Annotated in this window: 48 protein-coding genes and 2 pseudogenes (2 of these 50 only partly in view); 24 read left to right on the forward strand and 26 right to left on the reverse strand. The window is 68.9% G+C overall.

What is annotated here, in order from left to right; genetic code table 11:
• Positions 1 to 163: the 5' portion of a hydroxyacid-oxoacid transhydrogenase gene (locus ACJ512_RS15480; protein ID WP_407689123.1), read on the reverse strand. 1145 nt of this gene lie to the left of the window's left edge; 163 of the gene's 1308 nt are visible here — the first part of the coding sequence; the start codon lies at positions 161 to 163; the stop codon falls past the left edge of the window.
• Positions 164 to 335: 172 nt separating this feature from the next.
• Between ACJ512_RS15480 and ACJ512_RS15485 the strand changes: the two genes are divergently transcribed.
• The gene (locus tag ACJ512_RS15485; RefSeq protein ID WP_407689122.1) at positions 336 to 1790 is read left to right on the forward strand and encodes an aldehyde dehydrogenase family protein; all 1455 of its coding nucleotides are present in this window, start codon (positions 336 to 338) and stop codon (positions 1788 to 1790) included.
• 6 nt (positions 1791 to 1796) lie between these two features.
• Here ACJ512_RS15485 and ACJ512_RS15490 read toward each other — a convergent pair whose 3' ends face one another.
• Positions 1797 to 3224: an amino acid permease gene (locus ACJ512_RS15490; RefSeq protein ID WP_407689121.1), complete on the reverse strand. Its 1428-nt coding sequence runs from the start codon at positions 3222 to 3224 to the stop codon at positions 1797 to 1799.
• A gap of 97 nt (positions 3225 to 3321) precedes the next feature.
• On the opposite strand from ACJ512_RS15490, the gene ACJ512_RS15495 reads away from it, so the two are divergent.
• Complete coding sequence (locus tag ACJ512_RS15495; RefSeq protein ID WP_407689120.1) at positions 3322 to 3981, forward strand: hypothetical protein; 660 nt, start codon at positions 3322 to 3324, stop codon at positions 3979 to 3981.
• A 946-nt stretch (positions 3982 to 4927) separates the two neighbouring features.
• Here the strand turns inward: ACJ512_RS15495 and ACJ512_RS15500 are convergent.
• Positions 4928 to 5509, reverse strand: a complete 582-nt coding sequence (locus tag ACJ512_RS15500) for a helix-turn-helix domain-containing protein (RefSeq protein ID WP_407689831.1) — start codon at positions 5507 to 5509, stop codon at positions 4928 to 4930.
• Positions 5510 to 5865: 356 nt separating this feature from the next.
• On the opposite strand from ACJ512_RS15500, the pseudogene ACJ512_RS15505 reads away from it, so the two are divergent.
• Positions 5866 to 6093: pseudogene (locus tag ACJ512_RS15505) on the forward strand (class I SAM-dependent methyltransferase); the annotation flags it as partial.
• A gap of 257 nt (positions 6094 to 6350) precedes the next feature.
• Here the strand turns inward: ACJ512_RS15505 and ACJ512_RS15510 are convergent.
• Positions 6351 to 9188 (reverse strand): cellulose binding domain-containing protein, encoded by a 2838-nt coding sequence (locus ACJ512_RS15510; RefSeq protein WP_461479752.1) that lies wholly within the window; start codon positions 9186 to 9188, stop codon positions 6351 to 6353.
• Between the two features lie 1071 nt (positions 9189 to 10259).
• Here ACJ512_RS15510 and ACJ512_RS15515 point away from each other — a divergent pair.
• From ACJ512_RS15515 to ACJ512_RS15530, 4 genes are read left to right on the forward strand one after another with little or no spacing between them, the layout of a single operon-like run.
• The gene (locus ACJ512_RS15515) at positions 10260 to 10742 is read left to right on the forward strand and encodes a TspO/MBR family protein (RefSeq protein WP_407687045.1); all 483 of its coding nucleotides are present in this window, start codon (positions 10260 to 10262) and stop codon (positions 10740 to 10742) included.
• A 15-nt stretch (positions 10743 to 10757) separates the two neighbouring features.
• Positions 10758 to 11384 carry an SOUL family heme-binding protein gene (locus ACJ512_RS15520; protein WP_407687044.1) on the forward strand — a complete coding sequence of 209 codons (627 nt, stop codon included), beginning with the start codon at positions 10758 to 10760 and terminating at the stop codon, positions 11382 to 11384.
• Positions 11384 to 11608: a DUF2905 domain-containing protein gene (locus tag ACJ512_RS15525; RefSeq protein WP_407687043.1), complete on the forward strand. Its 225-nt coding sequence runs from the start codon at positions 11384 to 11386 to the stop codon at positions 11606 to 11608. Before ACJ512_RS15520 ends, ACJ512_RS15525 begins: the two co-directional genes overlap by 1 nt.
• A 13-nt stretch (positions 11609 to 11621) precedes the next feature.
• Positions 11622 to 12467, forward strand: coding sequence for a class I SAM-dependent methyltransferase (locus ACJ512_RS15530; RefSeq protein ID WP_407687042.1), 846 nt, complete (start codon positions 11622 to 11624; stop codon positions 12465 to 12467).
• Position 12468: 1 nt separating this feature from the next.
• Here ACJ512_RS15530 and ACJ512_RS15535 read toward each other — a convergent pair whose 3' ends face one another.
• Positions 12469 to 13290 carry a glycoside hydrolase family 16 protein gene (locus ACJ512_RS15535; RefSeq protein ID WP_407687041.1) on the reverse strand — a complete coding sequence of 274 codons (822 nt, stop codon included), beginning with the start codon at positions 13288 to 13290 and terminating at the stop codon, positions 12469 to 12471.
• 1242 nt (positions 13291 to 14532) lie between these two features.
• Between ACJ512_RS15535 and ACJ512_RS15540 the strand changes: the two genes are divergently transcribed.
• From ACJ512_RS15540 to glgB, 3 genes are all read left to right on the forward strand, one after another.
• On the forward strand, positions 14533 to 16449 hold the full coding sequence (locus ACJ512_RS15540; protein ID WP_461479753.1) for a SpoIIE family protein phosphatase: 1917 nt from the start codon (positions 14533 to 14535) through the stop codon (positions 16447 to 16449).
• Positions 16450 to 16675: 226 nt separating this feature from the next.
• A complete protein-coding gene (locus ACJ512_RS15545) occupies positions 16676 to 19132 on the forward strand; it encodes a plasma-membrane proton-efflux P-type ATPase (protein WP_407687039.1) in 2457 nt (818 codons plus the stop codon).
• A 187-nt stretch (positions 19133 to 19319) separates the two neighbouring features.
• Entirely contained in the window at positions 19320 to 21554 is a 2235-nt protein-coding gene (gene glgB / locus ACJ512_RS15550; RefSeq protein ID WP_407687038.1) for a 1,4-alpha-glucan branching protein GlgB, read from the forward strand.
• 9 nt (positions 21555 to 21563) lie between these two features.
• Here glgB and ACJ512_RS15555 read toward each other — a convergent pair whose 3' ends face one another.
• The 5 genes from ACJ512_RS15555 to ACJ512_RS15575 form a co-directional block, all read right to left on the reverse strand.
• Complete coding sequence (locus ACJ512_RS15555; protein WP_407687037.1) at positions 21564 to 23117, reverse strand: serine/threonine-protein kinase; 1554 nt, start codon at positions 23115 to 23117, stop codon at positions 21564 to 21566.
• 122 nt (positions 23118 to 23239) lie between these two features.
• Positions 23240 to 23881 (reverse strand): hypothetical protein, encoded by a 642-nt coding sequence (locus ACJ512_RS15560; protein WP_407687036.1) that lies wholly within the window; start codon positions 23879 to 23881, stop codon positions 23240 to 23242.
• Positions 23882 to 24037: 156 nt separating this feature from the next.
• On the reverse strand, positions 24038 to 24955 hold the full coding sequence (locus ACJ512_RS15565; RefSeq protein ID WP_407687035.1) for a hypothetical protein: 918 nt from the start codon (positions 24953 to 24955) through the stop codon (positions 24038 to 24040).
• 507 nt (positions 24956 to 25462) lie between these two features.
• The gene (locus ACJ512_RS15570; protein ID WP_407687033.1) at positions 25463 to 26071 is read right to left on the reverse strand and encodes a hypothetical protein; all 609 of its coding nucleotides are present in this window, start codon (positions 26069 to 26071) and stop codon (positions 25463 to 25465) included.
• A gap of 72 nt (positions 26072 to 26143) precedes the next feature.
• A complete protein-coding gene (locus ACJ512_RS15575; protein ID WP_407687032.1) occupies positions 26144 to 27811 on the reverse strand; it encodes an HAD family hydrolase in 1668 nt (555 codons plus the stop codon).
• Between the two features lie 242 nt (positions 27812 to 28053).
• Between ACJ512_RS15575 and ACJ512_RS15580 the strand changes: the two genes are divergently transcribed.
• Complete coding sequence (locus ACJ512_RS15580) at positions 28054 to 28734, forward strand: class I SAM-dependent methyltransferase (RefSeq protein ID WP_407687031.1); 681 nt, start codon at positions 28054 to 28056, stop codon at positions 28732 to 28734.
• Here ACJ512_RS15580 and ACJ512_RS15585 read toward each other — a convergent pair.
• From ACJ512_RS15585 to ACJ512_RS15600, 4 genes are all read right to left on the reverse strand, one after another.
• Complete coding sequence (locus ACJ512_RS15585) at positions 28715 to 29791, reverse strand: prenyltransferase/squalene oxidase repeat-containing protein (RefSeq protein ID WP_407687030.1); 1077 nt, start codon at positions 29789 to 29791, stop codon at positions 28715 to 28717. The two genes, ACJ512_RS15580 and ACJ512_RS15585, sit on opposite strands and share 20 nt — an antisense overlap.
• Positions 29778 to 30536 (reverse strand): class I SAM-dependent methyltransferase, encoded by a 759-nt coding sequence (locus ACJ512_RS15590; RefSeq protein ID WP_407687029.1) that lies wholly within the window; start codon positions 30534 to 30536, stop codon positions 29778 to 29780. Before ACJ512_RS15590 ends, ACJ512_RS15585 begins: the two co-directional genes overlap by 14 nt.
• On the reverse strand, positions 30530 to 31786 hold the full coding sequence (locus tag ACJ512_RS15595; protein WP_407687028.1) for a glycosyltransferase family 4 protein: 1257 nt from the start codon (positions 31784 to 31786) through the stop codon (positions 30530 to 30532). Before ACJ512_RS15595 ends, ACJ512_RS15590 begins: the two co-directional genes overlap by 7 nt.
• 177 nt (positions 31787 to 31963) lie before the next feature.
• Entirely contained in the window at positions 31964 to 32638 is a 675-nt protein-coding gene (locus tag ACJ512_RS15600; protein ID WP_407687027.1) for a cutinase family protein, read from the reverse strand.
• A 116-nt stretch (positions 32639 to 32754) separates the two neighbouring features.
• On the opposite strand from ACJ512_RS15600, the gene ACJ512_RS15605 reads away from it, so the two are divergent.
• On the forward strand, positions 32755 to 33564 hold the full coding sequence (locus ACJ512_RS15605; protein WP_407687026.1) for a DUF1906 domain-containing protein: 810 nt from the start codon (positions 32755 to 32757) through the stop codon (positions 33562 to 33564).
• A gap of 12 nt (positions 33565 to 33576) precedes the next feature.
• On the opposite strand, the gene ACJ512_RS15610 is transcribed toward ACJ512_RS15605, so the two are convergent.
• Positions 33577 to 34866 carry a L,D-transpeptidase gene (locus ACJ512_RS15610; protein ID WP_407687025.1) on the reverse strand — a complete coding sequence of 430 codons (1290 nt, stop codon included), beginning with the start codon at positions 34864 to 34866 and terminating at the stop codon, positions 33577 to 33579.
• A gap of 211 nt (positions 34867 to 35077) precedes the next feature.
• Between ACJ512_RS15610 and ACJ512_RS15615 the strand changes: the two are divergent.
• A pseudogene (locus ACJ512_RS15615) lies at positions 35078 to 36190 on the forward strand (FAD-dependent oxidoreductase).
• A 14-nt stretch (positions 36191 to 36204) separates the two neighbouring features.
• Here the strand turns inward: ACJ512_RS15615 and ACJ512_RS15620 are convergent.
• Positions 36205 to 37248: a class I SAM-dependent methyltransferase gene (locus ACJ512_RS15620; RefSeq protein ID WP_407687024.1), complete on the reverse strand. Its 1044-nt coding sequence runs from the start codon at positions 37246 to 37248 to the stop codon at positions 36205 to 36207.
• Between the two features lie 257 nt (positions 37249 to 37505).
• On the opposite strand from ACJ512_RS15620, the gene ACJ512_RS15625 reads away from it, so the two are divergent.
• The 5 genes from ACJ512_RS15625 to ACJ512_RS15645 all read left to right on the forward strand — a co-directional run bounded on the left by ACJ512_RS15625 (position 37506) and on the right by ACJ512_RS15645 (position 41880).
• Complete coding sequence (locus ACJ512_RS15625) at positions 37506 to 38780, forward strand: PP2C family protein-serine/threonine phosphatase (RefSeq protein ID WP_407687023.1); 1275 nt, start codon at positions 37506 to 37508, stop codon at positions 38778 to 38780.
• On the forward strand, positions 38768 to 39790 hold the full coding sequence (locus ACJ512_RS15630; RefSeq protein WP_407687022.1) for a cobalamin B12-binding domain-containing protein: 1023 nt from the start codon (positions 38768 to 38770) through the stop codon (positions 39788 to 39790). The genes ACJ512_RS15625 and ACJ512_RS15630 overlap by 13 nt, the downstream gene beginning before the upstream one ends.
• Positions 39791 to 39820: 30 nt before the next feature.
• On the forward strand, positions 39821 to 40681 hold the full coding sequence (locus ACJ512_RS15635) for an MOSC domain-containing protein (RefSeq protein WP_407687021.1): 861 nt from the start codon (positions 39821 to 39823) through the stop codon (positions 40679 to 40681).
• A gap of 191 nt (positions 40682 to 40872) precedes the next feature.
• On the forward strand, positions 40873 to 41196 hold the full coding sequence (locus ACJ512_RS15640) for a DUF732 domain-containing protein (protein WP_407687020.1): 324 nt from the start codon (positions 40873 to 40875) through the stop codon (positions 41194 to 41196).
• Between the two features lie 351 nt (positions 41197 to 41547).
• Positions 41548 to 41880, forward strand: a complete 333-nt coding sequence (locus ACJ512_RS15645; RefSeq protein ID WP_407687019.1) for a DUF732 domain-containing protein — start codon at positions 41548 to 41550, stop codon at positions 41878 to 41880.
• A 34-nt stretch (positions 41881 to 41914) separates the two neighbouring features.
• Here ACJ512_RS15645 and ACJ512_RS15650 read toward each other — a convergent pair whose 3' ends face one another.
• Positions 41915 to 42547 (reverse strand): hypothetical protein, encoded by a 633-nt coding sequence (locus ACJ512_RS15650; RefSeq protein ID WP_407687018.1) that lies wholly within the window; start codon positions 42545 to 42547, stop codon positions 41915 to 41917.
• Between the two features lie 174 nt (positions 42548 to 42721).
• Here ACJ512_RS15650 and ACJ512_RS15655 point away from each other — a divergent pair, with 174 nt between their 5' ends.
• Positions 42722 to 44200: a multicopper oxidase family protein gene (locus ACJ512_RS15655; RefSeq protein WP_407687017.1), complete on the forward strand. Its 1479-nt coding sequence runs from the start codon at positions 42722 to 42724 to the stop codon at positions 44198 to 44200.
• 16 nt (positions 44201 to 44216) lie between these two features.
• On the opposite strand, the gene ACJ512_RS15660 is transcribed toward ACJ512_RS15655, so the two are convergent.
• On the reverse strand, positions 44217 to 45182 hold the full coding sequence (locus ACJ512_RS15660) for a cation diffusion facilitator family transporter (protein WP_407687016.1): 966 nt from the start codon (positions 45180 to 45182) through the stop codon (positions 44217 to 44219).
• A gap of 220 nt (positions 45183 to 45402) precedes the next feature.
• On the opposite strand from ACJ512_RS15660, the gene ACJ512_RS15665 reads away from it, so the two are divergent.
• Together ACJ512_RS15665 and ACJ512_RS15670 are read left to right on the forward strand one after the other, a co-directional pair.
• Positions 45403 to 46338, forward strand: a complete 936-nt coding sequence (locus ACJ512_RS15665) for a universal stress protein (RefSeq protein ID WP_407687015.1) — start codon at positions 45403 to 45405, stop codon at positions 46336 to 46338.
• Between the two features lie 72 nt (positions 46339 to 46410).
• Positions 46411 to 47019 (forward strand): class I SAM-dependent methyltransferase, encoded by a 609-nt coding sequence (locus tag ACJ512_RS15670; protein WP_407687014.1) that lies wholly within the window; start codon positions 46411 to 46413, stop codon positions 47017 to 47019.
• On the opposite strand, the gene ACJ512_RS15675 is transcribed toward ACJ512_RS15670, so the two are convergent.
• The 8 genes from ACJ512_RS15675 to ACJ512_RS15710 all read right to left on the reverse strand — a co-directional run bounded on the left by ACJ512_RS15675 (position 47009) and on the right by ACJ512_RS15710 (position 53611).
• Entirely contained in the window at positions 47009 to 47770 is a 762-nt protein-coding gene (locus ACJ512_RS15675; protein WP_407687013.1) for a metal ABC transporter permease, read from the reverse strand. The two genes, ACJ512_RS15670 and ACJ512_RS15675, sit on opposite strands and share 11 nt — an antisense overlap.
• A gap of 4 nt (positions 47771 to 47774) precedes the next feature.
• Positions 47775 to 48509 carry a metal ABC transporter ATP-binding protein gene (locus tag ACJ512_RS15680; RefSeq protein WP_407687012.1) on the reverse strand — a complete coding sequence of 245 codons (735 nt, stop codon included), beginning with the start codon at positions 48507 to 48509 and terminating at the stop codon, positions 47775 to 47777.
• Positions 48510 to 48714: 205 nt separating this feature from the next.
• Positions 48715 to 49704 carry a D-2-hydroxyacid dehydrogenase family protein gene (locus ACJ512_RS15685; RefSeq protein ID WP_407687011.1) on the reverse strand — a complete coding sequence of 330 codons (990 nt, stop codon included), beginning with the start codon at positions 49702 to 49704 and terminating at the stop codon, positions 48715 to 48717.
• A gap of 218 nt (positions 49705 to 49922) precedes the next feature.
• The gene (locus ACJ512_RS15690; RefSeq protein ID WP_461479754.1) at positions 49923 to 50714 is read right to left on the reverse strand and encodes an ANTAR domain-containing protein; all 792 of its coding nucleotides are present in this window, start codon (positions 50712 to 50714) and stop codon (positions 49923 to 49925) included.
• Positions 50715 to 50864: 150 nt separating this feature from the next.
• Entirely contained in the window at positions 50865 to 52037 is a 1173-nt protein-coding gene (locus ACJ512_RS15695; protein WP_407689592.1) for a glycosyltransferase, read from the reverse strand.
• A gap of 31 nt (positions 52038 to 52068) precedes the next feature.
• Complete coding sequence (locus ACJ512_RS15700; protein ID WP_407689591.1) at positions 52069 to 52617, reverse strand: thioredoxin family protein; 549 nt, start codon at positions 52615 to 52617, stop codon at positions 52069 to 52071.
• A 57-nt stretch (positions 52618 to 52674) separates the two neighbouring features.
• On the reverse strand, positions 52675 to 53337 hold the full coding sequence (locus ACJ512_RS15705; RefSeq protein WP_407689590.1) for a cutinase family protein: 663 nt from the start codon (positions 53335 to 53337) through the stop codon (positions 52675 to 52677).
• A gap of 139 nt (positions 53338 to 53476) precedes the next feature.
• Positions 53477 to 53611, reverse strand: coding sequence for a hypothetical protein (locus ACJ512_RS15710; protein ID WP_461479755.1), 135 nt, complete (start codon positions 53609 to 53611; stop codon positions 53477 to 53479).
• Between the two features lie 196 nt (positions 53612 to 53807).
• Here ACJ512_RS15710 and ACJ512_RS15715 point away from each other — a divergent pair, with 196 nt between their 5' ends.
• The 3 genes from ACJ512_RS15715 to ACJ512_RS15725 all read left to right on the forward strand — a co-directional run.
• Positions 53808 to 55610: a PecA family PE domain-processing aspartic protease gene (locus ACJ512_RS15715; RefSeq protein WP_407689589.1), complete on the forward strand. Its 1803-nt coding sequence runs from the start codon at positions 53808 to 53810 to the stop codon at positions 55608 to 55610.
• A 264-nt stretch (positions 55611 to 55874) separates the two neighbouring features.
• Positions 55875 to 57122, forward strand: coding sequence for an ISL3 family transposase (locus tag ACJ512_RS15720; RefSeq protein WP_461479756.1), 1248 nt, complete (start codon positions 55875 to 55877; stop codon positions 57120 to 57122).
• 46 nt (positions 57123 to 57168) lie between these two features.
• Positions 57169 to 57671: the 5' end (the start) of a PecA family PE domain-processing aspartic protease gene (locus ACJ512_RS15725; protein ID WP_407687589.1), read on the forward strand. Its footprint extends 1255 nt past the window's final position; the window shows 503 of its 1758 coding nt (coding positions 1-503); its start codon is at positions 57169 to 57171; the stop codon falls past the right edge of the window.

Consider the following 57671-nt stretch of genomic DNA (forward strand, 5'->3'; position numbering starts at 1 on the left):
CCACCCGCGCATCGGAGAACAGGGCGACCCGCCGCAACCCGAGCGCGCGGGCCCGGTCGCCCAACTCCGCCAGGCAGCCCCGCCCGAAGGTGACCCGGGAGGAGTCGACCGTGAACGCGCCGTCGCAGCCCTCGGCCGCGGCCGGGAATTCGCAGCATCCCATCGGGGCCCTCCTGAGTCCGGTAGCGACGGGAGAGTACCCCACGCGGCCGAACCGCACCGGCGGCTCCGCCGCGACCGTGGACCCTTGACCGCGCCGCAGCCGCGATGCTAAGCAAGTGCTCAGCATTCCGGCATCGTGGCGCCGGTTGCAACAAGCGACGGGGAAGGATCGGATGACGCTGCAGTCGGTAGTCGAGGACATTCGGAAACGGCCGGGGTCGGGGGAGGTCATCCCCGTCATCGATCCGGTCACCGAGGAGCCGATCACCGAGTTCACCGACTGCGGACCGGAAGCCGTCGACGACGCGGCCGCGCGCGCCAAGGCCGCCTTCGAGGCGGGGGTTTGGGCCGGCCTGCCGGGGCGCGAACGGGCCAAGGTGATGTGGCGCATCGCCGACCTGATCGAGGAACACGCCGACGAGCTCGCCGAGTTGGACTCGCTCAACACCGGCATGCCGCTGATGCAGGCCCAGCTGGTCGTGCCCACCTGCGCCGAGTTCTTCCGGTACTACGCCGGCTGGTGTACCAAGGTCAACGGCAACGCCTACGACGTGAAGACCAGCGGCATCGCGTCGGACACGTATGTCGACATGCACACCTACACGCTCAAGGAGCCCTACGGGGTCGTCGGGCTGATCTTCCCGTGGAACGGCCCGATCTTCAACGCGAGCGCCAAGGTGGCGCCCGCGCTGGCCGCCGGGTGCAGCATGCTCGTCAAGCCCGCCGAGGAGACTCCGCTCTCGGCGCTGCTGCTGGACCGCCTCATCGCCGACGCCGGCGTGCCCGAGGGTGTCGTCAACCTGCTCACCGGCTACGGCCACACCGCGGGCGCGGCGATCACCGCGCATCCCGACGTGCAGAAGGTGGCCTTCACCGGGTCGACCGACGTCGGCAAGGAGATCGTGCGCGCGTCCGCCGGCAACCTCAAAAAAGTCATGCTGGAGCTCGGCGGCAAATCGCCGGTGCTGATCTATGACGACGCCGACCTCGACCAGGCCATCATGATGGCCGCGATGGGCATCTTCGTGCACTCCGGCCAGGGATGCGTCTGTGGCTCAAGGATTTTCGTACAGCGCGGCGTGTACGACCGGGTGGTCGAGGGCATCGCGATGATCGCCGACAACCTGAAGCTGGGCGGCCCCCGGGAGGAGGGCAGCATGAGCGGTCCGCTGATCAGCCAGAAGCAGCTCACCCGCGTCATGGGCTTCCTCGACGAAGGCCGCTCCGACGGCGTCGAGGTGGTCACCGGCGGGCACCGGCTCGACCGGAAGGGCTACTTCGTGCACCCGACGGTGCTGACCAACGTCGAGCGCGGGATGCGGCTCTATCAGCAGGAGATCTTCGGGCCCGTCGTGACGGTGCTGCCCTTCGACGACGACGACGAAGCCGTGGCCATGGCCAACGACACCACCTACGGCCTGGCCGCCACCGCCTGGACGACCAACCTCGCCCGCGCCCACCGTCTCGCCAAGCGGCTGCAGGCCGGGACGGTGACGCTGAACTGCCAGTTGGTGTTCGACCACACGGTGCCCTTCGGCGGTTACAAGCAGTCCGGGTGGGGCCACGAGTTCGGCCGCGAGGGCATCGAGGCCTATATGCAGACCAAGTCGGTCTGGACCCAGCTGTAGCGAAATCTACCGGTCGCGCACGTCTGCGTTGATCTCCGCGCGGAACCGCCGATACCGCTCGGCGTGGCCGGGCCGGCGCCGCACCAGCAGCCAGCCGGCCGCCAGGACGGCGAACCACAACAGAACCCACGCCAGGGCGACGGCGGTTCCGGCGTCGACGCAGAGCGTGCCGACCACCAATGCGAAGAAGACGAGTACGGCCCAGCACATCGCCACGCCGCCGGGCATCCGGTAGGCCGAGTCTGCGTGGCGCTGCGCGTGCCGGCGGCGGTAGACGAGGTAACTCACCACGATCAGTGCCCACACGAACATGAACAGCAGCGACGAGACGACGGTCAGCAGGGTGAAAGCACCGATCACCGAACCACGCACGTAGAGCAGCGGAATGGCGGCCAGCATCAGCGCCGCCGTGGTCAGCAGCGCGCGCCAGGGCACGCCGTCGCGGCTGAGCCGGCCGAACGGCGCCGGGGCGCTGCCTTCGTCGGCCAGGCCGAAAAGCATTCGGCCCGTGGAGAAAACCCCGGAATTGGCCGAGGAGGCCGCCGCGGTGATGACGACGAAGTTCACGATCGACGCCGCCGCGGAAAGCCCGGCCAGCGAGAACATCATGACGAATGGGGATTCCCCGCCGGCGAAGTCCCGCCAGGGCACCACGGTGAGGATGGCCAGCAGCGCCCCGACGTAGAAGATCGCCACCCGCAGCGGAACGGCGTTGATCGCGCGGGGGAGGGTACGGCGTGGGTCGACCGTCTCGGCCGCCGCGATACCGATCAGCTCGACCCCGACGAAGGCGAACGACGCGATCTGGAACGCACCGATCGCGCCCGTGAACCCGGTGGGGAAGAATCCGCCGTCGTTCCACAGGTTCTCGACGGTCGCGCGGTGGCCCTGCGGTGAGACGTATCCGGTCGCCAGCAGGACGACCCCGGCGACGATCAAGCAGACGATCACGGCGACCTTGATCAAGGCGAACCAGAACTCGATCTCCCCGAAGTTGCGGACGCCGGACAGGTTCACCACGAGGATCAGTGCCACCGTTAGCAACACCGGCAACCACGCCGGCAACCCGGGCCACCAGAACTCCGAGTAGCCGGTGATCGCGACCACCTCCGCGGTGCCGGTGACGACCCAGGCCAACCAGTACGACCACCCCATGAAGAAGGCCGCCGCGGGGCCGAGCAGATCGGCCGCGAAGTCGACGAACGACTTGTAGTTCAGGTTCGACAGCAGCACTTCGCCCATCGCGCGCAGCACGAAGAACATGAAGAACCCGACGATGCCGTACACCAGCAGCACCGCCGGCCCGGCGTGGGCGATCGTTTTCGCCGACCCCAGGAACAGGCCCGTGCCGATCGCGCCGCCGATCGCGATCAGCTGGATGTGGCGGTTGGACAGCCCCCGGTGCAGGTGCGGGACGGCGGCGTCGTCGGGCATTAGCGGACGGTACCGGACCGGCGGCGCGCGATTCCGGACACACGCAACGCCGCGCGTCTTACGCTGCATCCGGGGCCGAACGGAAGGTGGGTGCGACATGGTCTCGCGAGCCGCATCCGTTGCCGCCGGTGTCGCCGCGGCGGCGGCCGTCTGCTGGCCGGCCGCGCCGGCGAATGCCGATCCACCGCCGACGGAGGTGATCACCACCGTGGCCGTGGCACCCGACGGCCAGCCGGTCGACGGCTATCAGGAGGCGCCGGCACAGGGCAACGTCACCACCGTCGACCAATGCACCACCCCGTCGCCGTCGGCCGTGGCCGACGACATCTACTACTGCTCGCCCAGCGCCGCCGGCGCCGGCACCTGCTGGCCCGCCACACCCGGGTCGCTGCTGTGCATCGACAATCCCTGGGACATGCGCCTGCACCGGGTGGGCTACGGCGGTCCGCTGCCGCCGGTGCAGCCCGTCGCGACGCCCGATCCGTTCGCGCTGGTTCTCGACGACGGCACGCGCTGCCTGTTGCGCAACGGCGGCGCGTGGGGTGGGCGGGACGACGGCTATGTCGGGGTGTACGGCTGCGGCGACCCCGCCGTCCACCTGGCGGTCCTGTGGCTGCCCAGCCAGGGCGCGGGAACCTGCATCGATCGCGCGGCGCCGGTGTGGACGGTCAAGGTCGGCCAGGTGGGCACCTCGAGCACTCCGTTCCCGCCGCCGCAGATCCACGCGGTGACGACCGCATGGTTCGCCGGCAGGTGACCGGCGGGTGCTATAACGCAACGTATGCCCGGCCCTGGAAGCTCGATCACCCATGTATCCGACACGGCGCGGTGGGCCAGGTGGGACCGGCCAACCCGCCACGGCCCCGGTGTCCAGCGCCCGCCGGTAGGCGGGGTCGTCGGCGGGGGATTGTTTCTAGCGGCCGTCCTTTAATGGGCCTCTGCGCAGTCTTGTAGCACACACCTGGTCATCGTTTAGGCAGCCCGCACTGGTTGAAGGGCCACGACGGGTCTTGCCAGTTCGGTGAGGTGTGCGTCGGGTCGATGCCGTTGGGGCACGGGTTTGGCACCGGCCGGCCCCCGGTGATCGGGCTTTGCGGCATATCGGCTGGCCCACCCGAAGCACAATCAGCGACCTGCCCTGTCGCGGTGTACGTGCAATGAATCGGCGGGGGTGTGTTCGGGTAGCCGGTGAATGGTGTCTGGCCGGGGCCGGGTGCACCCCCAGCGCCGGTGCACACCTCACGCCAGTGATACGCGGGGGAGTAGCAGTCGGCGTGGGCTGCGGGAGCGACGACACCAGCCGCCGCCGGCAGCACAGCCGTGGCGGTGAGTGCCGCTATGAACAGTTTCATGGTTGGCCTTATCTCGGTGTGGTTGCGACGGCGGTTAACTCCCAGACTGCGGCCCCGAGGGTGGCGGCGACAGGAAGGATCTTAGGTCGGTCAGGTCACGACTGTCGAGCTTTATAAGCCCTGCATAGACGGGGTATTCCGCGTCTCATCCGCTCAGACTGTTGACCGGCGTTCAAGGTGAGCATGTTGGCGGCGTTCTCGGTGAGGATGATTAGCGCGATTTGGTGTTCACGCTGACGCTGTGATGCTCGCGGTGACGGTGTCGGCCGGCGGTGGTGTTCACGGTGCCGGCCGGGGATGGGCGAGCGGGATCGCCGGCCCGGCCGGATTGGTCCGGGCGATGTGGGCGGTTCAGGTCGGTGCGGCCAGAAGCCGGCCTTGGGTGTGCACGCCGATCAGCGTCCATAGGGGTTCGGTCAAGCCCAGCCGCTGGCGGGCCGCGCAGGCGGCGGCGGCCAGGACGATAAGCGCGTTGTGCAGCGGGTTGCTGGCGCGAGGCAGCTGGTTGAACGCGTCGGGGTCGAGCCGGATGAGGGCCTGGCTGCCGCGCTGCCATAGCCATTGCAGATGAACGCTGCGCGTGGCGCGGCGTATCCAGCGGCGCACGGTCGACGGCGAGCGGTCAAGCGCGGTGGCAATACGGCGATGTCCGTGGCCGCCGGCCTTGCCGGCCAGGGCGGCGCCAATCACTTCGGTGGTGTCGGCCAGACGTGGCTGCAGGGTGGCCGGCAGCAGAATCTGGGTGCTGGCGCAGCGGGTGCATCGTGCCCGCCTGGGGCGCACGTCGAGGGTCCGCGCGCCGAGGCTACGGACGCGCCGGCGGCGGCCGTATCCCCACCGTGTGAGGGCGCCGCCGCACCCGGGGTGCGGACAGCCGAGCTCGCCGGCGCCCAGGGCCTGCTCGGCCCACTCGACGGTGCGGACGACGATCATCGGGTGCTCGGGAGGACATGAAGCACCAAGATGGTCTACCACGATGCCAGTCGGGAAGGGGTCATCTCGTGTTGGCCGCCCCGGGCTGGAACCGTCACTGCGCCAGTCGATCCCCCGGCCACGAACATCCGGCGCCACGATGATCGCCGAAACGAACCCAGGCCACCGTAACCCCGGGAACAGGGGGCGTCGTCACCATGCCGCCGCTCAGATCCCGCCGAAGCATCCTCACCCTCAACGCCGGAACCCCACCCCCAGGTGGTCACCCTGAATGTCCGTCAACACTCAGACTTGTGCGCTGGTGGCCGACCTCTGGTGTGGTGTGCTTCGGGTTTACAGCGGCGCGGTGGACGGCGTTGCACCGGGCCACCGAGTCGGCCCGTCCGGACGCGCTGTTCCGCGATCCGCTGGCCGAGCGTCTCGCCGGCGAGCACGGCCGCGCGATCGTCGCCGCGGTGCCGCGGTCGACCCGCAACGGCTGGTGGCTCGTCGCGCGCACCAAGATCATCGACGACGCCATCGCCCAAGCGATCGCCGACGGCTTGGCTGGCGCACCGTGCACGCCGAAGCGCTGCTCGCGGCCGCGCGCCGGTTCCGTCGCCTGCCGCCGTTGATGCGCCTCGTAGCCCGGCTGCCCCAGCCCGATCCGCGTCACCCGGGCAGCAGGGCATGGAGCGCGGTGGCCCTTTTAGCCCCGCATGATTCGGCCGGCCCCGCGTCGTGAACGCCGGGGTGCCCGAGCGACGTCACGATCGCCGCAGGCGAATCTCGCTCGAGTTCGACATGCGCTTCGCTTCTCCCGAACTCGAGGAGATCACACGGTCGGCGGATGGATCACGTACTAGCTGACGCCGTTGACGCTCGCCGAAAATGAGTTGACCGACGCGCCGACGCTGCCGCTCCACGGCTCGAAGCCGGCCTGGATGCTGGTGAGGTACCACGAGTTGGTCACCGGCTCAATGGTTTCCGTATTGTCGACAAAGCCCAACACATTGAAGTTGTTCCAGGAGTTCATCGGCGTGCTGGCGACGTAGGACACCACGTTGTTCTGACCGTTGCTGCCCTCCCAGACCACGAAGCTGCGCCCGTCGATCGTGCTGTTGCCCACCACCGAGCCGACCGGCTGGATCGGCCCCTGGTGGTTGAACCAGATCATGATCTCCTGGTGGTTGACGCCGTTCGTTATCGGCGTCGGATTCAGCCAGATGTCGTAGGACGCGTCGTAGATTCCGTGGCTGGGATAGGTGTAACTGATGCTGCTGGTGGCGGTTTGGATCTGGCTCAATTGCTCGGGCAGGGGAGTCCCCGGCGAACTGGCGCCATAGGCCGTGCCCAGATAGACCGACGGGTATCCCAGCGGGGCCCCGTTGGTGGGTGCGGACCCGTTTTCCCCGGTGATGGTGAACCCGGTGGAGGTGACGTCGATGGTCTGCCCGTTGGGGTTGTTGTAGGCGTTGTTCTGGACCAGGTAGGAATTTTCGATCGTCGTTTTTCCGTACTGGGTGGTGATCACAGTGTCGCCCGTTCCGGGTCCGCTGCCCGTGCTGTCCGTTCCCGTTCCAGTTCCAGTTCCCGTTCCCGTGCTCCCTGTGCCGGTGCTGCCGGTGCCCGTGCCAGTACCCGTGCCGGTTCCGGTTCCCGTGCCCGTCCCGGTTCCGGTGGGGATCGAGTGTCCGTCGACCAGCAGATGTGTGGGCGGGGAGTAGGAGCCGGTTTGGCTGGCTTGGAAGCCGACCGTCACTGAATGACCCGGCGCGATCGTGTTGTTGTAGCTTTCGGCGGTCAGGGTGTATTGCGTGCCCGAGTGGACGACCTGCGCGTTCCAGGCATTGGTGATGGATTCGTTTGAGGGCAGGTTGAATTGGGCCTGCCAGTTGGTCAGCGGGGTCGAGCCGGTGTTGGTGATCGTGTAGTCAGCGGTAAAACCGTTGGCCCACTGCGACGACACCGTGTACGTCGCCCCTAAACCGGTCCCGCCGGCGCCGGTTCCCGTGCTTCCTGTCCCGGTTCCGCCTGCGCCCGTTCCGGTTCCGGTGCCCGTACCTGTGCCCGTCCCGGCACCCGAACCCGAACCAGTCCCGCTACCCGAACCCGAACCTGTCTCGGCACCCGAACCCGTTCCAGTCCCCGTGCCCGTTCCAGTCCCCGAACCCGTTCCAGTCCCCGTGCCCGTGCCCGTTCCGGTACCCGTGCCCGTTCCGGTACCCGTGCCCGTTCCGGTGCCCGCGCCGGTTCCGGTGGGGATCGAGTGTCCGTCGACCAGCAGATGGGTGGGTGGGGAGTAGGAGCCGGTTTGGCTGGCTTGGAAGCCGACCGTGACCGAATGACCCGGCGCGATCGTGTTGTTGTAGCTTTCGGCGGTCAGGGTGTATTGCGTGCCCGAGTGGAGGACCTGCGCGTTCCAGGCATTGGTGATGGATTCGTTTGAGGGCAGGTTGAATTGGGCCTGCCAGTTGGTCAGCGGGGTCGAGCCGGTGTTGGTGATCGTGTAGTCAGCGGTAAAACCGTTGGCCCACTGCGACGACACCGTGTACGTCGCCCCTAAACCGGTCCCGCCGGTGCTGCCCGCTCCGCTGCCTGTGCCGGTGCCCATACCGGTGCCGGTTCCCGTGCCACCAGTCCCCGTCCCCGTACCCGTACCCGTACCCGTACCCGTGCCAGTGCCAGTGCCAGTGCCAGTTCCGGTGCCCGTGCCCGTTCCGGTGCCCGCGCCGGTTCCGGTGCCCGCGCCGGTTCCGGTGCCCGCGCCGGTTCCGGTGGGGATCGAGTGTCCGTCGACCAGCAGATGGGTGGGCGGGGAGTAGGAGCCGGTCTGGCTGGCCTGGAAGCCGACCGTCACTGAATGACCCGGCGCGATCGTGTTGTTGTAGCTTTCGGCGGTCAGGGTGTATTGCGTGCCCGAGTGAGCGATCTGCGCGTTCCAGGCATTGGTGATGGATTCGTTTGAGGGCAGGTTGAATTGGGCCTGCCAGTTGGTCAGCGGGGTCGAGCCGGTGTTGGTGATCGTGTAGTCAGCGGTAAAACCGTTGGCCCACTGCGACGACACCGTGTACGTCGCCCCTAAACCGGTCCCCCCGGTACCGGCCGACGACGTTGCCCCACCAGCCGAGTTCGCAGTGGATGCGGACGCGTAATCAGTCGCGGTACTCGTCGTGTTGCCGCTCGCCTTCAAGGCCGCGGCGCTGGCGCGAACCTGCCCGCCGGTTCCACCATCTGCCGAGAGGCTGATCTTCCCGTTGGCCCCGGCCGCTCGGGCACCCGTCCCGTTGATGCTCGTCGCTGCGGATCCGTTGTGCCCGCCGGCGCCGCCTTTGGCCACCGATTGAACACCGTTGGCGCCGGTCAGTGCGGTCACCATACTGCGCGCCTCCTGCGCCACGCTCTGCAGGCGCGACGCGTTGGCCGCCTCCGCGTTCGCATACAGCGCCGCGCCGGCAGTCATCGCCCGCTCGAATTGAGCGTGAAATGCCGCCGCTTGGGCGATCAGCGCTCTATATTCGTGACCGTACGAGCCGAATAGTGTCGCGATGGCCGCAGATACCTCGTCGGCGGCCGCCGGTGTTACCCGCGTTGTCGAGACTGTTGCCGCGGCGCTGGCCGCGCTGAGTCTCGAGCCGATCTCGGCGATGTTTGCCGCCGTCGCCGCTAGTGCGTCCGGCGTGGAAATCATATATGGCATGTGCAATCCCCTGGCTGACGTATCACGCAGTTATCACGTTCCTATCACGGCCTGATCACGACCAGTAAAACACTGCGATGTGATGCACATGGCGTTTCGACAAATTTGTGCGAAGTCTTTCAATCGCACGCCCCGAATGGGTGCCGGCAGCCATTCGCTACCCAGGCCAAAAACAAAGGTGGCTCGGGTACACGAACGTTGCGGGGCGGAGCGGTCGGGGAACAGCGGCGTCGCGTCGTGTGGGGCGGCGCGGCGGCTCTGTCCGAAACCACGAAAGAGGTGTGGGGAAGGACGGCGGCAGACATGCGCACGGTGCAATGAACTGGCGCTTCGGGTCTGACGTGGCTGGCCGCGTCCACATCGCGTCGCGGGCATCGAGCTCAGATCCCCGGGCTGCCGCGGTTGCTGCGCCGGTGGCTCCTGTGCATTCGGCCGGAACTTTCGCGTCGTCCGGCGCGATGGCTCGTGGCCCGGAACCAACACGCCGTCTCTCATCCCGCAACCGACGGCGCCGGCCGCAGCGGAGGCTGATTCAGCGCATCGAGTGCGGTGAAGATCCTTTTTCACCGGTTGGCGCCGGGGGCGGGCCTGCGACGGCGCGCCGCGACCGTCGCGGCAGAGCGCGGCCGACTACGGCCAGTGCGCTCTTTTGTGCGTAAACCAACCCGCAAACCTGATAACGCCGGAAATTCGAGGCGGAAATTAACGAAAGAATTCAGGCAACCGTGCAAAAACGCGTTTCGCCGACGGCGCTTTCCACCGGCCCATGCGACCAACCCGGGTTTCATGCATCCTGGAGGTTCTGTGAGACGCCGGTTGATCGCGTGTCGGGAAGGGCAATGAGAAGCCTCAACTTGGACGGGCCAGCCGCCCACCGTGCAGTCAGCCGCGCGCTACCCGGCGCTCCGTTGATCCCCGGTCGACCAATCGAACGAGTGATATTGCGATTACACGCCTCGGATGCCCGGGACAAGAGCCGGGCGCCATCGCGTTCGGAGGACGATTTCCCTTGCAGAATGGCCGGCGAAAATGGGTGAATCAGCTACCGAATGCTTTAACCGGGAGTATGACATGCAGGCGCGAACTCTGGTCCCCGCGGCCACGGCCGTAGCCTCGGCCGCCGTCATCGGTGGGTTGGCGAGCCGTCCGGCCGCATCGCCGTGGTATCGATCGCTGCGCAAGCCGCCGTATCAGCCCCCACCGCAAGCGTTTCCGATCGTGTGGCCGGTGCTCTACGCGGACATCGCGGTGGTCTCGTCCAACACACTCGACGAGCTGGAGCGTCGCGGGAGAAAGCCGGAGCGTCGGCAGTACGTCATGGCATTGGCGGTCAACCTGGCGTTGAATGCCGGCTGGTCGTGGCTGTTCTTCCAGCGTCGCCGGCTGGGCGTCTCCGCGCTCGCCGCCGGGGTGCTCACTGTCAGCAGCGCCGACCTGGCGCGCCGGGCGATGGACGCGCAGGGCGGGCGCGCCGCTCCGCTGCTCTTGTACCCGCTGTGGTGCGCGTTCGCGACGGCGCTGACCGGGCACGTGTGGTTTCTCAATCGACGCTGAGGGAATGAGATCGTGATGAAACTGACCAAGCTCGCCGAACAGGTTGCCGAATCGCTGGTCGCGGTCGTCGGAATCCGCGTGGGGACCGAGGAGCCCGGCTACACGCGCCGGGAGCTCACCGACACCGTCGAAATCCGGAGCTACGGCCCGCGCATCGCCGCCGAGACCACGGTGCCGGGAGACCAGGAGCGCGCCCGCAACGTCGGCTTCCGCCGGCTCGCGGGCTACATCTTCGGCGGCAATCGCGGCGGCCAGGCGATTGCGATGACGGCGCCGGTGGGCCAGCATGCGAGCGCGGGCCAACAGATCGCGATGACCGCGCCCGTCGTGCAGGCGGCCGACGCCGAGCGCGGCTGGGTGATCCGCTTCTTCATGCCGTCGAAGTGGACCATGGAGACCCTGCCCACCCCTGATGACGACCAGGTCCGCCTGGTGACCGTGCCGCCGCAGACGGTGGCGGTGCTGAAATTCAGCGGCGACCGGAGCCCGGCGGCCGTTGCCGCCCGCACCGCCGAGCTCAGGAACATCCTGCGCGACAACGACATCACCCCGATCGGCGGGGCCGATGCGTGGTTCTACGATCCGCCGTGGACGTTGCCGTGCCGGCGCCGCAACGAGGTGGCGATCCCCGTCGAGCCGTGATGGGACGCAACGTCGGCCCCGTCGTGGTGGTGGTCGGGATTCTGGTCGTCGCCATCGGTGTCCTGATCTGGGTGGGCGGCTTCTCGTGGTTCGGCCGCCTTCCCGGCGATGTCCGGATCGAGCGCGGTAACGTGCGCGTCTACGTTCCGTTGGTGTCGATGCTGCTGGTCTCGGTCGTGGCGACGTTGTTGCTCTCGGTCGTGCGGCACCTGTTCCGCCGTTGAGCCGGGAGGTCTGATGAGTCGTCACCAAGACGACAGAGACGCCAAAGTGGACGCCCGCCAGTTGACCGGCGTCTCGGAAACTGCGCTGCTGACCTTGTACGGCAGGGCCTACCAGGCCGGGCGACCCGACGCGATCCTCGACGACCCGATGGCGATCGAACTCATCGAGTCCATCGACTTCGATTTCGCGAAATTCGGCCGCCGGGGCCAGGAGATGGCGCTGCGGTCGCTGGCGGTGGACCGGTGCGCGACCGAATATCTCACGGGGCGGCCCCGCGCGACCGTCGTCGCACTCGCGGAGGGCTTCCAGACCAGTTTCTGGCGCCTCAGCAGGGCACTGCCCGACGCACCGTTTCGTTGGGTGTCGGTGGACTTGCCGCCGGTCATCGAGCTGCGGCGGCGCCTGCTGCCGCATTCGGAGCGGATCACGTACCTGGCGCAGTCCGCGCTCGACTACAGCTGGATGGCCGAGATCGACGACGCCGACGGCGTTTTCATCACCGCCGAGGGTTTGCTGATGTACCTCCAACCGCACGAGGCGCTGGGCCTGATCGCCGAGTGCGCCAAGCGGTTTCTCGGTGGGCAGATGTTCTTCGACCTGCCGCCGACCCTGGTCAGAAAGCTAGCGCCGCGCGGGATGCGGTCCTCCAAGCGCTACCGGGTGCCGCCGATGCCGTTCAGCCTTTCGGCGCGTCAACTCGCGGATCTGGCCGGCACCACGCCCGGGATCCGGGCGGTGCATGACCTGCCGATGCCGCGGGGGCGGGGCTTGTTCTTCGGGACGCTGTTTCCCGCGTTCTGGCAGTGCGCGCCGCTGCGGTCGTTCCGCGGCGCCTACACGTTGCTCGAGTTCGGCTGACTCACCAGACACGTATCCAGTCGACGAGCATGTCAGCGGGGTAGGTGCCCGGTCCCGGATCGCCGCCGCCGGAACCGGCGACCGCAAGGTTGAACACGGTGAACACCGTGTAGCCGGGCGCGTTGAACGGCCAGTCCGGCAGGGAACTCGCCGGCACGTCGAAGTAGGGCTGCGCGCCGTCGGTGTAGTCCTTCCAGAACCGGATCCCGGCCTCGTCCCACTGGGTTCTCCACGTGTGCCAGGCGCTGTCCACCGCGATGTTGTGGGTCTTCCACTCCCCGCCGTTGGCCTTCGCGTGCACGGTGGTGGCCGACGGCCAGTTGCCGTTGCCGTACCACTCCATGATGTCGATCTCGCCTTGGTCCTGGTTGCCCAGCCAGTAGGCGGGCCAGGCGCCCGGCGTCAGGCAGTTCAGCTTGATCCGGGCCTCCCAGGTGTGCCCGACGCCGCCCCGCCACAGGCTCTGCACCTTCCCGCTGTAGTACGTCGGGCCGTCTTTGGCGGCGCGCAGCACGAGGTTGGACTTGCCGTCGACGTAGACGTTCCGCCGGTTGTCGCGGTACTGGCCGATGTTCTCGGGGCGCTCCCAGTACGTCGGGTCCTTGATGGTTTCGCGGGCCTGCGCCACCGTCCACTTCGACGGGTCGGGCGCCGAGCCCGCCGGCCCGTCGAACTCGTCGTGGAAAACGTAGCTCCCGGACTGGCCGCTGGGGGCGACGGGCAGCGGGGTGCGCTGCGCGCGGGCCTCGGGACCGGGCAAGACGGCTGCCAGCACGCCGATCCCGGTGGTCAACATCATGCGGCGGCGATCCATCTCCGGCATAAGCAAGGGACGATAGCAGCCCGATACGAGCCGGGGCCCGGCCGAAGCCGGTAGCAATCGGCCCGCCCGGCCCGCGAATCTTGTCGGTGCTCGCCACTACCATCCTGTTTGGTGGCCGGCCCGAGAACCGGCGGCGACAGGGAGCGGCTGAGCATTGCGGCATTTTCATGGCAAATTCTCATCTCTCGGGATGGTTTGGTCTCAGGATTGGTCGGGCATCCTGAAATCACGAACCAACAACCACACCTGTCTCACGGCGCGGCCGGGTCGCAATGCTTCGGAAGGAGTTGACAATCGTGGCAAACACTTCAGAGGCGACGGTTATTCTTCTTGACTCCCACCCGGTGTGGCTCGCGGCTCAACGACGTGCGCGGGAGCGCGGCGAGGCCATGCTGCGCCATCCCTCCGCCCAGGCCGGACGACGACGCGGCCCGTCCGTCGGCGGCGCGGCCGGCCTGCGCGCTTTCGGGGGTTATTCCAGCTCCGATACACCGGCCTGAACTTCGTCCGCAATCGCCCTGCCCGAACACGGTTGATCAAAGGCACATACATGGCGTCCGGTCGCCGTAAAGCGCGCCCGCTAACCGACCGGCGCGGTGTTTAGCGCTATTTCCAGTGACCGACGGGCGGGAACGGATCGCCCGTCAGCGGAACCGCCCGAGGGGGGGCACGGCCCCCACGCTGCGCCCGCCCTCGGCGCCACGACTTGGCCCGAAAACGAAAAGCCTTGCACCGTAACGCAGCGCGCACTCGGCCCTGGGACGCACTGACGGGCATAATTCGGCATGTGCCACATACGCGCCAGACGGGGAGAACTCGCCAATCCAGACTGGCCGCACGGTGCGGTTCTGCGCGAATTGGGGCGCCACACCGAGCGTTACAAGCCCGGGTGGGCACCGAAATCACGGCAGCGACGAGGCGTGGGCGCGGCGACGGCGAATCGCACCGGGTCACCTTCGCGGCCGTTACCATGGAGAACGAACGAGCCCTTGGCCGATCAAACAGCAGGTCCGCCACTCCGTTGTCCACGTACGCCCGTGCGGGCCGGAAGGGAGCGGACGCCATGGTTGTGGGTACCGGCGCCGCGGAAGCGGCAACGACGCAATCTGTCGGCACCCGGCTCGCACGTCCGACGGCGCCCAACGCTGTCGCGGCGCCGCCCGTCGACTCCCCCCGGCCGCGGACCTGACGTTCGCCATGCCCGACAGCTTTCGTTTCACACGCGACGAGGATTGGAGCCCGTTGCTCGGCGACACGGAATTGATTCGCGGCGCCTACAACGACACCCCGGTGATCCTGTGCACGCTCGACTGGCCGGGGCATCGGCTCACCGCGTGCAATGCCGCCTACCGCGCCCGTTTTCCGGGCGCCGAAATCGGCGCGCCCGCTGCCGAACTCGCGTCCGAGCTCGGCCGTCAGGGGCTGCGCGACGCCTGCGACCGCGTCTACCGAACCGGTGACCCGCTGCGAGTCACCGACCTGCGCCTCCCCGAATTCGGCAGTCCGCGAGAACGTTTCGCGGACCTGACCGTCGTTCCACAGCGGGGACGCAACGACGAGATCGTCGGCCTGCTGATCGCCGTCACGGACATCACCGAGCAGGCGCAAGCCCGGATGGCCGCCGAACGGCGGGCCGAACAGATGGTCGGAAGTTTCCGGTCGCTGCAGGATGCGGTCACCGCGATGCAGCAGGCACTGCTCCCGCCGGTGGTACCGGTACTGCCCGGCGCCGACATCGCCGCCGCCTACCTGGTGGCCGCCGAGGACTCCGTCGCCGGCGGGGACTGGTTCGACGCCATTCCCGGGCCCGCCGGCCGGGTCGCGCTCGTCGTCGGCGACGTCGCCGGTCACGGGCCGCACGCGACCGCCGTGATGGCGCAACTGCGCACGGCAACCCGCATGCAGCTGACCGTCGGCGCCGGCATCGGCGAAACCCTGCGGACGGTCGACCTTTTCGCCGCCGAGGTCGCCGGCGCCAAGCTGGCCACGCTGTGCATCGCGAACCTGGCCACCTCAACCGGGGAGTTCGAATACTGCACGGCCGGCCACCCGCCGCCGCTGGTGATCCACAGCGATGCGACATCCCTCTATCTGGAACCGACCGGCGCCGGTCCACTCGGCAGCGGCCGCGGCTTCGCGACCAGGACCGCACACCTGGCGGTCGACGACGTGGTGCTGCTCTACAGCGACGGGATCCTCCAGCGACCGGCACGCTCGCCCAGCGCCGCCAGCGTCGAGGTCGCCGACGTGACGGCGCGGATCCTCGCCGGACAGGGCTTCCCTGCCGAGTCGGCACAGCCCCCGGTCGAGAGGCTCTGCTCGCAGGCGATCCAGGCGCTGGTGGGCAGGTCCGGCTACAGCGGCGACATCACACTGCTGGCCGCGCAGCGACGCACCCCGCCACGTCCGCTGCGCGTCGTCACGCGCGCGGACGCCGGCGCCGAGCGCCGGATGCGGGCACGACTGCGCGACTGGCTCGCAACGCTGGGCGCCGATCCCGCCAGCGGCCACCTCGTCGAGCATGCGGTCAGCGAGTTCGTCGCCAATGCCGTCGAACACGCCTATGCGGCCACCGCTCCCGGCGACGTGGTGCTCGAGGCGGCGCTCGGCGACGACGGCAAAGTGCGCGCCAGCGTCGCCGACCGCGGGACGTGGAAGCACGACGCGACACACAGCCCGCATCGGGGACGCGGGCTGTCGATCGCCCACCTGCTGGTCGGCGACACCGTGGTCAGCCGTAGCGGCCACGGGACCACGGCCGGATTGACCCATCGGCTGACCCGGGCGGCTCACGTCGTAACCGACCCACCCGTCGACCTCTCCGCTGCGGACACCTGCTCGCCGGAGACGTTCGACATCGGCGTCAGCGATGACGGCTATGTGGTGGTGGCCGGCGACGTGGACGGTCTCGCCGCGCCCAGCCTGGCGGGGTTTCTCTTCCGGCACAGCCGCGCCGGCGCCAGAGCACTCTCCATCGACCTGAGCGCGGTCACTCACCTGAGTTCGACCGCGGTCGGTGTGCTCGCGGAGGCGTGCGATCGCGCCGCCCGTCAAGACACTGCCTGCAGGCTGGTGGCGCCGCCGGGGGGAACGGCGTATCACGTGCTGTCGCTCGTCGGTCTGCCGATTGCGGTCGAGCGGTCCGCCGGCGCCACCTAATTTAAGCCGCGTTTGCAAACATCCGGCGAACGGCAACCCCTGACCCCCGCTTCGGTGTGAAGCCTGGGCGACACGCCCAAAATCCTTCAGTTCACACAGGATGCCTCGCCGCGAATGGCACGCCCCCGAACAAGGTCCACCCGATAGGGGGCGTTCGGCCCTACCCGGTTCACGGCGGGGATGCGACGGTGAACTCGACATGTAGGAGCCCCGAGGGGAGACGGGTTTGACCGAGACCACCGAAAAGCTGACCGAGTTGCCGTTGCCGCAGCTGCTGACCGAATTGGACAGCTCCGCAGCGGGTTTGACGACAGCCCAGGCACAGCAAAGGCTGGAACGCTACGGGCCCAACGAGATCGCAGAACGGCACCGCAATCCGGTGCTGGAGTTTCTCAGCTATTTTTGGGCGCCGATCCCCTGGATGATCGAGGTCGCGCTGGCGTTGTCGGTGGCCGCGCAGCACTGGATCGACGCGGCGATCATCGGCGTGCTGCTGGCGATGAACGGGCTGGTGGCCTACTTCGAGGAACACCAGGCGGCCAACGCGATCGCCGCGCTCAAACAGCGTCTGACGTCCTCGGCCCGGGTGTTGCGCGACGGCACGTGGGTGACGGTGGCCGTGCGCGAGTTGGTGCCGGGCGACGTCGTGCGGGTGCGCCTGGGTGATGTGGTGCTCGCCGACCTGCGGATCCTCGACGACGTCGCCCTCGAGGTGGACCAGTCGGCACTGACCGGCGAATCGCTCGCCGTGACCCGCGGGCAGGGCGACGCCCTGTTCTCCGGGTCGGTGGTGGTGCGCGGCGAGGCCGACGCGCTGGTGTGCGCCACCGGGGTCGCGTCCTACATGGGCAAGACCACCGCGCTGGTCGAGAGCGCGGGCACGGTCAGTCACTTCCAGCGCGCGGTGCTGCGCATCGCCAACTATCTGATCGTGATCGCGCTCGTCCTGGTCACCCTGACTGTCGTGGTGTCGCTGATCCGGCACAATCCCGTGCTGCAGACGCTCGAGTTCGCGCTGGTGGTCACGATCGCCTCGATCCCGGTGGCACTGCCGGCGGTGCTGTCGGTGACGATGGCCATCGGCGCCCGGCAGCTGGCGCGCCACGAGGCCGTGGTCAGTCACCTGCCCGCGGTCGAGGAGCTCGGCGGCATCGACCTGTTGTGCTCGGACAAGACCGGCACCCTGACCCAGAACCGCCTCGCGCTCGCCGCCCGCTGGACCGCCACGGCCGTCAGCGACGACGAACTGCTCACGGCGGCGGCGCTGGCCTCACGCGTGGAGGACAACGACCTCATCGACCTGGCGGTGATGGCCGCCGCGGGCTCACCGCCGCCGGGGCGGGTCGAGAAGTTCGTTCCGTTCGACCCGGTCAGCAAACGCACCGAAGCCACGGTGCACGACCCCGACGGCCGTGCCTTTCGGGTCAGCAAGGGCGCACCGCAGGTCATCGCCGCGTTGTGCGACGGCGACGGCGCGGTCACCGAGGTCGACGGCGTGGTCGAACGCTTCGCCGCGCACGGGTACCGGTCCCTCGGGGTGGCCCGGACCGACGGCGAGGGCTCCTGGCGGCTGATGGGTGTGCTGGCGCTGGCCGACCCGCCCCGCGACGACTCCGCGGCGACCATCAGCGCCGCCGAGGAGCTCGGCATCGACGTCAAGATGGTCACCGGCGACCAGGTCGCCATCGGCCGCGAGATCGCCCGCCAGGTCGGCCTGGGCCAGAACATTCTGGACGCCGCCGTCCTGGACAGCGCCGACGACGACGACCTGGGCGCGCGGGTGGAAACGACCGACGGGTTCGCGCAGGTGTTTCCCGAGCACAAGTACCACATCGTCAAGCTGTTGCAGGCCCGCGGGCACATCGTCGGGATGACCGGAGACGGCGTCAACGACGCCCCCGCACTCAAGCAGGCCGACGCCGGCATCGCGGTGTCCGGCGCCACCGACGCCGCGCGCGCGGCCGCCGACGTGGTCCTGCTGGCGCCCGGGTTGTCCGTCATCGTGCAGGCGATCGGGCTGGCCCGGGAGATCTTCGCCCGCCTCACCAGCTATGCCACCTATCGCATCGCCGAGACCATCCGGGTGCTGTTGCTGATCACCCTGGCCGTGGTGTTCATGAACTTCTTCCCGGTCACCGCCGCGATGATCGTGTTCCTGGCGTTGCTCAACGACGGCGCCATCCTGTCCATCGCCTACGACCACGTGCGTGGCTCAGCCAAACCCGTCAAGTGGGACATGCGCGCCGTGTTGACAATCGCCACCGTGCTGGGCGTGATCGGCGTCGTCGCGACGTTCACGCTTTTCTTCCTCGCCGACAAGGTCTTTCACCTCGACCGTGACTTCATCCGCACGATGATCTACCTGAAGTTGTCGGTCGCCGGCCAGCTGACCATCTTCCTCACCCGCACCCGCGGCCCCTTCTGGTCCGGACCCGCACCCGCACGGTTGCTGCTGGGCGCCGTCCTCACCGCGCAGACCATCGCGACGCTGATCGCGGTCTACGGGGTGGCGATGACGCCGCTCGGGTGGCGCTGGGCCGGGCTGATGTGGGCCTACGCGGTGGTGTGGTTCCTGTTCAACGACCGGGTCAAGCTGGCCGCCTACTGGTGGCTCGACCACCACCCGCGCCGGGAGCAGCCACAAAATCAGCGCGCCAACATATCTCGGCATCAATCGGCCTGAGACCCGACGGACGGCCACGGATGGGCACGGACCCTGCCGTTGGGCACACGTCCAGACCGCGGGGCATTGCGGGACTTTGGTCCCTGTTTTCGGGCCGCGTCGGCCGCCAGGATGCAAGGCGAGACGGAATGGAACGTTTGGCGCTACGGGTCAGGCCACCGTGGGCGCCGGTCGAGGAGGAACGGTCGTGAGTGTCCCGCTCCACCTGCAAGGTTCGGTGCGGCAGGACGATCTCGACCGGCTCGTCGCCGGCGACCATCACGACCCGCACCAGATCCTGGGCGCGCGCTTCCGGCACGACGGCGACTCGGGCGGCGCGGTGGAGATCCGCGCCTGGCGACCGGATGCGCAGGACATGGCGGTGCTGACCCACGGGGAGCGGCTGCCGATGCGCCGCATCCACCCCGCCGGTGTCTTCGCCGCCGCACTGAATACCGATGCCGTGCCCGGCTACCGCCTGGAGTCGACCGACCGCGACGGCCGAACGACCTACTTCGACGACCCCTACCGCTACTCGCCGACGATGGGGGAGATGGACCTGCACCTGTTCGGCGAGGGCCGGCACGAGCGGCTGTGGTTGCGCCTGGGCGCCAATGTGCGCGTCCACGAAGGCCGTTCCGGCACATCGTTCGGCGTATGGGCTCCCAACGCCAAAAGCGTACGGGTGGTCGGGGACTTCAACGGCTGGGACGGACGGGTGCACCCGATGCGGGTGCTGGGCGGCTCGGGAGTCTGGGAGATCTTCCTGCCGGGCGTCGGCCCCGGGGCACGCTACAAGTACGAGATCGTCAGCCAGGACGGGCACCACAGCCTGCGCGCCGACCCCTTCGCGTTCGCCGCGGAAGTGCCGCCCGCCACCGCCAGCATCGTCACGTGCGGCACGCACGACTGGCAGGACGCGCAGTGGGTCGCCGAGCGGGCCACCGTGAACCTCATGAGCGCCCCGGTCTCGATCTACGAGTGTCATCTCGGATCGTGGCGGCGAACCTTGGACGCCGACGGCACGTGGCGCCCGCTGACCTACCGCGAGACCGCCGAGGTGCTGCCGCAGTACGTGGCCGACCTGGGGTTCACCCATGTGGAATTCCTTCCGCTGGCGCAGTATCCGTTCTCGGGCTCCTGGGGCTACCAGGTGACCGGCTACTACGCGCCGGCGGCGCAGTTCGGCAGCCCCGACGATTTCCGCTACCTGGTGGACCGGTTGCACCAGGCGGGGATCGGGGTGCTCGTCGACTGGGTGGCGGCCCACTTCCCGAAGGACGACTGGGCCCTGGCCCGCTTCGACGGCACGGCGCTCTACGAGCACGCCGACCCACGACAGGGCGAGCACCCAGACTGGGGCACGCTGGTGTTCAACTACGCCCGCGCCGAAGTCCGCAACTTCCTGCTGGCCAACGCCTTGTACTGGATCGAGGAGTTCCACATCGACGGCCTGCGGGTGGACGCCGTCGCCTCGATGCTGTATCTGGACTACTCCCGCAGCGACGGCGAATGGGTGCCCAACCCGTTCGGCGGCCGGGAGAACCTCGACGCCATCGGCTTCCTCAGGGAAGTCAACGAGGTGGTCTACCGCCATCACCCGTGGGCGATGATGGTGGCCGAGGAATCGACGTCGTGGCCGGGCGTGTCCCGTCCCACGTTCCTCGGTGGCCTCGGCTTCGGGTTCAAGTGGAACATGGGCTGGATGAACGACACGCTCGTGTACTTCGGCAAGGACCCGGTCCATCGCCGGTTCCACCACCACGAGCTCACGTTCTCCTTGCTCTACGCGTTCCACGAGAACTTCATTCTGCCGCTCAGCCACGACGAGGTCGTCCACGGCAAGGGTTCGCTGCTGGCCAGAATGCCCGGAGACCGCTGGCAGCAGTTCGCCAACCTGCGGTCGCTGCTGGCCTGGATGTGGGCTCACCCCGGTCGGCAGTTGCTGTTCATGGGCGGCGAGATCGCCCAGAACGACGAGTGGCGATACGACGCCAGCGTGGACTGGCACCTGCTGGACTACCCCGAGCACGCTGGGATCCAGCGCCTGGTCTCCCGGCTCAACGCGGTCTACCGCGCCGAACCCGCCCTGTGGGAGCAAGATTTCGACTGGCCGGGATTTCGCTGGATAGAGCCGAACGACGCCGACAACAGCGTGCTGTCGTTCCTGCGGTTCCCGAAGAGCGACCAGCCGGTGGTGGCCTGCGTCGCCAACCTCACCCCGGTGGTCCGGCACGGGCACCGGATCGGGCTTCCCGCGGCGGGCCGGTGGATCGAGGTCCTCAATACCGACGCGACCGAATTCGGCGGCAGCGGCGTGCGCGTCGGCGACCTCACCGCGGAGCCGATCGGGTGGCACGACCTGCCGTACTCAGCCGCCCTGACGCTTCCGCCGTTGAGCGTCGTCTGGCTGACACCCGACGACGATCGAAACCGCCGGTGACGTCTCTCCCTATCGCCGGTATTGCGGGCAGTAGGCGGTGATCGCCGCGTTGACGCCGGCCGCCGCCTGCGCGGGCGTCAATCCGCTCTTGTGCTGGGTTGCGGCGGCCGCATCGGCGGGGCTGCCCCCTTCTTGCAGCCCGGCGCACACCCCTCGGGCGGTGGCGGTTGCCTCCTTGGGGTCGCTGACGGTGACCCCGGGAATCTGTGAGGCCAGGTTGAGATACACCTGGTCGGGACCCGACGCCTGTCGCCTCGGGACCGGCGGCGCGTGCGTCGGCGCGGCCGCGACGGGCGCATGGGCCGGGAGTGCCGCAGGTGGCGCCGGAGCGCGTCTGGGCGCCGGCGCCGGCGCGACCTGGACGGACCGGGCGGGCGTCGGTAGGGGGGATGGCGGTGGCGGAGCCCCCGCAGATGCCCGTCGCTGCGGAGCCGGCGCCGACGGTGGCGCGTGGTTCACCGACTGCCGGGACCGCGCCGGGGCCGGGGACGCGGCGGTCCGGTCGTGGCGTGGTGCGCCGTTGGCGCTTTCCACGGCGTAGCCGGTGGCGCCGACGAGGTCGAATGCGAGCATGGCCGCCGCGGCCGCGAAAATTCGTCGCCGCCTGCGTCGTTGCTGCTTGCCGACGTCGATGGGGGGCAGGACCACGCTCTCGGGCGGCCGGACCGCCAGCGGAATCTGCATGGTCGAGGCCGTGTCCGTCGGCGTCCGCCAGAGCGCCGCCTCGGCGAACGCGCGGGCGAAATCGGTGCATCGGGGGAATCGGTCGGCGGGGTCCTTCGCGAGGGCCACGGCGAGCACCGGGTCGAAGGCCGCGAGTTTGGCGCGGGTCTTCGCCAGCGCCGGCGGCGGCGCGGTGAGGTGGTGGCTGATCACCGCCACCGGATTCGTGTGGGGGAACAGCGTGGTTCCGGTCAACAGGTGATAGGCGGTGGCCGCCAGCGCATACTGGTCGGCGCGTCCGTCGGTCGGTTCGCCCGTCAGTTGTTCGGGTGCGGCATAGGGAAACGTGCCGATGGTCATGTTGGTGGCGGTCAAGCCACTGGAGTCGGCGATGTGGCGGGCTATGCCGAAGTCGCCCAGCAGGATTCTCTGTTCACCGTCACCGGGTTTGGCGAGCAGGATGTTCGCCGGGTTCACGTCGCGGTGCAGGAGGTCGTGGTGCTCGTGGGCGTAGTCGAGCGCGCCGGCGATCGCCGCGATGATCGTGGCGACCTGGTCTGCCGGCATGCCGACCGGGTAGCGGTCGCGCAGGAGGCTGGCGGCGTCGGTGCCGTCGACGAAATCCATCGCGATCCACAGCCGCCCGTCGCACTCGCCCCGATCGTTGACGCGCACGATGTTCGGATGCCACAGCGCGGCAGCCAGGTCCGCCTCCCTGATGAAGCGCCGGCGGTACTCGTGGTCGGCCGAGACGTCACCGCCCAGGATCTTGAGCGCTTCGCGGCGCGGCAGCCGCGGGTGCTGGGCGAGGTAGACCTCGCCCATACCGCCGGATCCCAGTAACCGGACGATCGTGTATCCGGCGAACACCTGCGCGGTGCGCAGGAGCGGCGTGCTCATGGTCTTCTCCTCGATAGGCGGTCCTGCAACGCCCACCATCCGATTTCAGCACATCACCGCGTTCGCCGATAGGGGGTAGGACATCTTGCGCGCCATGCGATCCCAGGCAGGCCGGATCGCCGTCAGAGCATCGATTTGATCATCATTCCGCCGGAGCCCGCGGAATGGGTGGAGGCGTTACCGTCCTGCCGGTAGTCGATGAAGGCCGAGAGCAGGTTCGAGGTGTTCAACAACTCGTCGAAGACACCGAGGACGGGAATGGTGCCCTGCTGTGTGGATATGTCGGCGGTGTAGTCGATGGAGGCCTGCTGCTGGAAGTTTGCGCTGTGCAGCGCTTTCGTGGTGGGGCCGCTGAGGTTCGTCACGTTGGTCAATCCGGTGGTCGGCGTGCTGGTCAACCTGTTGATGTCGGCCTGCAGCTCGGCGAGGATATCCGGCCCGCCGGCCATTTTGACCTCCACTTGGATACGCGCGGTGGAGTCGGCGTTGTAGAGCGTGATCCAGTTCGGGCCGCGGTTTGTGAGGGTCCAGCCCGGTGCCGGGGTGAGCGAGATGCCGTTGGCGATGTTGATCGCCCCGGCCGACGTGAGCGCGATGGCCACACCCCATTTCCCGGCACTCGGATGTGAAAATCGTTCGGGGGCAACGGGTTCTGGCCCGCCGCGCGCGGCAGCAGGAGCTGCGGCGGGCGCGTGTCCGTCCAGTGCCGGCCGGGACGGTTCGGGCGGGTTGGTGACGCCGCTCAGCACGATCGCCGCGGTCACTGCGGCCGCGACGAAGATGATCCCGATGATGGTGGCGGCGACGGCGACCGGCCGCAGTCGGTGCCCGACGTGCGCGCTGCTGCCCGGGTACCGCACCGGCGGAGGGGTGTTCGGTGGTGTTGATGACATCGTGGCTTCCGTTTCGCGCTGTCGTGGTCAGGCCGTCGGTGCGGGACCCGCGGGGCCGGGCGCCGGGGCCGAATGGCGCGCCAGTGCCGCCGTGGCGGTTCCGCACACCTGGCAGAACGCGGCACCGGCAGCGAGTGCTGCACCGCAGGGCGCGCAGATCTGATCGGTGGCGGGGGCGCTTTTCAGCGTGGCGTCTCCGGTCAGGGCGGCCGCCGTGGCGAACACGACCGGCTGGAGGAAGCCGAGTGTCAGCGCGATGAACGCCACGTGCGCCGGATCCCCGGCAGTCGCCTCGACGTGGCTGAATGCCCCGCGCTGCACGACCAGGCTCAGTCCCAGTGACAATGCGGCGCCACTGAGCGAGCAGACGACCACGGCATCGACGGGGTGCCGGAAGGCGGGGCGAGCGGTGATCGACATCGGCGCGATCAGCGCCGCAGCAAAAGCCACCACCGGGACCAGCACGCCCAGTTCGAGGATCTGGGTGAGTGAGGGCAACCGGTGCTCCGGTGCGGCCAGCAACACCGGCTTGGTGAAGTAGCCCTCGAGGAGGCCCACCCCCGCGCCGAGGAACACCGACAGCACAACCGCCACACCGATGACGGTGAGGGGCTCCCGACGCCAGACGTCGTGGTCGTGCACGTAGGTCAGCACCACCGCGGGCAGTGCAATCGCCGCCAACACCAGCGCCACCGACAGCACCCCGAACGCCGCGGCGACCAGCGCCGCCAGCAACGTCACCGCGATCGCGGTGCGGTAGATGTGGTGGCGGCCACCGGCGAGGTGCGGCATGAGCGTGCTCATCACCGCCAGCGCCCGAACCGGCCCCTCGGGATGGGCGGCATAGTGCCCGGACCGGTCGATCGCCGGATGCAATGGCGTGCCGCACCGGCCGCAGAAGCGGGCCGCATCAGGGTGGGAGGTCGCGCAGCTGGGACACTCCATTATACCCTCCGGTGCTCACCCTCTGAATGCGTTGGCGCACCAAGCTTTCCCACGAGGCACGACGATGGCCGACCGCGCGCGCCAAAGCCGCTGAGCCGACCGTACAGTCGATCGGCTCAGCGGCGCCAAATCCGTAAGTCCTCTGCTGCCGGGACCAATGGCCCTACCTTCACCACCGCGGGGCGATGAAGCGTTTGGTTGCAGTTCACCGGGGAATCGGCCGCACGAGATGCTTCACGGGTGCGAATTGACGAACGGAAGGAAATCGAGATGGGCATGAATTCACGGGCATGGCAGGCGGTCGGGCTCTTCGCCGGCGGCGCCGTGGTCGCCGGGGCGCTGGCCGTCTCCGGATTCGGATTTAGCGGAGACCCCGGCTACTTGGCGACCGCTACACCGACGACGACCCCTTCCTCCAGCGCGCCGTCGGCACCGTCCCCGGACAACGATGCACCGGGTGACACGGGTTGTATCCCCGGCGTCAACTGCTAGACGGACCGCGCGCCGTCACAGCATGGAATTGATCATGGTCTGGGCGATCCCGCCGATCTGGCTGGGTGATTCGTCCGATTCCCGGTAGTCGATGAACGCGGACAGTCGGCTCGAGGGGTTCAGCAGCTCCATGAACACACCGAGGAGGTGGGTGGTGTCGATGCCCGCCCGCTCATCCGCGGTGTAGTCCAACCGGGCCGCCTGCTGGAAGTGGCTGCCCTGCACGGTTTTGGTGTTGATCCCGCTCGACGGCGCCAGATTGATCAAGCTGGTGTTGGCCATCTCCTTGTCGACGTCGGCCTGCAGCGCGGCGGCGACGTCGCCGGCGGCGGCGGGTTTGACCGTGACCCGCATCTTCGCGCCGGCGTCGGTGTCGGCCAGCGTGACCCAGTTCGGGCCCCGATCCACGAGTTCCCAGCCGGGTGCGGGGGTGATGGAGACGCCTTGGTCGATGCCGATGGGGTCGGCCGATGTGAGGGCGATCGCCGCGCCGCGACCGGGCGTCGGCGACGGCTGTCCCGGGTCGACCGCGGCGGTGAGGACGGCCGCGCCGGTCACGGCGGCCACGAGGACGTTCGCCGCGATGACAACGGGGCGCAGGCGGTGCGGTGACGTTGATGACATGGTGGTTCCTCTTTCAGTTGTGGTGATCGGGACGTGCGGGCGCGTAGCTACTCTGCTACGCGTGGTTTCTGTTCATCGGCCGTGCTCGGTGGAGGCGGAATAGCGGTCTTCGATGGCGTGGATCAGCTGGCGCCGTATCCGTTGCACGTCGGCGGCGCGGCGCGCCGCGAACTCGTCTTCCCAGGCGGCGACCTGCGCGGCGAGGTCCATGTCGGCGATGGTGTCGCCGAGCCAGCGGGAGAAATCGCCGCGTTCGAGGTGGTACTGCAGCGCCTGCGAATCGAGATATCCCAGTGCGGCGCGGAACTCGTGCATGGTGCCCGCGGCCGGGATGGCGCGCCCGTCGGTCGGGCGAAAGTAGAACCGGCGCTCCCTGGGCAGCGACACGTCGGCGTACTTGTGGGCGTGGCGCACGTGACCGGTGCGGCGAGCCGCGATCGTGAAGGCACGGGGCGCAGCCGAGCCGAACTGGATGGATGCCCGCCGAATAGGTTCCGCTGCAACGCTACTCACCGGGTCGATACCGCCGACGGTGAGCACGATGTCAGTTTCGCCGACTTCGCCCGCCGGTAGCAAGGCGGGCATGAAGGACGACAGCAGGTTTCCGCCGCGGCGCGTCCAGTGCGGCTGCTGGTCCGCACCCAGCAGGTGGGCCTCGTCGTAGATGACCCAGTGGGGAAACCCGCGGGCCTCCCGGTAGGCTTCGGCCGCCGGCCGCAGGCGTTGCAGGTAGTCGATCTTCTCGGCGGCGGGTAGCGCCGACAGGTCCACCACCAGACCGGTGTGCGGCTGCAGCAGACCGACCAGTTCCACCGGTTCGGGGAGCCCGTCTTCGGCCTCGACGACGTGCACCCGGCTGAGCTGTTCGAGTTGTCGGTGGTCGCCTTCCGGGTCGACGAGCAGCACGCAGTAACCGGCGTCCATCCATTCCTCGGCCAGCAACCCGACCAGGTAGCTCTTGCCCGACCCGGCCGGCCCGGTCACCATCATGCGAGCCTGGCTGCCGGGCACCTTCGTCGATGTTCCGTCGTCGAAGGTCCCGATGCTCACCCACCGGCGCGGTGGGCACCAGCGCCGCGCCCCGCTGAGGTATGTGTCGGTGAGCAACTCGGCGACCCCGGCGCCGTTCGGTTGGCCGAGCACCAGGTCGGCGTGTTCGCGTAAGGACGGAACCGCGTCGGCGACGGCGGCACCGATCTCAGCCGAACCGAACAGTGACAGGTCGTTTTCGGCATCCCCGACGGCGATCGTGTTGTGTGGCGAGAGGTTCAGCCGGGTCAGCACCTCGGTCAGGCCGGTGCCCTTGGTGACCCCGGCCGGCATGACCATCATCTCGGCCCGGTTCCGGACGATCTGGCAGTCCAGCCCCAGCGCGCCGATCACCTCGAGGACGGTCGCGGCGTGCTCGGCGCGGGTGGCCAGGATGACCTCGCCGCGCCGGTACGTGACTCCGTGTTCGTCCAGTGCCGCGTCGAGTGCGGCGTCGACCGGCGCCGCCAACGGGTAAGCATTACCGCCGATCTTGGCCACCGCCCCGTTTTCCAGGACCAGCGCATCGACATGGTCGGCGATCTGCGGGAAGCTTGCGGCCAGCTCGGTCCCGATCCGGCCGGTGGCCAGCACCACCACCAGACCGTCGCGGCGCACCTGGTCGATGGCCTGCAGGGCCTGCTCCGAGATCCCGCCTGCCGAGGTCAGGGTGCCGTCCAAGTCCAGGGCCGCCACTCGAAAGAAGCCCACACCCCGATCCCTTCTTCACTCACCGTCGATCCGGCTGACGCCGCGACCACGAGAAGAATAGGCAACCCTCCCGCGCACCGGGCAGGGTCGTTCGTCCCCATTCGCGGATCGAACGTCCCGATGCGCGACCGGCCACCGTGAGCCGCAAACCTTCTGGGGGGTCGGGGCAACCGGCCGCGGGGCTCTCGGCGATTCGTCGGCCCGCCGGGCGCACCGACCGGCACGACCGATAGGTTCGGCTGATGAACCGCACCGATGCCCACTCGACCGAGCGCTTGTTCGCGCTGTCCGAACAGGTGCAGGGTTTCATGCCGGCCGATGAGGGGCGCGCCCTGTACGAGGCGGCGCTGCGGTACCTCGACCGCGGCGTCGGTGTCGAGATCGGCACCTACTGCGGCAAATCGACCCTGTTGCTGGGCGCCGCGGCGCAGCAAACCGCCGGCGTGCTCTACACGATCGACCACCACCACGGCTCCGAAGAACATCAACCCGGCTGGGAGTTCCACGACGCCTCGATGGTCGACGGGGTCACCGGTCTCTTCGACACGCTGCCGACCTTCCGCCGCACGCTCGACGCGGCGGGCCTGGACGAGAACGTCGTCGCCGTCGTCGGCAAATCGCCGGTGGTGGCCCGGGGATGGCGGTGCCCGCTGCGGCTGCTGTTCATCGACGGCGGTCACTCCGAGGCCGCGGCGAACCAGGATTTCGACGGATGGGCCAAGTGGGTGGATCTCGGCGGTGCTCTGGTCATCCACGACGTGTTCCCGAACCCCGCGGACGGCGGGCGCCCGCCTTACCACATCTATTGCCGTGCACTGGATTCCGGCCAGTTCCGGGAGGTCTCGGCCACCGGGTCGCTGCGGGTGCTCGAGCGCACCGGCGGCGAGGCGGGGGAGAGGGTCGTCAGCGGCCCGGGCCGGTGACCACGCATTCGCAGTCGAAGCCGGTCTGCAGCCCCATCGGCAGGCCGTCGCCGCGGAAGATGCCGCCGGCCCCGGTGGTGTCCGAGAGGGCGTCGGCGGCCAGGATCATCGCCGCGCCGGTCCAGGTGGTGCGCTCTTCGGGCCAGCGCTTACCGTCCGCGAAGACCAAGCCGGTCCAGTACGAGCCGTCGTCCTCGCGCAGGTGCTGCATCGCGGCGAACTGCCGCAGAGCCGTGGACCGCTGACCGATCGCGTCGAGCGCCATCACCAGTTCGCACGTCTCCGCACCGGTCACCCAGGGGCGGTCGTCGACGCAGCGGATGCCCAGGCCCCCGACCACGAAGTCGTTCCAGCGCTGCTTGATCCGCTCGGCGGCCGCCGGGCCTCGCAGCGCGCCCCCGAGGATGGGGTAGTACCACTCCATCGAATAGCGGTCTTTCTCGGTGAACGCCTCCGGGTGCGCGATGATCGCATGGCCCAGCCGCCCCAGCGCCAGCTCCCACTCGGGCTGCGGCTCCCCGATGAGACCGGCGAGCGCCAGCGCGCAGCGGATGCTATGGAAGACGCTGGCGCACCCGGTCAGCAGCGCCTCCGGCAGGGGACCGGCTTCGCTTCGCGCCCAACAGATCTCGCCGTAGCCGATCTGCAGGTCGATGACGAAGTCGATCGCCTTGTGCACCACCGGCCACATCGACCTGGCGAAGGCCTTGTCCGCGGTGACCAGCACGTGGTGCCAGACGCCGGCCGCGATGTAGGCGCAGAAGTTGCTGTCGCTGTTGGCGTCCTCGACGATTCCCTCGCGCACCTGGATGGGCCAGGAGCCGTCGGGCCGCTGCATGCGGCGGCACCATTCGAACGCGGCCCGGGCCGGCTCCAGCAGCCCCGCCGCGGTGAGCGCCATCGCGCACTCCACGTGATCCCACGGGTCGGTGTGCCCGCCCGGGAACCAGGGGATGGCACCGGACGGTTCCTGCGCGTCGGCGATGGATTGCGCGGTTTGCCGGCACTGCTCGGCGGTCAGGACGTCCGCGACCGCCGGCGGCTCACCGCGACGCAACTGAATACCCCGGAGTCACTCCGCTTTCCGTCGCCCGCGGCTTGGTGAAGTACATTGCCACGCTTTTACCCACCAGCGGGTTGAGCAGCGACTCGGCCAGCCGCGTCAGTTTCGGCCGCCGCATCAGGTCCCACACCAGTAGCTTGTGGTAGGCGGTCACCGCCGGGTGGTCGGTGTTCGACACGCCGACGGCGCATTTGAGCCACCAGAACGGCGAATGCAGCGCGTGCGCGTGGTGCGCGTGCGTCCAGTCCAGGCCGCCGGCGGTGATCTTCTCGCGTAGCCGGCTGGCCCGGTAGATCCGCACGTGGCCGCCCTCGTTGGCGTGGTACTCGTCGGAAAGCAGCCAGCACACCCGTTCGGGCAACCAGCGCGGGACGCTGACCGCCAGCGTGCCACCGACTTTGAGCACCCTGATCAGCTCGGCGATCGCGGCGTCGTCCTGCGGCACGTGCTCGAGGATTTCCGAGGCGATGACGCAGTCGAACGTCTCGTCGGCGTAGGGCAGGCTGAGCGCGTCGCCGGCGACGGCCTTCGCCGAGGCGTCCGGGGGCGCCTCACCGGTCTCGCCCATCGCCCGCAAAATGGTTTCCACACCCCGCAATTCGGATTCGTCGCGGTCGAACGCGACGACGTCGGCGCCGCGCCGGTACGCCTCGAAGGCGTGCCGGCCCGCTCCGCACCCGACATCGATCACCCTGGTGCCCGGCCCGACGCCGAGGCGGTCGAAGTCCACCGTCAGCATCGGGCTTCGCCCCCGGCGGTGGCCCGGCGCGCGATCGCCCGCTCGTAGACCGCCACGGTCTGGGCCGCCACGGCGTCCCAACTGAACACGTTGACCGCGCGTTCGCGACCCGCCCGCCCCATGCTGCGGCGCTTCTCCGGTGAGTCGAGCAGACCGCCGAGCGCTGCGGTGAGTGCCTCGACGTCGGCCGGCGGCACCAGCTCGGCGCAGGCACCGTCGGTCCCGACGACTTCGGGCAGCGCGCCCACCCGGCTCGCGACCACCGGGGTGCCGCTGGCCATCGCCTCCACCGCCGGCAACGAAAACCCTTCGTAGAGCGAGGGAATGCAGGCAACCTCCGCCGAGGCGAACAAGGCGGCCAGCGCGGCGTCGGACAGCCCGCTGGTGATGTGGACGATGTCGGAGATGCCGAGCTCGGCGATGAGTTTGTGGGTGGGGCCGTTGGGCTCCACCTTGGCGACCAGCCGCAGCTCGAGATCGCGGTTCACGCGCAGCCCGGCCACCGCGTGCAGCAGGGTGCGAACCCCCTTCAGCGGGGTGTCGGCGCTGGCGATGGCGATGACCCGCCCGCGCCGCCGCGGGGCGGATCCCGGTTTGAACAGGTCGGTGTTCACGCCGAGCGGCACCACGTGCAGCTGATCGGGGGAGACCTCGAAGTCGGCGACGATGTCGGCCGCCGACGACGACGAGACGGTCAACAGGTCCGGGATCTGGCGCGACACCTCCTGCTGCATGTTCAAAAAGCCGTACCAGCGACGCACCAGGGGTTTGCGCCACCAGCGCGCGGCGGCCAGGTCGAGCACGCGGTCGCGGGTGATCGGGTGGTGCACGGTGGCCACCACCGGCAAACCCGACTCGGCGATCGTGAGCAGCCCGGTGCCCAGGCTCTGATTGTCGTGGACGAGGTCGAAATCGTTCACCCGGTCGGCCAGCAGCCGGGCCGCCCGCAGTGTGAACGTCCGCGGTTCGGGAAAGCCGGCCGTCCATACGGTGAGCAGTTCGAGCAGGTCGATCGAGCTCCGGATCTCGCTGGGCCGGGGGACCCGGAACGGGTCGGGTTCTCGGTATAAGTCCAGGCTGGGCACCTTGGTCAGCCGCACCCGCGGATCGAGCAGCTCGGGATAGGGCTGGCCGGAGAACACCTCGACCTCATGCCCGAGGTCGACCAATCCGCGGCTCAGGTGGCGCACGTAGACGCCCTGCCCGCCGCAATGGTCCTTACTGCGATAGGACAACAGGGCAATTCGCATACTCAACTCTTATCCGCTGCTGGAAAACCACGGACGGGCAGCCCCCACTCCATCGCCATCAATGCACCCGGGAACCCCGCGACAGCAAACTGGACATGTGTCCAGACTATAGTTCGAACAGCTAAACGACGCAACGCGCACCCGGGACGACGCCGAAGTGTCCGCCGGTGCGCGCGTTCAGAGCTTGCCCGCGACGAAGTCCGCAGCTTGGTTGGGCATCCCGGCCTTGATGTATGCCCCCGCGAGGTGTTGGGGCCAGTTGTCGTTCCAGGTGTGCGGGTCGGCCGGGTTGCAGATGGGGTCGTCCCCGTGGCACAGCTCGATGGTCTTGTCGCCGTACGCCGGGCTCAAGTTCGTGAACGGGCCGATCCATTGGGTCCCGTTGCCGAACAGGGCGACGGCGGCGATGTGCTGTCCGGCGTCCGGCGGGAGTGGGTCGTCGAAGCCGAACGCGGAGAAAGGCACCGCGAGCACCACGTCGGTGACCGCCGCGCCGAGCGAATAGCCGCCCAGCACCAGCCTGGTGTTCGGGCAGTTGGCGACCACGTACCGGACGTGCTTGCCCATGTCGTTGGCGCCGACGGCAACCTCCGTGTTGGCGGGATAGTTCACGGCGTACACGCCGACGTCCTTGCCGGTTTTCGACCTGAGCGCGTCGACGAACGCGTTGCCGACGGCGCCCGTCCCCGGCGGTTCCAGACGTCCGCGGGCGAACACCACCTGGACCGGGGGGCAACCTGCCGCGGCGGCCGGCCAGGCAGCGCCCGGCGCCCAGGACGGCAGTACCGTCGCAGCCGCCATCAGCGCCGCCGCGAGCGCGACGACCGACCTACGGGCGAGCCGGACACCCATAACAGAATTCAAAACGATGCGCGGCCGGCCCACAAGCCGTAGCGCGCACTCCGTGCCGTCCCGGGGATCGGTTTTCACTCGCCCGGCGGCGCACCGGGCTTTGTTACCATCGCGCGATGCACGATTGGGCCGCGCCCAGCGGACCGGACGGCGCGCGGTCGTTCTCACGACGCGACGTCCTCAAGCTCGCCGTCACACCGGTCCTGCTGGGTGCGGGTGCGGCGGCCGCCGCGCTGCACGCGCCGACCGCGTCGGCCGGCGATCTCAAGCTGATCGACTTCGCCGAGCGGCGGATCGCGCCGGGGGAAATCAAGGCGGCGGGCTATGACGGCGTGGTCAACTACGTCTCCGAGCCGCGGCCCGGCGCGCACTTCGAGGCCAAACCGTTGACCCGCGGGTACGCGGACGCGCTGCGCGCGGCGGGCCTGCACATCGTCAGCAACTACCAATACGGCAAGCCCGGCTGGCCCGGGGCGCCGTCGGACTTCACCCGCGGCTACGACGGCGGCGTGGCCGACGCGCAGACCGCCCTGCAATTGCACACCGCGGCGGGCGGGCCCCCGTCGGCCCCGATCTTCTTCAGCGTCGACGAGGACATCGACTCCGGTACCTGGAACGATTCGGCGCTCAACTGGTTTCACGGGCTCAACTCGGTGCTGGGCGTCGGCCGCACCGGCGTCTACGGCAGTTACCAAGTCTGCGGCTGGGCGATCCGCGACGGCGTGATCGGCAGCTCCAGCAGCGCCGGGCACCGGTGGGCCTGGCAGACGAAGGCATGGTCGCACGGGCAACGCGAGCCCATGGCGGTGCTCTATCAGGCCGTGGTCAACAGCCCGTCGAGCCCGGGCCCCCTGCTGGGCGGCATCAACGTCGATGTCGACGACGTCCTCGCAACCGACTACGGGCAATGGGATCTCGACCGCTGACGGTCGCCACCGTCACCGGGAATTCAGGGCACTGCCCTTGCGCCACTGATCCCAGCTGAGCGTCCAGTCGCCGTTCTGCGGCAGGGTCAACGGCGGCCCGCCGGTGTTGCGGACCTCGACCACATCGCCCGGCACGGAGAAGTCGTAGAACCATTTCGCGTTGTCGGCGTTGAGGTTCAGGCATCCGTGTGAGGTGTCGCGGTGACCCTGTGCCCACACGGTCGCGTTGAGCTGGTGCAGGTAGATCCCGTCGATGCTGATCTTGGTGGCGTAGTGGATGGTCTCGCGGTAGCCCAGCCGGGAATTCTTGGGCAGCCCGAACGTCGAGGAGTCCATGATGACCGGGTTGCCCTTGCCGAGCACGGTGTAGATCCCGGGGGGTGTCCACAGATAGATGGTCCTGCCGCCGACGTCTTCGGTGCCGCCCATCCCCATGCTGGTGGGCATCGTGCGGACCAGCTTGCCGTTGTCGTAGACGCTGACCTGTTTGGTGACATCGTCGGCGATGGACACGTGGGCGTCGCCGATCCGGAACGACACCCGCTCGTCCTCCTGCCCGAAGATGCCGTTGCCCATGGCGATTCCGTAGATGTCGGCCCTGGCGGTCACCGTCGTCCCCGGTGCGTAGTAGTGCTCCGGGCGCCAATGGGCGTTCTGGCCGTCGACCCAGAACCACGACCCCTTGACCGGCGGGTCGGTGGTGACCGTCAGGTGTCGCTCGGCGGCGGCCCGGTCGGCGATCTGCTCGTCGAAGTGGGCGACGACGACCGTCCCGACACCGTAGGTGGCGCCCTCCTGCAGGGGCGCCTCCGAGGTCAGCTCGAAGTAGACCTTGGTCTGGTTGGAGGGACGCAGCGTGGAGAAGGAGGACACCTGCGTGGCGTCGACCCCGTCGGATCCGCGGGCGGTGACGGTCAGTGTGTAGGTGCGCCCGTAGCCCAGGGGGACCGTGGGCTTCCAGGCGACATCGTCCGGCGTCATGATCCCCGGGATCGGCTTGCCGGCGTCGTTGACCATGCGCACCTCGGTCAGGGTCCCGGCGTCGGCTTTGACCATCACGTGCCCGACCGGGTCGACATCGCGCGCGTCGTCGCGCGGGGTGATGGTCACCCGCGCCGGCTCGGTGGGCTTCACGGCGGCTTGGTGGCGCGCGCAGCCCCCGCCCGGGCAGGCCACCGGCGACGACGTCAGCTGCACCGCGCCCACGACCGCCACCACGACGAACACGGCCAGCATGAATCGGCGCGGCCAGTCGATGCCGAGGATGCGGCGAACGAGCCGTTCGCTGTTTTCGGATGTCATGGGCTGCCGAATCCTTGCTGGTGTTGCCTACGGGTCACGCCGACACCCGCCGCCGAGGTCGTCCATCAGGTAGCCCGGGACGTGCATTCCGAAACCGGTCACGGCTTCCCGCCCGACGACGGGCTCGCCGAATTGTATTGGGTCCGACCGGATGTTTTCACCACGCAACGCGGCCGCGTTTTCCCGCGGGCGGCCGGGGTATCAGCCGGCGATGACTTCCTTGTGGCTGGACGAACGCGCCGAACCTCCATGGGCGGCGAGCCGGCTTGACGACGGTCCCCTTTCCGCCGACGTCATCGTCGTGGGAGCCGGCATCACGGGCCTGATGACCGCCGTTCTCCTGGCCCGCGCCGGCAAGGACGTGCTGGTGCTGGAGGCCCGCACCGTCGGTGCCTGCGCGACCGGCAGGCCTGCCGGGCGGTAGGCCTGCCCGCGGAGTGGGACGCGGACGCGCAGGTGCCCTTCCCCTACCACGGGGGCGTGCGGCTGGCCGAGCAGGCACAGTTTGACCCGATGCCGTTCCTGGACTCGCTGGTCGTGGAGCTGGGCAGCCGCGGCGGGCGGCTGGTCGAGCACGCCCGGGTGTGGCGGGTGTCCGCCGATGATGATCTCCACCGACTCACCCACGCGATCGGTCCGATACGCGCCGGTCGCCGACGGCGAGGGGTTGATCGTGGGCGGTGCCGGGCACACCGTGGGTCGCGAGAAAAGCCCGTCCAGGGCGCTGGACGAACTGTCGTCCTGGGCGCGCGTGCACTTCCCGGGCGCGGCGCAGACCCACTTCTGGTCGGCGCAGGATTACACGCCGGTCGATGATCTGCCGTATGTGGGCCCCATCCTGCCGAACACCGAAACAATCTATTTAACAACGGGATTCAGCAAATGGGGCATGACGAACGGGGCGGCGGCGGCGTTGGCGCTGTCCAGCCGAATGTTGGGCGGGCGGATGGACCGGTCGGGCGCGTTCGCCAGCTGGAGCCCGCACGAGCTGTCGGGTCTGCTGACCGCCGCGCAAGCCAACATGGAGGTCGGCTTCAACCTGACCACGGGCTGGATCACCCCCGCGACACGCACCGGACGTCGCGGCCCGAGCGTTGACGAGGGCGGCGTGGTCAGCGGGCCGCCGTGGCACCTGCAAGCCCGCTGCCGGGTCGACGGCACCGAGCACCGGGTGTCCTCGCCGATTTGCCCGCATCTGGGCGGGATCGTGAACTGGAACGATGCGGACATGGCGTGGGAATGCCCGCTGCACGGCTCCCGGTTCGCCCCTGACGGCACCCTGCTGGAGGGGCCCGCCGCAAGCGATCTGACCGCCTCGGCCTGAGCGGGTCCCGGCGCTCAGCCCGTCTTCCGGTACACCAGCCAACGCAGGTCGATCGGGGAATCCCCGGGCTCGACGTCGAACACGTCCAGGCCCCGCGCCCACCCCTCGAACCACCCCGTGGGCGGCCAGGCGGTTTCGGGAAGATGGGCCTTCTCGAATTCGTAGGCGGGGTCGTCGGCGACGAGCTCGAGGGGCAGTCCGGCCGCCGCGCTGGCCACCTCGTCCCGGGTGAAGATCATGGTGTTGCACTGCTGGCCCATTTCCCGCGCCGCGTCGTCGGGGGTGTAGCCCGGACGCGCCAGAAAGGTGTTGAGCACCAGGCGCCCGCCCGGCGCCAGGAGCCGGGCGGACAGTTCGAACACCTCACGCAGCTGGGACACCGTCCGGAAGTCGGGAACCACCTCCGAGACGATGATCAGGTGATACTGCGAGTCGACATGCTCCATGGCCGCGAAGACGTCCTGCTGGATCACCCGTACGCCCAGCGATTCCTTGTCGGCCTCGATGCGGATGATCTCGGCGAACTTCGGCGTCATCTCGACGGCGTCCACCGGGTGACCGCGTCGCGCCAGCGCCAGGGAGTTGCGCCCGGTGCCCGCGCCGAGGTCCAGCACCCGGCACGCCGCCGGATCGGCCGCTTCGCCGGCCAGCGTCCACACCCGCGCGTCGGGTTCGCTGCCGAACAGCGGCGCCGGGCGGGTCTCGACCCAGTGGTCGTAGTCGGCTTCGAGCGTCCACCATTCGGCTTTGACGCGGTAGTTCAGCGTCGTGCCGAAGGGGCTGTGAAAGGTGACGACGACGTTCGAGCGGGGCGAGGCCCGGTAGCCCTTTGCCAGCTCGGCTTCCAGCACACTCCTGAGCTGAGCGGACTGTTCTGCCGTGTACTCCACGCCGACACCGGCGAAGAGCTGTCCGCACATGCGGACGTACTCGTCGATCAGCGCGGGCACGGCCGGCAGGCTGAGCCGGCCCTCGGCGACCGCTCGGCGATGCAGCCGCCGCGCCACCGCGTCCCGCAGCGCGGGCGGATCGAACGATCGGGGATTCGGCTCCTCCACGAGACTCCTTCTACAGGACCCGGTGCGCGATCGCACACCGGGGCGGCAGCAAGCCGCCCGGGAGCGCCGGGGCCGGCCGGCGCATCCACGAAACCGCAGTTCTCCGGGGTCGGCGGCCTGTCGCCGGGTGTCGCCGGGAGCAATTGCGTAGGCTGGAGTCACATGGTTGAGCCGACAGCCCCCATCCAAGTGACCGTGCACAGCCCCTGCGCCGGTTCACGACATGCACTGCCTCCCGGCAAGAGAGTCGGCACCCAATGCTGTTCGAGGAAACAAGCGTCGTAAACGACGCGCAGATTCAAGCCTCACCCCCCGACCTCCGCGCCCACCTGGCCGAGGAGATCACCCTCGACCTCGGCGGATCGCTGAACCTGCGCCGAAGCGCGCTGCGCCTGATCACCCTCATCGAGGCCAAGCTGGCCGACTGGGCGATGGTGGTCATGCCCGACGGCCGCACCGGCGAACTCGTCGCGGTCGGCGCCGCCGACTCCGGCGGGGTCGTCTTGCGGCGCGCCACGCTCGAAGGCCTGCCGCTGGGCCGCATCCTGCACACGGGCCGCACGGAGCAGCTCGTGGGCAGCGAGCTCTCGGGCCTGGTCCCGATCCAACCGTTCCACGCGTCGGCGATGGACCTCACCCCGGCCGAGGTGCTCGGGCTGGGACTCACCGCCCGCGGCGGCACGTTCGGTGCGCTGGTGCTGCTGCGGCGGGCCAACGCGGGATTCGATCCCGACGACGTCGCGTTCGCCGAAGTCGTCGCCGGCCGCGCCGCGCTGGCTCTGGACTCGGCCCGGCTGTATGAGGACCAGGCCAGGATCGCCTCGGTGCTGCAGCACAACCTGCGGCCGCCGAGCCTGCCCGAGATCCCGGGTGTCCGCGTGGCCGCTCGCTACCGCGCCGCGGCCGAACACCTCGACGTCGGCGGCGACTTCTACGAGGTCAGCGGTCGCGACGACGACTGGCTCATCGCCATCGGCGACGTGTGCGGCAAGGGCGTGGAAGCCGCGGCGCTGACCGGACGGGCCCGCCAAAGCCTGCGCACCGCAGCGTATTTCGATCGGCACCCGGCGGCGGTGCTCGCCGCTCTGAACAGCGTGCTGTGCGATTCGATTTCGATGCCGTTTGTGACGGTGCTGTGCACGCGGCTGCGGCCGCACCGGGACGGGACGCACGCCGACGTCGACCTGGCCACCGCGGGACACCCGGCGCCGATCATCGTGCGCGCCGACGGCGGTGTCGAGCAGGCCGATGTCTACGGGACCGCGGCCGGGGTGGTGAGCGAGATGGCATACGGCGCCTTGTCGCTGAGGCTGCACCGCGGCGACACGATGCTGATGTTCACCGACGGGATCGACGAGGCACGCGGCGACGGCGGCCTGTACGGGATGGGGCGACTGCACGCACTCCTGCCCGCCTACGCCGGGGCGTCACCCGAAATCATCTGCGAGGCGGTCGAACAGGACGTGATCGAGTATCTCGACGGCCGCCGCCACGATGACATGGCATTGCTCGCGATCACATGCGGCGCGTAGCGGTCGCGTCAGACGCGCTGCGGCAGTATCAAACTGCCGTCGCCGTCGACGACAGGGCCGCGGTGCTCGCACTCGTGGAAGACCTGCTCGAGCAGGGAACCGCGCCGCTGGACATCCTCACCGGGCCGATCGTGGGCGCCCAGCGCGACATCGGCCGACGGTGGCAACGGGGCGAGTGGTCAGTGGCACAGGAGCACGCGGCCACGGCGATGGCCATGGCGGCCACCGAGATCGTGGCACGCCGGATAGCGCAGGTCCCCGTGCGACGCGGCCACGTGATCGTGGCCTGCGCCGAGCGGGAGTGGCATTCCCTGCCTGCCAAGATCATCGGCTGCGCGCTGCGCGCGGACGGTTGGCAGACAACGCAACTCGGGCCGGCCACCTCGCCGCAGCGCGTCAGCCAGTACGTGCAGGACCTCGGCCCCGAAGCCGTCGCGGTCAGTTGTTCTGTGCTGGGGGCGGTCCCCGCCACCCGACGACTCATCGAGGCCGCCACCTCGGCCGGGGTTCCGGTGGTCGTCGGCGGCGCCGCGTTCGGCGACGACGGTCTGCGCGCGACCGCGTTGGGAGCGACGGCATGGGCGGCCGACGCCCGCAGCGCGGTGGAGGCGGTCGACAACCTGCCGCTCTCGGTGCCGCCGGTGGCGCCGCTGCCGGAGGCGCCGGCCCAGGAACAGGCCGCGCTGGAGCTGAATCATCAGCGCCTCGTCGACGGGCTGCGTCGCGGTTGGGTCGTCACCTCGGATTGCCGCCACGTCGGCTCGTCGGCCGCGCTGCGTGCGGTGGCCCGCGACGCGCTCCCGCAAACCCTGCACGCCGTGTCGGCGGCCCTGCTCACCGGCGATCCACGGCCGGTGTCGGAGACGGCGGCCTGGTTGACCGATTTGCTCGCCCACCGCGGCGTCCAATCCGTTCCCGCCGTCGCCGACCTGACCGGGACGTTGGCCGACACGCTGCGCGACTACCCGTTGAGTCTGGACCTGATCCGTCGCCACTTCGCCACCGGCTGAGGCCGGGCGGGCCCGCCTAGAGTTGTTCCCATGGCCGATCCGACGACCCGCACGGGCCGCGCCCCGGCGCGGATGCGGGTCGAGAGCCTGTTCCGCTACCCGGTGAAGTCGATGCTCGGCGAGTCCGTGGACCGGCTGTTCGTCGACGAGCGCGGCGCCGAGGGGGACCGGCGGCTGGCTCTTCTCGATGCCGCGACGGGGCATGTGGCCAGCGCCAAGCAGGCCCGGCTCTGGCGCGGGCTGCTGCAATGCACCGCCCGCGGCGAAGCCGGGGGAGTGAGCATCGCACTTCCCGACGGGACTCTGGTCGCGGCCGACGATCCGCAGGCGGACGAACTGCTTTCGCGGCTGTTGGGCCGGACGGTCCGGCTGATCAGCCGGCGCGGCGCCGGCGCCACGGTGGAACGCCCCGACCCCGAGTTGCTGCTCGACCTGGGGCTGGACGCCGAGGTCGGGGGCATCCTCCTCGAGATCGGCAAGGCGACCCCGGGGGAGTCGTTCACCGACGATGCGCCGCTGCACGCGATCACCACCGCGACCTTGGCGCACATCGGTGTCGAGGCGCTGCGTTACCGGCCGAATGTGGTGATCGCAACGCCACCGGGCTACCCGCCTTATGCCGAAAACGATTGGGCCGGAGCGGAATTGACGGTCGGTGCGGCGCGGCTGCGGGTCATCGAGGCAACGCCGCGCTGCGTGGTTCCCACGCTCGAGCACGGACCGCTCCCACTCGCCCCGCAGGCGCTTCGCACGCCGGGAGCCGAGAATCGGTTTCGGACAAGCGGTTCGGAAGCTCAGCGGCCCTGTGCGGGGGCATACCTCGCGGTCGTCGAGCCCGGCGTCATCGTCCCCGGCGACGCGGTGGTCTGGACGGCTGACACCACGGGATGATCGCCTCCGGCATTTCCGGTATCCCCAGCCTCGAATTCGCATGAGTTTCCCCGACGGCGACCCTCTGCGACGATACCGCCAATGGGCTCAGCAAAACGCGACAAACATACCAAACTCTTTGAATTCCCGACTATGCGGCGCGCTCCGGCCGACTGTCTTGTCAACGCCAACAACGGAAGGACCGATTGGAAATGACTTCGCCTCGCGGGCTGATCGCGCTGTCCGTTCCGGTGATCGTCGGCGCTGTTCTGATGCCCGGCGCCGCGGTCGCGGCGGCCGATGCCGCCGACGACGCATTCCTCACCAGAATGCAGACACTCGGTTTCACGTGGCCCGACGGGGAGGACTCCACAATAATCGCGCTGGGACGCAAAATCTGCACCGACCGAGCGGCGGGCAAAACTCCGGACGAGATCGCCTACCACATCCATTCCACCCTCGGCCCGGAAGTCGTCACGTTTCCCGACGTCACATCGATGGTGAGTGCCGCAGAATCAAACTATTGCCCAGATTAATTGTTTTGGGTTGACCGATTCGGCGCGCAAAATGTTCAGCAAACCCGCAGCGCCGACCGTCGACGGTGACATCTGCGGACACCAGGAGTTCATTGCGTAGCCACCTGCCGGCCACCTTTCTTCGCCGACGTCCGCGGGCCGTTCTCCCCGGTGCGCCCTGTCGAGCCGACCGACGTGGCAAATACGGCGACCACGGTCCAGCACAATTTCTTCGGTGTTAAATACGTTGCACGGAGTGCAGCGCAAAATTACAGCAAAGTTACATCGGTGTGGAGTGGGTCACACACGTGGCGCGCTGAGGAGCCCGACTGTGTATCGTTTGTTAACCCGAAAGAAAGGAGTTTGCGCCCGATGATGTCACTGCGCCGGTTGGCCGCACTCTCCGCGCCCGTGTTTGTTGGCATTGCGCTACTGCCGACTCCTGCGCCGGCACTGGCCGACGCCGCCGGCGATTCCGACGACACGTTCCTGGCGCAAATGCACCGACTGGGCTTCACGTGGCCGGCGGGCGAGGATGCCCCCATCGTTGCCCTGGGGACGCAGATCTGCGCCGAACGCAAGGACGGCAAAACGCCGGATTCCATCAGCCAGGACATCCATTCGGCTCTGGGCTCCAGGACCATCACGTTTCCCGACGTCACGTCGATGGTAAGTGCCGCAGAATCAAACTACTGCCCAGAGTAATTATTCTGTCCCGCAACGGAATTCGCGGGCACGGCTACACGGTCAGGACACTGGGGTCCTGCGGTTGCGCGTCGCGCAGGTCCTTCTCGATGATGGCGAGTCCCGCGCGAAGTTCCGCGTTGCCCTGATCGAGGTAGCTGGCCGCGTACGCGATCTCGCCACCGTCGTGGTTCTGCACGCCCACGATGCAGTGCCGCAGCCCGACGCGGTAGTTGTCGATGGCCTGCTGCAGCGCGATGTCCAGTTCGGGGTCCGGGCTGGGCAGGTGACGCTGGGCGCCGGCAACGGAGGCGTCGGCGCCCTCGCAGGCCACCCCGGTCGCGGTGACGTCGCCGACGGCCGCGGCGGCGGTGACCGCGTGCCGGGCAGAGATCAGCTCGTCGATCGACGGCTCGGCCTGCGTCAGCCACCCCTGCAGCTGCCCACCCGGATGGGGGGACGTCAGCGGCTCGGCGACTCCGGTCGCGGGCGCGTCCGACGGCGGGTTCGCATTCGCCAGGCTGTGGTGCGCCCAACCCGACAGCACCCCGATGACCACCAACAACACGGCGCCACCCGCCGCCGCGGTCAGCTCCTGGCGGTGGTACCTGGCCGGCTTGACCGACACGCCGTCACCGCCGTGGTGTCGGGAACGCACCGGCGCGCGGTGACGGCTGGTCGTGGCCATGGCGGGCCTTCCTGAGAGTGATGGGGCGAGTTATGACGCTGATATTTCCCTTTTGGCACGATTGCAAACGAGAGCCGTCGGACTCGCGCGCGCGTACCTTAGGGACCGCGACGAGGGGTCCGAAGACCCTAGAAGCGGTGTCGGGGTCGCCGGTCGACCGACGGATCGAGGAGATTGCGGATGGCCGTTGACCGACGGGGCTTCCTCCGGTGGACGTCGCTGGCGGCGGCGTCGGCCGGAGGGCTGGCGGCGGGGTGTTCGCGGCCCTCGACCCCCGGACCGCCCAACGGCAAGGCCGACCACACGCTACGGATCGGGACCGGCACGGTCGAGTTGGCACCGGACCGCATCGTGTCCACCGTCGTCTACAACGGCCAGTTTCCGGGTCCGCTGGTGCGCTTCACGGAGGGCCGGCGCACCTGGGTCGACATCCACAACGACACCGACACGCCCGAGCAGCTGCACTGGCACGGCCAGGTGGTCGGCGTCGACGTGGATGGCGCCGCTGAAGAGGGCACCCCCTACATCCCCCCGCACGGGATGCGGCGCATCTCGTTCGTGCCCGGCCCGGCGGGTTTCCGGTTCTATCACACCCACGTGGTCCCGCGCGCCGACCTGTCGGCCGGCCTCTACACCGGCCAGGTGGGCCCGGTCTACATCGAACCGCGGCAGAATCCGGGCGCCTATGACCAGGAAGTCTTCCTGACGCTCAAGGAGTTCGAACCCACCTTCAGTCGTGGCGGCGACGTGGCCGCGGATTTCCTGGCCGGCACGGCGGACCCGGATCTCAAAGCCAGAGGCGAGTCGGCGATGGAGGCCTCCCTCCGGCGCGGGGACCCCCGCGGGTACGAGGTCGGTTACGGGGCATTCGCCGTCAACGGCCGCATGCTCGGCCACGGCGACCCCATCCGCGTCCGGACGAACCAGCGGGTACTGCTGCACGTCCTGAACGGCAGTGCCACCGAGAACCGCAGCCTGGCACTACCCGGGCACACCTTCACCGTGATCGCGTTGGACGGCAATCCGGTGCCCAACCCGGCGACGGTGCCGGTGTTGTGGCTGGGTGCGGGGGAACGCGTCTCGGCGATCGTGTCGATGACCAGCCCGGGCGTGTGGGTGCTGGGCGACCTCTCCGACGACGACCGCACCCACGGCATGGGCGTCGTCGTGGAATATGCGGGGCGCGGCGGGGATCCGCAGTGGGCGCCTCCGCCGGCATTCACGTGGGACTACCGCCTGTTCGCGGCGCCGAACCCGCCGGCCGCCGCCCCTGTCGACCACATCATCGAGATGCTGATCGAGAAACGCAACGCCGCCGACGGCGGCTTCAACGAGTGGACGATCAACGGCACCCCGTTTTCCATGGACACCGACACACCCGTGCTGGACCTGCACCGAGGCAAGCGCTACCGGCTGCAATTCCGCAATGCCAGCGACGACCTGCACCCGATGCACCTGCACCGTCACATCTTCGAAATCACCCGTTTCGCGGGCACGCCGACCAGTGGGGTACGCAAGGATGTCGCGATGCTCGGCGGCTACCAGAGCATGGAGGTCGACTTCGTCGCCGACCAGCCCGGCCTGTCGCTGATGCACTGCCACCAGCAGATCCACATGGACTACGGGCTGATGACGCTGTTCAACACGGCGTGACGGCTGCGGCGCCGGGTCAGGGGGCGGTGGGGGACCGGTGCACCGGTCCGTGCGACTCCTCGCAGTGCGGCGCCGGCGCAGACTGATCGGGCTCGGCGTCGTCGCCGCTGGCATGGTCGAGTTGCAGGGTGGTGTGGTGGATGCCGTGCTCCTCGTCGAGCAGCCGTGCCAGGTCGGTGCGCACGGAGTGGCAGTCCATTCCGTATTCGACCAACACGTGCGCGGACAGGGCGGGGGAACCCGAGGTGATTTCCCAGATGTGCAGGTCGTGCACTTCGACCACCGCGTCGTAGCCGGCCATGGCCCGGCCGACCGCGGCCGGGTCGAGATCTTTCGGCGCGGCCTCCATGAAGACCCGCACGGAGGCGGCGATGAGACCGAATCCGGCCCGCGCCATCAAGGCGACCACGATCAGGGTGGCGATGGCGTCCGCCCGCCAGAACTGGGTCATCAACATGATCACGCCGGCGATCGCGGTAGCGACGAATGCGAACAGGTCGTTGAGGATGTGCTGGAACGCGCCCTCGACGTTGAGGCTGGTGCGGTTGGCGCGACTGATCATCAGCGTGGCCGCCACGTTCACCGCGATGCCGACGAGCGCGGTGATCAGCACCAGGCTGCCGGTGACCTGGGGCGGGTGGATGAGACGGCGGATCGCCTCGTCGGCCAACCAGGCCGCCAACAGCAACAGCGTCAAACCGTTCACCTGCGCCGATAAGATCTCGGCCCGCTTCCACCCGTAGGTCATGAACCCGACCGCGGGACGCGCCGCGAGCCGAATCGTATACAGCGCCAACGCGATCGACCCGGCATCGGTGAGCATGTGCGCAGCATCGGACATCAGCGCCAGCGACCGCGCGATCACGCCCACCGCGACCTCGCCGATCATGTAGGCCACGATCACCAGCAGCGCGCCCAGCAGCCAGCGCCGATCGCTGTCGGCCGAGGCATGCCCGTGCGCGTGCGAATGGCCCGCGCTCACCGACCCGCTCCCACCGCGATCACACCGAGTAACCTATGCACGCACGCTTATGTGTGCAACCCCACGCGAGCGAAATCCGGCTTGCGACCACGGGTCCTTCGTGCGGGCGGTTAGGGACTTAATCCTCCTGATTCGACGCCTGAGGCGGCCTAACCTCGGCGGTATCGCGCATTGATTCGCCGGTCCGACTCCGCTGTGCGGGCGGGAGGGGAGAAACAAGATGTCAGCTCGGCAACTCGGAATCGTCGTCGGTGCCGACGACTCGGCGCCTTCTGTCGCAGCGGTTGCCTGGGCGGCGCGGGATGCCGAACTGCGTAACGTGCCGCTGACGCTGGTCCACGTCATCGCACCCGTGGTGACTCCCATCGAGCCGTGGGTGGAACCGTCGTCGCCGGCGAACTTTTCGCAGTATCAGGAACATCAGGCGCACGAGATCGTCGAGCAGGCCCGCAAGGTCGCCGCCGAGGCGACTTCACCTGATCGCGCATCGCGGATCGCCTGCGAGGTGCTGCACGGGCCGGTGGTGCCCGCACTCGTCGATCTCTCCACACGGGCCGACATGGTCGTGGTTGGTTGCCGGGGCCGGGGTGCGGTGGCCCGCTCGTTGCTGGGATCGGTCAGCTCCGGCGTGGTCCACCAGGCCCAATGCCCGGTTGCGGTGTTCCACGACGAGGATCCGGTCACCGCGCGCCCACCCCGGGCCCCCGTGGTGGTGGGCATCGACGGCTCTCCGACATCGGAGTTGGCGACCGAAATCGCCTTCGACGAGGCGTCACGTCGCGGCGTCGACCTGGTGGCTCTGCACGCTTGGAGCGACATGGGCCCCCTCGATTTCGCGAGCATGAACTGGGCACCGATCGAGTGGCGAAACATCGAGGCCCGCGAGGAAGAGGTCCTGGCGGAGCGTCTTTGCGGCTGGCGCGAACGCTATCCGGATGTCACCCTGCGCAAGGTCGTCGTATGTGACCGGCCGGCGCTGCGACTGCTCGAACAGGCCGAGGCCGCCCAGCTCGTGGTCCTCGGCAGCCACGGCCGCGGCGGGTTCCCGGGCATGCTTCTGGGTTCGGTGAGCAGGACGGTGGTCAATTCCGCCCAGATTCCGGTGATCGTCGCCCGCATGCCTCGTCACAGTGGCGAGTCGTCTGAATCTCTGTGAGGAAAGCTGACCACTCCGGCCCAGGTCTATGACGGCTGGTTCGACAAGCCCTGGGGTGCTCACGCGTGGGCCGTGGAACTGGCCGCGGTCAACGAGGCCTTGTCCGGGTGCACCGGTGGGGTGATAGTCGAAGTGGGTTGCGGCACGGGCCGGCTCATGGAGTTCCTGGCCCGACGCGGTCTCGGGGTGGTCGGCGTCGACGCGTCGGCGGCGATGCTTGCGGTGGCCGCCGCCCGCGCCCCCGGACGCCTCGTGCGCGCCGACATCGCGCGCCTGCCGCTGCCGGACGCTGTCGCTGACGCCACGCTCGCCGTCGCCACGCTGGAATTCACCGACGCCGCGGCGGCACTGGCGGAGTTGGCGCGCATCACCCGGCCCGGCGGTCGCATCGTCGTTCTTGCACTGAACCCGCGCAGCCTATGGGGACTGCTGGACCGGCCAGGCCGTCGTATCCCGTACTCGTCCGCCATTTTTCTGACGCGGCGGCGGCTGCGACACCTCGGCCGCCGGCATGGCCGAATCCGCTTGTCGGGCGCGCTGTTCACGGCGGCGCGCCCCGCTCACCTGCATCACCTGGAGCGGTTCGCCGCCGCGCTGGGGCGCGGCGCCCCCTGGCTGGGCGCCGTACAGGTGCTCGTCATCGACAAGCCGGCGGGCGGCGGGCCCTGCGTCAGCGGGTGAAGGGCAATGTGCCGAGGAACGCCGCGGTGCTCACCAGAACGACCAGCGGCCCCGCAGGGAAACCGGTGAACCGGCACAGGACGATTCCGGCCACCGCCGACACCACGCCGATCGCCGCCGCGCCGAGCGTGTACTGGGTGAGGTTCCTTCCGACGTTGCGCGCGGCAGCGGCCGGAATGGCCACCAGCGCGGCCGTCAAGAGCCCACCCACCATTTTCACGCCGAGCGCCACGACGACCGCGATCAAGAACAGGTACAGCAGGCTGTAGCGCCTGACGTTGACGCCCTCGGCGGCGGCCAGTTCCTCGGAGACGTTGGCCAACACGAGCTTCGGGAAGGCCCGATACACCGCGACCATCACGGCCGCCGAAGAGACCACGACCAGCACCGTGTCGCCCACGCCGACCTTGGCGATGTCGCCGACCAGCGCGGACTCGGCCTGGTCGATCGGCAGAAACAAAAACGCGGCCGCCACCCCGGAGGCGAACACGACGGCCGTCAGCGCCTCCATCGGCAGCTTCGTTCTCAGCTCGAGCAGCCAGATGACGACGACGCCGAGGATGACGAAGGGGAAGGCCCCGAGGGAGACGTCGAAGCCCCACAGCAGAGCCAGCGCGATTCCCGGCAGCGTCAGATGCCCGAGCGGGCCGGCCACGAGCGCCATGTTGCGGCTCAACATCAGCGATCCGAGATAGCCGGCGGCGCCACCGATGAACGTCCCGGAGATCAGGCTGAGAACGAAAGTCTGCATGTCCCTACTCGTGCTTGTGCTCGTAGAACTTGACCTCGGCCCCATACAGCCGCCGCAGGTTCTCGGGCGTGAGCACCGACAACGGTGCGCCTTGGCAGATCGGTTGTTTGTTCAGGCACAGCACCGTCGAGGAAAGCCGGTGCACGACCGCGAGATCGTGGGTGACGATGAGCATCGTGAGGTTTCGTTCCCGATGCAGCCTCGCCAGCAGGGCGTAGACGGTCTCCTCGCCGCCGACGTCCACTCCGGTCGTAGGCTCGTCGAACAACAGCACGTCGGGATCGCCGGCAAGAGCCCAGGCGATGAGGACTCGCTGAAACTGGCCCGACGACAGATCGCCGATCCGCCGGTTGGCCAGCGCCGCGGGCAGCCCCACGGTGGCGAGCGCTCCGCAGACGTCGGTTTTGACGTTTTGCTTCAGCGCGAAGAAGTCGGCGACCGACAGGGGGACATGCTTGATGTAGGGCAGCCGCTGGGGGACGTACCCGATGCGGGTGCCCTGCTTCCAAATCACCGATCCGTCATGGGGCACCGTGCCGAGCAGCGCGCGCAGCAGTACCGTCTTGCCCGCGCCGTTGGGGCCCAGGATGGTCAGGACTTCTCCCGGCCGCACACCGAAGGACACGTCGGCCAGTACGGTGCGCCCTTCGAGGGTCACTGTCAGGCCGGCGACCCGCAGCACCAAGTCGTCATCGAGCGGCACTGCCGCGAACCAGGTCTCGTTGCGGAACCACGACACACCCTTCCTAGCGGCGAATCACCACGTGCAGTATGCCATTGCGGCACCAATGGCGACGACGGCTGCCGCTAGCAGCTCAGTGCCACCTTCCCCATCGGGCCGTCGGCCAGGCGCTCGAACGCCTGCGGCAGCGGCCAACCCCATCAGCTGCATCGCGAGTCGACGCGGAGGACCACCGTGCCGCAAACGCGGTCGGCCGGGGCCGTCAGTACCGCTGCAACACTTCGGGGTTGGCGATCCGGACGGGCGCACCGTCCAGCCACGCGACGACGGCCTCTACGGTGTCCGCATAGAACGCCCCCAGCATCTCGCGGGTGGCGTAGCCGAGGTGCGGAGACAGCGTCACATTCGGCAGCCGCCGCAGCGGATGGTCCGCGGGAAGTGGTTCGGTGTCATAGACGTCGAGGCCCGCCCCGGCGATGCGCCCTGATTCGAGTGCGGCAAGCAGTGCCGCCTCGTCGACGATCGGGCCCCTCGACGTGTTGATCAGGTAGGCGTGCGGCTTCATCGAGCCCAACTCGGGTCCGCCGACGAGACCGCGCGTGCGCTCGGAGAGCACCAGGTGCACGGAGACGACATCGGCCTCCTCGAAAAGCGTCGCCTTCTCCACCCGTCGGGCGCCGGCGGCGTCCGCCGCCTCCTCGGTGAGATTCTGGCTCCACGCGATGACGTCCATGCCGAAGGCTTTCGCGTAGCCGGCCATGCGTCTGCCGGTCCTGCCGAGACCGAGCAACCCGAGGGTCTTGCCCCACAGTGCCATACCCGCGGTGGCCTGCCAGCCGCCGTCGCGCATGCGCCGATGCTCTTCGGCGAGGTTGCGCACGGTCGCGATCATCAGGCCCCACGCCAGTTCCGGTGTGGCATCCCGAACCGACCGGAACCGCGGGTTGACGAAGTCCGAGTGGGCAACCGCGACACCGCATTCGGTGGCCGCTGCCAGGTCCAGGTTCGGCAGGCTCGTGCCGATGATGGTGAGCAGCTTCAGGTTCGGCAGCCGCTCGAGAAGAGCGCGCGGGAAGGCCATCCGTTCCCGCATGGTGCACACCACGTCGAACGGCCGCAGCGCCTCGGCAGCCTGCGCCTCGGAGAGGTGGCGGTCGAACACGCGGACGTGGGAGCGGGTCTGCACCGGTGACCAGTCGGCAACGTCGAGGGCCACGCCGGCGTAGTCGTCGAGTATCGCCACCCGCTGCATGCAGTCTCCCGTCGCGAGCCGAAAAGTGCTGGGCGACAGCTTAGTCGCCTTGGCTCAGCGGCGAGGCACCTCGGCCCGGCGGGTCCGCTGCCGTCGGCGCCGAGTGGCGTGACCGTCGACGAGTCGCCGGGCCATCTGCTCGACGGTCAGCCGGTAGCCGGACGCCAACCTGTTCAGCAGCTCATGGGCCTCGCCTGCCGCGAGCTCGTAGCGTGTCGTCAGCTCGGCCTCGGCCCCGCCGACGGCGTCGGCCGGGAAGCTGGCGGGTCTTGGCCCGCCAGCTTCCCGGCAGCCGCTTTGGCAGCCCGGTGTACGGCCGTCATCACCGTCGGCATAACCACGCTGTCGTGCCAGCGCAGCCACCCGGCACATTCCCGGGCCTGCCGTCCTACGGCAACCAACGTCTCGTCGGTCTGGGCGACACCGACCCCACGGTAGTGCGCACTGACGACGGCGCAGACCGCGTCCTCGACGACGACCGGCCGGCCCCGGGCCAGCGCGTTCGCGCATGCCGAGTTGTCGCCGGCGTCGACGTAGCTGAAGAAATTCAGGAAGGGGCAGTCGAAGCCGCGGCGGGCTTCGATCCGCAGGCCGCCCAACAGGCAGTCGCCGGCCTGGACGGTCATGTTGGGCGCCCCGGTGCGCGCCTGCGTGGCGCGCATGAGCGCCTGCAGGACCTCGCTGCGCCCCGGCCCGCGGCTGCCGTGGACGTTCCGCGCGTAGAAGGACAGGGCCGGCGGGTCGGTCTGGTTGCGCCCGGTCTTCGCGCGGGTCGGTTTGATGCGCGCACCGTGGAAGCGATCGGCGAGCACGAAGGCCGAAGCGACCTCGCGCAACTTGACGTTGTGCTCTTGGGAGGTGTGGCGCAGCACGGCGAATGCCATGTCGCGGTCGTCGATGCCGTAGCAGGTTTGCAGCAGGTCCAGCGCCTGCCCGATCGTCACCCGCGACAGCAGTCCGGCCCGGGGGAGTTCGTTGCGGTCCGCACCGGACGTCGATCGCGATTGCATAGGACAGCTCCTGGAATGGATCGGGATGCCGGCCTACGCAGCCGAGCAGAGCACGGCGACGGCGGCCGGCTGCTCGACAACTGCCTTGAGCGTGCCCGGCGCGGGACCACGACGCAAACCGCAACCGGTCCGGCAGACGCGCGGCGGCCGCTAGGCCTCTGCGGGGGCAACCAGTTCTTCCAACAGGCTCGCGGCGTAGGCAACGCTTTTGGCGGCTTCGGTCATCTGCGCGCGCAGCTCTCGGCTCCTCGCGACGTATTCCGGCGTCAGAATGCGTCGCAGGTCCTCGACCAGGGTTTCCACCGTGGTGTCCGGAAGCTGCCTCTCACATCCCACGCCCAGCCGGACGACCGCGTCGGCCCACATCGGCTGATCGAGCCAGAGCCACAGGATCAGCGTGGGAATTCCGGCCCGCATGCCCGCGGCCGTGGTACCGGCGCCCCCGTGGTGAACGACCAAGCGGCACAACGGGAACACGGCAGCGTGATTGACCGAGGTGACGATCTTGACGTGGGCGGGATGCGGGACCCCGGAGAAATCGTTGGGCCCGCTGCAGATCAACACCCGTTCGCCGAGTTGCTCGGTGGCCGCGCTGACCATGCCGACCATGTCGGCGGCGGAATCGATCGGCGTGCTGCCCAGCCCGAAGTAGATCGGCGGCGTTCCCTCGGCGATCCAGGACAAGACGTCCTCGTCGGCATCCGTGGGCAGCTCGAGGGTGAGCGAACCGGCGAACGGCCGCCGCTGGGCGTCGGCCTCGCTCCATTCGTCGGCGAGCTTGGACGCGCAGAGGTAGTCGTAGGTCTGGATTTCCAGCGAGTCCGGCGCGGGGGTCTCCGGCAGGCCCAGCGATTCGCGTTGGGCGACCTCGGCCTGCGTCCTCATGTTCGAATACAGCCCACCGGACGGCTGCAGCTGCATCGGGAAGAAGTGCAGGGCGGCGAACGGGATGCCATGGTAGTCCGCCACATTGGCGGCGATCCCCTGCTCGTTCATCCCGGCCAGGATCAGGTCCGCCCCCTTCGCCAGCGGTACCAGCGCGGCGCTCTTCTCCGTCGCGATCTGCAGGACCTCTTCCATGAGCTGAGGCAGCGCTTTGAGCGGGTTGTCGACCTGGCGAACGAACTTGGCGGCCGCGTTCATCCGTTCGCGCGTGTCCCGCCCGTAGGTGGCGGCGGGGAGCCCGGCCGCCTCGACGAAGCTGCGCATGTCCGGCGGGACGGCCATGGTCACGTCGTGGCCGCGCCGCATCAGCTCGCGACCGATGGCCGCGCAGGGTTCGATGTCACCGCGGCTTCCGTAGGCTGCCAGTACGACTTTCATGGGTGCGACCTGCCTCGTCTGCGGGATTGCCTCATCGCCATTTGATTCCGCAGCCGATCGACGGCCGCTGGTCGGGGTTGACCGGCCGCCCGGCGAGCACCGCGTCGACGGCGGCCCGCACGTCGGCGGCCGTCACGGGCTTTCCGTTGCCGGGTCGGGAGTCGTCGAGCTGGCCGCGATAGACGAGGCGGCGTTCGCCGTCGAACACGAAGGTGTCGGGGGTGCAGGCGGCCGAGAAGGCCCGTGCGATGTCCTGGGTCTCGTCGTAGAGGTAGGGGAACGTCCAGCCGTGGCGGTCCGCCTCGACGACCATCTTGTCGGGGCCGTCCTGCGGGTAGCTCGCGACGTCGTTGCTGGAGATGCCGACCATCGCGACCCCCCGACCGGCGAGGTCGCGGCCCAGCGCGGCGAGCCCGGCGGCGACGTGCTGGACGTAGGGGCAGTGGTTGCAGATGAAGCTGACGACCAGCGCGGGCCCGGTGAGCTCGTCGAGGCTGACCGTGGCGCCGGTGGCCGGCTCGGGCAATGCGAACGAGGGAGCGGGGGTCCCGAGGGCGAGCATCGTGGACTCGGTGGCCATGCCCGTCACCCTAGCGGCTGCACCTACTCCGGTGCTCGACGGCGGGGACCGACGGCGTCAGGTGCGCGCGGCGCCTTGAGTGACCTTGTTGGCCGCAAATGTCGCGGCCTGGTCGGTCATCCCGGACTGGATGTAGGAGACGTGCGCCATGATGTTGCCGCCTCCGGTGCAGATCGGGTCGTCCGGGGCGCACAGGCTGATGGTCTTGGCGGCGTAGAGCGGGCTGATGGCCGGCAGCGGCTGGCCGCCGTAGAGCATGCTCGAGAAGCCGCTCGACGGCTCGCCGAACAAGGCGACGGCGGCGACGTGGTCGGCCACCGGGGGCGGCATCTGCACGGTCGACAGGTCGATCACGGTGGCGCCCTGGGAATACCCGCCGAGCACCATTTTGGTCTTGGGGCAGTTGGCGACGGTGCCCTGGATGTGGGCGCTCGCATCGTCCGATCCGGCCGACGAACTCCCGTGGTAGTCGTCGTTCGCCGGATACTCGACCGCGTACACGCCGACGGACCGCCCACTGAGCTGCGAGGTGAGCGAGTCGACGAAGGCCTCGCCCACATTGCCCAGACCCGGGGCCTGATGGGTACCGCGGGCGAACACCACCTCGACGTCGGAGCAGGGATCGGCGGACGCGGTGGGCATGGCCGGGGGAAAGCTCAGCAGGCCCCATGCCGTCGCGACCAGGACACCGAGGATGCGGGCGAGTCTGCGTGCGCTCATTGTTAAATCCTGCCACACCGCCGGCGACGGCGATTTCGGCGGCCGCGCCCGATGCGGCGGTAGCGTTCGGCGGCATCGGGGGAGAGGCCTCGGGCCCGGTGGTAGCGCCACCGACATGGCCGCCGAGGTCGCCCACCCGCTACAACCGCCCCGCCGCGGGACGTAACGCCGACGCCGTGGTCAAGTCGATGAACGCGATGGGGCGGTCCGCCGAGCCCGCCAAGATCGCCGCCGTCGCAGCGTTCCTGCTCTCCACGGAAGCCTCCCAGCTCACCGGTGCCACGGTGGACGCCGCCGGCGGGCGGATGCGACCCGACGCTGGAGCTCACGCTCTTCGACGCACGTCTAGTTAATGGTCGAATCCTGAGATTTTCGCGACGGATTTCCCTAGAGTCCGAGTTTGCCGGCGCGCCGATGCTCCCGGTCACCCACAGGGCACGCGGGTGTTGTGCGAGGAGGAGGCGACGAACATGAGCTTCCTGATGTTCCCGCCCGAACTGAACTCGTCGCTGATGTTTTCCGGTGCGGGTGGGGCGCCGATGTTGGCTGCCGCCGCGTCCTGGGACGGGTTGGCCACCGAATTGGGTTCGGCAGCGCAGTCGTTCTCCTCGATCACCTCGGGGCTGGCCGGGCAAGGCTGGCAGGGGCCGGCCGCTGCGGCGATGCTGGAGAGCGCCACCCGCTACGCGGGGTATTTGAGCGCAGCGCAGGCCCAGGCCCAGACGGCGGCCACCCAGGCCCAGGCGGTCGTGAGCGCCTTCGAGTCCGCCCGGGCGGCCATCGTGCACCCGCTGGCCGTGGCCACCAACCGGAACCAGTTGGTGCAGTTGGTGGTCTCGAACCTGTTCGGGCAGAACGCGCCGTCGATCGCGGCCATGGAATCCGAGTACGAGCAGATGTGGGCCGCCGATGTGGCGGCGATGATCGGCTACCACGGCAACGTGTCGGCCGCGGCCGCCCAGATCGCGGCCTGGCCGGCCACGCTGCAGGGGCTGTCGGCCCAACTCTCTGGCGCTCTCGGCACGAATCCGGTGGCCGCGGCGGTGACGTCGGTGGCCGCCGGCAATCCCGTGGCCGGGCTGGTGACCAACCCGGCGCAAACCCTGAGCGCCGACCTCGGCCAGGCCGAGCAGACCATCGTGAACCTGATCAACGCCCCCACCAACACGTTGCTGGGGCGCCCGCTGATCGGCAACGGCGCCAGCGGCGCCAACGGCACGGGGCAGGCCGGCCAGGCCGGCGGGATCCTGTGGGGAAACGGCGGCACCGGCGGGTCGGGCGGCCCGAACCACCCCGGCGGGGCCGGCGGCGCGGCTGGACTGTTCGGCAACGGCGGTATCGGTGGCACCGGCGGGACCGGTTCCTACGGCGGGCCCGGCGGGCAGGGCGGCCTTTTGTTCGGCAGCCCCGGCACGTCCGGCGCCAACGGCAGCGGCGCGACCACCGGACAGGTCGGGCTGACGATGTACGGCACGACCGAGCCGATCGTCTACGCCTCGGTCAACGGCGGACCGAACGTGCCTTTGCTGGTCGACACCGGATCCACCGGCCTGGTGATCCCGCTGCAAGACATCGGCATCTGGAACCTCGGCCTGCCCACCGGGATCGGCCTGAGCGGCTACAGCGGCGGGCTGGACTACGTCTACCTGACGTTCAACGCCCCGGTGAACTTCAGCGGCGGGATCGTGACCTCGCCGACCGCCGTTGACGTGCCCATCTTCTCCTGGCCGACGAGTCTGGCCAATTTCCCGACTTCCTTCAGCCAGTTCTTCGCCTCCGACGGGGTGGTCGGCGTGATGGGCATCGGGCCGAACGCGGGCGGCCCCGGACCCAGCAGCCCGCTCACGGCGTTGCCGGGCAGCCTCAGCCAGGGCGTGCTGATCAACGAGACCACGTCCGCCGGGACGAATACCAACATGATCTTCGGGCCACCGCCCACAGGCAGCGGCATAGCCACGGTGAACGGGGCGCCGATCACCGCCCTGGACGTCACGGTCACCCCGCCGACCGGCAGCCCCTATTCCGTGAATTCCCTGCCCTCGATCATCGACACGGGCGGCGTGCAGGGAACGATCCCGCTCGACGTGTCGTCGGGATCGGTCGTCGACGTCTACGCTCCCGGCAACACGACGCCCTTGTACTCGTACACCTACAACACCGATTACTACCCGATGTATTACCCGGGCGGCCTCATGAACACCGGGGCCCTGCCGTTCCTCGATCATGAGGTGTACCTCTCGAACGCCGGCAACGGGTCGATGACCTTCTACTGACGCGTGGCGTGAATTGCCTTGCGTGCGAGGCACGCTCACCGGTGGACCACGCTTTCTTTGAGTTTGCTATGCCGGTGCGGTAACGCCCCCGGGTGTTGGCGTTTCCCGTCGTACGATCCGCGTTGCGGCAACAGCGGATTCGGCGAAAGGACGGCTCTTCTGCCGTAGTCGTGGGTCTGTGACCAGGGGGCTTGTGGCCCAACGCCGTGTCCTGCTTACGTTTTGGACTGTTATCGGGTTCAAGACGAAGGAGGGTGTACGGCGTTGGGTAAATCCAGGGTATTCGCGACGGTCCTCGATGGCCAGGACATGGTCGTCGATGACGTGATGATCGAGACGGAGACTTCGCGCGGAAAACAGCCGGTGACCAGCGAGGTGCTGGTGTTTGAGGTGCGGCCCAAGGCGAACCAGGCCAGCCGGTGCTCGCGGTGCCGCAAACGCTGTGCGGGCTATGACGGCGGGGAGGGGATCAGGCGCTGGCGCACCCTGGATCTGGGGACGACGAAGGCCTATCTGCAGGCCGCAGCGCCGCGGGTAGCCTGCCCCGAGCATGGAGTGGTGGTGGCCCACCTGCCCTGGGCGCGGCCCGGGGCCCGTCACACCTGGGCGTTTGAGGACACAGCCGCGTGGTTGACCGCGCATGCCGCGATCAGTGTGGTCGCGGTGTTTTTGCGGGTGGCCTGGCGCACCATCGCCGCGATCGTGGGCCGGGTGGTCGCCGATGGCCGCGACACCAACGACCTGCTGGCCGGGTTGACCCGCATCGGCATCGACGAGATCGCCTACCGCAAAGGCCACCGCTATGTAACCTGCGTCATCGATCACACGACAGGCCGGCTGGTGTGGGCAGCCGAAGGCCGCAACCAGGACACCTTGGGCCGGTTTTTCGACCAGCTCGGCGCCCAACGTGCCGCGGCGTTGACTCACGTCAGCTGTGATGGGGCGGAATGGATTCACGCCGTGCTGCGGGACCGGGCCCCGGGTGCGGTGATCTGCCTGGATCCGTTTCATGTCGTGGCCTGGGCGCTCAAGGCCCTCGACAAGGTGCGGGTGCGTACCATGGCCCGCGCCGGTGTCCGCGACCGGCACGCGATGTGGGCGACCCGCAAGAACCCGGCCGATCTGACCGGTGAGCAACGCACCAGCCTCGCGTCGATCACGGCTACCAACGCCACGCTGTATCGGGCGTATCTGCTCAAAGAGCAACTCCGCGAAGTGTTTCGGGTCAAAGGCCGCGACGGCCATCGCCTGCTGGCCGGTTGGTTGTCCTGGGCGTCGCACTCGCGCATCCCGGAATTCGTTGCCGTAGCCCGCACCGTCCGCCGTCACAAGGAGCTCATCGGCAACACTCTCGACCACCAACTGTCGAATGCCCGCTCAGAGGCGACGAACACCCACCTGCGGGCATTGACCACGCGTGCGTACGGGTTTCACAGCCCTGAGGCGATGATCGGCATGGCCATGCTCACCCGCGGCGGCCTATGCCCCGCACTGCCCGGTCGAGCAGCATGAAACCAGACCCACAGAAACGTCAGGAGACCCGAAAGGACGCTACGGGATGAGCTTTTTCACCTGGCCCCCGGAGACCAACTCCGCGCTGATGTTCTCCGGTGCGGGCGGGGGCCCGATGCTGGCCGCGGCGGCATCGTGGGACGGGCTGGCCGACGCGCTGGGGTCGGCCGCCCAGGCGTTTTCGTCCACCACTTCGGGCTTGGCCGGTCAAGCGTGGCAGGGGCCGGCCGCCGCGGCGATGCTGGCCGCCGCAACCCGCTACACGTCATTCCTGACCGCCGCGCAGGCGAAGGCCGAAACGGCCGCGACCCAGGCGCAGGCGATCGTCGGGGCGTTCGAATCCGCCCGGGCCGCCACCGTGCACCCGCTGGCCGTTGCCGCCAACCGCGGCCAACTCGTAAGCCTGGTGGTCTCGAACCTGTTCGGGCAGAACGCGCCGGCGATCGCGGCCGCCGAAGCCGAATACGAAAGCATGTGGGCCACCGACGTCGCCGCGATGATCGGCTACCACGGCGGCGCCTCGGCGGCAGCGGCACAACTATCGTCCTG

The sequence above is a fragment of the Mycobacterium cajalii genome, assembly GCF_045809005.2.
Lineage (GTDB): Bacteria > Actinomycetota > Actinomycetes > Mycobacteriales > Mycobacteriaceae > Mycobacterium.

What these genes read in the sequence shown, in the direction of transcription:
- ACJ512_RS15485 (WP_407689122.1), top strand. Translation starts at nt 336, where the DNA reads ATGACGCTGCAGTCGGTAGTCGAGGACATTCGGAAACGGCCGGGGTCG.
- ACJ512_RS15490 (WP_407689121.1), bottom strand. Translation starts at nt 3,224, where the DNA reads ATGCCCGACGACGCCGCCGTCCCGCACCTGCACCGGGGGCTGTCCAAC.
- ACJ512_RS15495 (WP_407689120.1), top strand. Translation starts at nt 3,322, where the DNA reads ATGGTCTCGCGAGCCGCATCCGTTGCCGCCGGTGTCGCCGCGGCGGCG.
- ACJ512_RS15500 (WP_407689831.1), bottom strand. Translation starts at nt 5,509, where the DNA reads ATGATCGTCGTCCGCACCGTCGAGTGGGCCGAGCAGGCCCTGGGCGCC.
- ACJ512_RS15510 (WP_461479752.1), bottom strand. Translation starts at nt 9,188, where the DNA reads ATGCCATATATGATTTCCACGCCGGACGCACTAGCGGCGACGGCGGCA.
- ACJ512_RS15515 (WP_407687045.1), top strand. Translation starts at nt 10,260, where the DNA reads ATGCAGGCGCGAACTCTGGTCCCCGCGGCCACGGCCGTAGCCTCGGCC.
- ACJ512_RS15520 (WP_407687044.1), top strand. Translation starts at nt 10,758, where the DNA reads ATGAAACTGACCAAGCTCGCCGAACAGGTTGCCGAATCGCTGGTCGCG.
- ACJ512_RS15525 (WP_407687043.1), top strand. Translation starts at nt 11,384, where the DNA reads ATGGGACGCAACGTCGGCCCCGTCGTGGTGGTGGTCGGGATTCTGGTC.
- ACJ512_RS15530 (WP_407687042.1), top strand. Translation starts at nt 11,622, where the DNA reads ATGAGTCGTCACCAAGACGACAGAGACGCCAAAGTGGACGCCCGCCAG.
- ACJ512_RS15535 (WP_407687041.1), bottom strand. Translation starts at nt 13,290, where the DNA reads ATGCCGGAGATGGATCGCCGCCGCATGATGTTGACCACCGGGATCGGC.
- ACJ512_RS15555 (WP_407687037.1), bottom strand. Translation starts at nt 23,117, where the DNA reads ATGAGCACGCCGCTCCTGCGCACCGCGCAGGTGTTCGCCGGATACACG.
- ACJ512_RS15565 (WP_407687035.1), bottom strand. Translation starts at nt 24,955, where the DNA reads ATGGAGTGTCCCAGCTGCGCGACCTCCCACCCTGATGCGGCCCGCTTC.
- ACJ512_RS15570 (WP_407687033.1), bottom strand. Translation starts at nt 26,071, where the DNA reads ATGTCATCAACGTCACCGCACCGCCTGCGCCCCGTTGTCATCGCGGCG.
- ACJ512_RS15580 (WP_407687031.1), top strand. Translation starts at nt 28,054, where the DNA reads ATGAACCGCACCGATGCCCACTCGACCGAGCGCTTGTTCGCGCTGTCC.
- ACJ512_RS15590 (WP_407687029.1), bottom strand. Translation starts at nt 30,536, where the DNA reads ATGCTGACGGTGGACTTCGACCGCCTCGGCGTCGGGCCGGGCACCAGG.
- ACJ512_RS15595 (WP_407687028.1), bottom strand. Translation starts at nt 31,786, where the DNA reads ATGCGAATTGCCCTGTTGTCCTATCGCAGTAAGGACCATTGCGGCGGG.
- ACJ512_RS15600 (WP_407687027.1), bottom strand. Translation starts at nt 32,638, where the DNA reads ATGGGTGTCCGGCTCGCCCGTAGGTCGGTCGTCGCGCTCGCGGCGGCG.
- ACJ512_RS15605 (WP_407687026.1), top strand. Translation starts at nt 32,755, where the DNA reads ATGCACGATTGGGCCGCGCCCAGCGGACCGGACGGCGCGCGGTCGTTC.
- ACJ512_RS15610 (WP_407687025.1), bottom strand. Translation starts at nt 34,866, where the DNA reads ATGACATCCGAAAACAGCGAACGGCTCGTTCGCCGCATCCTCGGCATC.
- ACJ512_RS15625 (WP_407687023.1), top strand. Translation starts at nt 37,506, where the DNA reads ATGCTGTTCGAGGAAACAAGCGTCGTAAACGACGCGCAGATTCAAGCC.
- ACJ512_RS15630 (WP_407687022.1), top strand. Translation starts at nt 38,768, where the DNA reads ATGCGGCGCGTAGCGGTCGCGTCAGACGCGCTGCGGCAGTATCAAACT.
- ACJ512_RS15635 (WP_407687021.1), top strand. Translation starts at nt 39,821, where the DNA reads ATGGCCGATCCGACGACCCGCACGGGCCGCGCCCCGGCGCGGATGCGG.
- ACJ512_RS15640 (WP_407687020.1), top strand. Translation starts at nt 40,873, where the DNA reads ATGACTTCGCCTCGCGGGCTGATCGCGCTGTCCGTTCCGGTGATCGTC.
- ACJ512_RS15645 (WP_407687019.1), top strand. Translation starts at nt 41,548, where the DNA reads ATGATGTCACTGCGCCGGTTGGCCGCACTCTCCGCGCCCGTGTTTGTT.
- ACJ512_RS15650 (WP_407687018.1), bottom strand. Translation starts at nt 42,547, where the DNA reads ATGGCCACGACCAGCCGTCACCGCGCGCCGGTGCGTTCCCGACACCAC.
- ACJ512_RS15665 (WP_407687015.1), top strand. Translation starts at nt 45,403, where the DNA reads ATGTCAGCTCGGCAACTCGGAATCGTCGTCGGTGCCGACGACTCGGCG.
- ACJ512_RS15675 (WP_407687013.1), bottom strand. Translation starts at nt 47,770, where the DNA reads ATGCAGACTTTCGTTCTCAGCCTGATCTCCGGGACGTTCATCGGTGGC.
- ACJ512_RS15685 (WP_407687011.1), bottom strand. Translation starts at nt 49,704, where the DNA reads ATGCAGCGGGTGGCGATACTCGACGACTACGCCGGCGTGGCCCTCGAC.
- ACJ512_RS15690 (WP_461479754.1), bottom strand. Translation starts at nt 50,714, where the DNA reads ATGCAATCGCGATCGACGTCCGGTGCGGACCGCAACGAACTCCCCCGG.
- ACJ512_RS15695 (WP_407689592.1), bottom strand. Translation starts at nt 52,037, where the DNA reads ATGAAAGTCGTACTGGCAGCCTACGGAAGCCGCGGTGACATCGAACCC.
- ACJ512_RS15700 (WP_407689591.1), bottom strand. Translation starts at nt 52,617, where the DNA reads ATGGCCACCGAGTCCACGATGCTCGCCCTCGGGACCCCCGCTCCCTCG.
- ACJ512_RS15705 (WP_407689590.1), bottom strand. Translation starts at nt 53,337, where the DNA reads ATGAGCGCACGCAGACTCGCCCGCATCCTCGGTGTCCTGGTCGCGACG.
- ACJ512_RS15715 (WP_407689589.1), top strand. Translation starts at nt 53,808, where the DNA reads ATGAGCTTCCTGATGTTCCCGCCCGAACTGAACTCGTCGCTGATGTTT.